The sequence below is a fragment of the Parvimonas sp. M20 genome, assembly GCF_035282425.1.
Lineage (GTDB): Bacteria > Bacillota > Clostridia > Tissierellales > Peptoniphilaceae > Parvimonas.
In genome coordinates this window covers 1-57,671 of the sequence record NZ_JAYKBQ010000001.1, presented here as the reverse complement: position 1 = coordinate 57,671, position 57,671 = coordinate 1, and the positions used below count along the sequence as shown (strand labels likewise).

Here is a 57,671-nt window from a genome sequence, read left to right as displayed (position 1 = left end):
ATCCAAATCATGCAGTGCAATCAGTTTATTCTGCACATTCGTGCCTGCTCCCATTTTCTGAGTTGAACCAAGTAATATCCTCACATCTCCCTTACGCACCTTTGCAAAGAGTTCGTCCTTTTGTTTATCGGAGTTCGCTTCGTGGATAAATGCTATTTCTTCTTTCGGTATGCCCATAGCTACAAGTTTATCCCTAATATCATCATAAATGTTAAATTCTCCATCTCCTTTTGGCGTGGACATATCCGAAAATAGAAGCTGTGTAGACTTATTTTCTTTGGTCTTATCCCAAATACTAAAGACATTTTTCACGCAAACATTCACCTTGCTGTCAGGATTATCAGGAAGTAGGGGATTGATCAGTCTTTGGTCAAGGGCAAGTTTCTTACCATCATTAGTAATATTTAACATATTATCCTCATCAGGCTCAACCGCTTTATTTCTAACCTTATCCGCTCTTTCAGATAATCCTTTTAGGATTTCTTTTTGTTCCTCGCTCGGCAAGGTTTTAATCACTTCATAGTGTGCTTCAGGTGTTGGAAGATTTAGCATATCCGCTGTTTGAATATCTGCTACTTCCTTAAACATTGACATTAGTTCAGGCAGATTGTAAAACTTTGAAAATCTTGTTTTCACTCTGTACCCTGTTCCTTCAGGAGCAAGTTCAAAGGCGGACTGAGTTTCTCCGAAAGTGGAAGCCCAAGCGTCAAAATGTTCCAAGTGATTTTTCTTTAAGTTTTCATACTGAAGATAACGCTGCATGGTGTAAAGCTCCGTCATAGAGTTACTTACAGGTGTTCCTGTGGCAAAGACTATTCCTTTCCCGTTTGTCATCTCGTCCATATAGCGACACTTCATAAACATATCAGAGGACTTAAAGGCTTCCGATTGCCCGATTCCTGCAACATTACGCATTTTTGTATGAAGATACAAATTCTTAAATCCATGTGCTTCATCGACAAAGAGCTTATCTACACCCAGTTCCTCGAAAGTAATGACATCGTCTTTCTTAAAATCATCGTTTAGTTTCTCAAGCCTTGCTTCCAGTTTTTTCTTGGTCTTTTCAAGTTGCTTAACCGTAAAATTTTGGTTTCTGTCGTGCTTGTATTCCTCAATATAATTCAAGATTTCATCAATCTGATCCTGAATATGTTTCTCCTGATATTCCTTACTCATTGGGATTTTTTCAAACTGCGTATGACCGATTACAACCGCATCATATTCTCCGGTAGCAATCTTACCGATAAACCTCTTTCTGTTTCTTGGCTCAAAGTCTTTTTTATCAGCCACCATAATGTTAGCTGACGGATAAAGCTGCATAAATTCTCTGCCTATCTGTCCTGTTAAGTGATTCGGCACAACAAATAAAGACTTAGAACACATTCCAAGCCTTTTACTTTCCATTGCGGAAGCGACCATCTCAAAGGTCTTTCCACTTCCTACCACATGAGCAAGTAAGGTATTCCCTCCGTAAAGGCTTCTTGCAATGGCGTTTCTTTGATGAGGTCTAAGCTCTATTTCCGTATTCATTCCCTCAAAAGAGAGGTTACTTCCGTCATATTCACGATTCCTGATAGAGTTAAAACGCTCATTATACAGTTTTACGAGTCTGTTTCTTCTTTCCTGATCGCTAAATATCCAGTTCTTAAATTCTTCTTTTAAAAGCTCCTGCTTTTGTCCCGCAAGGAGAGTTTCCTTTTTATTTAAGACAGAACTTTTTGAGCCGTCAGGATTTACAATCTGGTCAAATACCTTTGTTTCTTTAAGATTTAAGGCATCTTCAATCAGCTTATAGGCACTTACTCTACTTGTACCATAGGTCATTTCAGCAAGGTCATTTCCTCTGTCTTTGCTTTTTCCCTCTATATTCCATTCACTTGTAAGATTTGAGAATTTGACTTTAATATCCCATTTGGCATAACCCGGAGTTTTCAGTGTTTCAAAGATGAATTTCTCTATATCCTTAATCGGTATCCAAGTTGCACCAAGACGAACACTAATCTCACTTGCTTCAAGCTCTTTTGGTAATACTTTGGTAAGTTCAGCTTTTTGATATTCCAAACGGTTCATCTCATAGCTTATCAGCTCTTTTTCTTTGCCATCTTCCGCATAGCCAAGATGAGGTAACTCTCTTTCAGTCTGTCTTAGCTTTGAAAGATAGCTGTCAACAATGGCGATTTTATCCCTGATATTTCCTGATAAATATTCATCTTTTGTTACATAGCCATATTTATATGAATTGCTGCCGTTTGCACAGGCGAAAGGTAAATCTCCATCTTCCAAGTTAAAGGATAGAGGTTTGTAAAAGTTTTGTTCTTCTCTGATACTTAGATAAATCTCTCCTCTAAGCTCCTCAATCAAAGTAGGTCGCTCTTTTCCTGTCAGGCTTTCCATATAGTCAAAGTCCACATAACCCTTTTCGGACATAGATAACACAAGAGCTTCTAAAGAAGTATCTACATGGTCAATAGTCTTTGCCTTTGTAATGGTTCTCTTGCTGAAAATATCCCCCTTTGCCTTGAAGTTTTCTTCTTCATCAAGAATTTCAATGGAAGATACAAGAGGGAAATTGCTATCCTCTTTTAAGGCTCTGGTATTGCTTAAATTATTTATAAAGCCATGTTTCTTTGAAAAACTGTCATAGACTTCATTGAGCTTTTCTTGAGCTTTCTTTACCTCATCATCGGAATAGTCCTCTTTCTGCTTGTAGATAACATCTTTAAGGGCAGTATTCAGTTCAAGATAGTCCTTAATCTTCTCCTTATTCTTATCCGTTATCTCTTTCTTTACAAAAAGGGAATTTTCTCTGTAATACACTTCGTCATCAATAACGGTATATGAGAAGTTTTTGACATCGTCCGTTGCAGGAATTGAGGTAATTTCATCATCCAAAAGTTCTATTTCTTCATACTTTGCGTTTTGGGATATTTCTTCACTTGCCTTTATCAAAAGTTCTTTTAAGTCTGTATTTTCTTTCGGCAGACAAGCAAGGGTATTTCCAAATCTTCCTGATACTTCACGCATTGTGCCGAGTACCTGTTCAGGATGATCTACAAAGTATTTGTTATATGTCAGCCCATTTTCATCTTCTGCAAGATGTATCCAGTCCTCCTCCCTTTCTCTGATACTGTCCCTTTTCTTTAGGAAGATAATATCTGAGGTTACTTCCGTTCCGGCAACACCCTTAAAGGTATCGTTCGGAAGTCTGATGGCTCCTAAAAACTCCGCCCTTGCTGCAAGGTATCGTCTAACACTTTCGTCCTTTTTATCCATCGTACCTGAAGATGTGATAAAGGCGATAACACCGCCATTTCTTACCTTATCAATGGATTTTGCAAAGAAATAATCGTGGATCAGGAAGTTATTTTTGTTATACTCCCTGTCATTGACCTTGTACTCTCCAAAGGGTACATTACCAATCACCGCATCAAAGAAGTTATTGGAAAAGGAAGTTTCCTCAAATCCTTTAATCTGTATATCACTTTCAGGATATAGGAGTTTTCCAATGCGACCGCTTACGGAATCAAGCTCTACACCGTAAAACTTGGACTTTTTCATTTCATCAGGAAGATTACCGATAAAATTTCCGATGCCCATTGACGGTTCTAAGATATTACCACTCTTAAAGCCCATTCCTGACAGGGTAGAGTAGATACTGTCAATCACTGTTTTCGGTGTGTAAAAGCTCGTTAAGGTAGATTCTCTTGCAGCTTCGTATTCTGATGGTGATAGATTTTCTTTTAAGAATGCTCTTGCTTCTTTCCATTGACCACCTCTTTCTTCATCAAATACTTCAGATAATCCGCCCCAACCGACATATTTTACCAAGACTTCCTGAGCTGTATTGTCAAGCTCTCTTTGTCCGCTCTCCACTCGTTTAAGCATGGAGATTGCTTCAAGGTTGTTATTAAGTCTTTCGCTCGGACTTAGCTTTTCAGGGAGGATTTCTTCGGTAATCTTAAAGTTATGAGCTTCTATTTTAGGTTTTTCTGCCTTTTCATCAATGTCTTGAATTGTATCTTTAGCTTTCGTGTATGTCAGATTTTCAAATATTCTCTCAAGGTCGCTCTCCAAACGATAGGGAATGACATCGGATCCGGTTATCATACCGCCAAGATACTCGGTATTATCCATAACCGTTACGGTCTTTAGGTTGTTTCCCATATTGTCAAAGCGGGTAATGGTACAGTCCTTATCCTTGTATTTCACTTCATCGCCAACTAAAAAGCTCGGTCTTTCAAGGCTTATCTTTCTTAATAGCTCCTCATTATTCATAAACGGTACGATTGCAATTTGCCTATTTCCATCTCTTGCCGGATAAAGCCATACCTCCGGCTTTCCGTTTACTTTATTTTTTTCAATATCCCTTGCGATATATGCTTCATGGTCAAAATAGACGGTATCACCTTGTTTCACTGCAAATTGTTCTGTAAGACTTTCTTCTTTTTCATTCAGTTCTACTTCTTCTTTTTGCTGAATGTAGTCAAATAGGGTAGGTTGAACAGGACTTTTCTCAAGTGTTTCTTCCATTTCTTCAAAGTTTTCATAAGTTTTATACTCGGCTGTATCTATTCTTAAATGTTCTTTTAGCTGATACGCTGTATAGCCGTAGCTGTCTATCAGTTCATCAACCTTTTTGCTATCTTCATAGCTTTCTCCATAAAACAGCTTGTACTTTACACCGCCAAGAGCCACGCTATTTTTCGCTTCGGATAAATTGATATGAGCTACATCAGACTTATCTGCCACAATGAACTCTGTGCCGACCTTAATAGCAATTTTTTCATCAGGCAGGGCATTTATGTCATCTGCTTCTTTTTCTTTATCCTCTGCATTAACACCTGATAATTTGTTCCTATCGTTGATAATACCCTCTGCTTCTTCTAATGAAATTCCCATTTCATCACTAAGATAAAAGATTTCCTGTTCCTTATGATTCTCTTTTGAGGAAAGCTGCCCGTTAAATACTCGGTCTATTTCTTCCTCGCTCATCTGTTTTACAAGCTCTGTATCGTTAATCTCTCGAAAAGTCTTTGGAAAATCCTCTAAAATAAGTCTTTGTGCGTTTAATTCCTTCAGCTCCTCAAGATTAAAATATCCCCATTCAGGTTCAATCCCAAGTACAAGTCCAAAGGCATCACCGCTTTCTCTGTCGTACTCCGTCATATACCAAGTCCAATTACTTCTGAATGGAATGATATATGCAGCATGAACTTCCTTATCCGCTAACTCCACATCTTCCTGTGCATAAAGTTCAGGAACTCTTTCAATCATTTCATCGGTCATTAAGTTTTCAGGATCATCTTTAGAATAATATTGTGATTTTTGTGCTTCTTTTGCTTCTTCTCTCTCTGCCTTACTTTCTATTCTCTTTTCTTCATAAAGATTTTTAGAAAGCAGCTCATCAATATGCTTTGCCACGCTTGACCAAGTAAGAAAAACATCTTTACAATCATTCTTTTCCAGTTTTATTCCTTTGGCATCGTGCCATTCTCCACTGCCTGTCAAACCTGATACCGCATGGCTTCTTCCTCCTGTTCCGTATTCATCTTTTAAGAAGTCGGCTTTTTCCTGTAAAGTGTGGTTTTCTTTGAAAAACTTTGTAATTCGCTCTTTTCCTCTATCGATTCCGCTTCCCCTTGAAAGAGTAGCAAGGACTTCATCTTCTGTAATAAAGGCTTTTACTTTCGGAAGTTCGGTCAGATTGGTACTGTATTCTTTTCTTGACAGTTCAAGCTCCTGTAGCTTCTGATAAAGGCTGTCCACCTTATGATAGTGAAACCTTAGTACATATCTATCTTCTCTATATGCTTCTAAAAATCGTCCATACTCTTTGATAACATCCACAAGGTATTCAGGATTTTTCAGTGCCTCGGATAATCGTTTTATTTCATCCGGAAAGCCACCTCCCTTTTCGAGAAATTCAAAAAAACCTTGTTCTTTTCCTTCCTCACTCAAATCGTGAATAAGATACCATAGGGATTCTGAAATTCTGTCTCTTTCATAGTCTAAGGCTTCCTGTAGTTCCACATTTGTGGCAAATTCTCCGCTGTTAAGAAGTTTAGCAATTCTGTTTGCAGCATTACCCCAACTTAAAACTTGTGTGTCATCTTCTCTTGCTGATGTTCCGGAAGAAAAGTGAAGTCCCTTATCCAAATACCAAGCTGAGATTTCGCTTCCGTCAATGATATAGCCGTTTCCCCCTTGAAAAGTATTTTTAAGGTATTCTCCCAATTCTTCATTGCTTTTTCCTTTAGAAAACTCGGCAATAACAGGAAGTCTGCCACCATCGTGATTTCCTCCGTTAATAAGGACAGTGTCTATATCTTTCTGAGCAAGAGAGATGCTAAGCCTTATCTGTCCGTAAGAGTTTTCAGGCAAAGAAAAAGAAGCCTTGTCAGCTTCTCTTATCTCTACTTTAGTATTTTCTTTTAGATTTCCACGATTTCCTTGATGGTCATTTCCTTCAAGGCTGAAATCATCGCCCCATACTGAGGACTTTCCTCGCTCTCTATCTTCCAAGCCTTCATCAGCTTCGGTTTTTCTGTCCTCATAAATGCTATCGCCTGTTTTTGAATATCCATCAGGTGTTCTGTCAGCTTCTTCTCCTTGTATAGATCCACTAACATCTCGAAGCGGCTCTGCTCCTTGCTCTGTGAAAGATAATCCAGCCTCATCACTGCGTAGGTCGGATTCAGATATTCCTTGATGAATTCCATCTGTTCCTCCAAGCTGCTTAGTGTATTCTCCCTGATTTTGACTGCTATCTCCTCCGTACTCTCCATTTCTGAAAACTCGCTCGGTTTCACTAATTCTTTCCTTATCATCTCGTCGAAGTACATAGTTTTCTCCTTCCTCAATTTCTTCTTTAATCTTATTATATCCTGCTTCTCTGCTTCTTAAAACTCCTTTTTGAAGCTCTATCTCTTTGCTCTTTTGAATGGTTGTATCTATGATATTTCCGCTAATATCCGATACGGTTTCACCAAGGCTCATAATAGATATGCTGTCCAGTCTTTTGAAATTTTCTCTTAACAGCTCCTTATCCATCGGATAATCCACCTTAAACCTTGAAGCTACCGCATAGCTGATGGAATCCCTTACAAATTTGACAAAGGATATTCTGTCCTCATCAGCTATTCTAAGCTCGTTCATCAGGCTGTCTATCTTTTCATCGCCATAAATTCTACTTAGAGAAAAGATATTTTCAAGATTACTTTCACTTTCTTCATAGCCTTCACTTGCTATCATTTCCTTTAAGACATCGTTATGAGCTTCTTTATCAAATCGCCAGAGATTGACCTCATTGACATTTCTGTTTCTTGAAACGGTCTGGCTTACATCAAAGATGTAGTCCACTCTCTTTTTTATGCCGTAGTCTTCTAAGATCGGAATTCCTTTTTGTCCTCGCATAACGGTTCGATGAAAGCGTTCACGCCAATAGTCGAACTTGGCACAAGCTGTTGCTTCAGGATTTTTATCATAGATACTTAATTGACTTCTAAAGTCATATCTTTGATTGTTCCCGACAACCTTCAGGAGCTTTAAATATTCCGCTTCACTATGCAGAATGTCCTGTTTTACAAGCTCCAAAATGTTATGAAAATCATTGATTCGCATTTTTACCTCCTTTTTCTAATATTCATTTTTCCTATTCATTCTTCTGGTGTTCCTCTACCGTATGTTTTATCTGTTCCTCAATCTTTTCTAAAAATTCTTTTTTGGAAGATTTGCCCTGTGCTATTTCAGACAATTCCATTTCCCACTGTGCCGTCATTTCTGCTGATTTGAAGTTATCTGCAACAATCCCAATCAGGCTTTTTCCTTTCGGTGTTGCAATCAGATTCTTCTTATCTCGTTCAATAAATTCTTTGTAAATCAGATTTTCAATAATGCCTGCTCTTGTTGCCGGTGTTCCAAGTCCTTCTCTTTCCACTTCAACACCTTTTTCCAATGCATCATTACCTGCAAGCTCCATAGCTTTTAAGAGTGTGTCCTCTGTAAAGTGCTTCGGCGGCTCTGTGTACTTTTCCTTGATTTCTTTCTCCTTTATTTCAAGGACATTTCCTACATTTACATATGGCAAAACAGATTCTTCCTTCCTCTTGGACTTATATTCTCTCAAATATTTTGTAAAGCCTTCCTCTACAATTACCTTACCTGAGCTTGTAAACTCGAAGCCATCAAACTCTGCCACAATTTTCGTTGTGTTCTCGATTAGCGGATAACCTACACTTGCATGTAGCTTATTAAAAATAAGCCTATATACTTTTGCTTCACTCTCCGGAATACTCGATAAATCTTCACTCATTGAACTTACTGTCGGTATAATAGCATGATGATCCGTTACCTTGCTTGAATTAAAAATGACCTTAATACGCTGTGTATCAAAGTCATTTTGTCCCAATATATTATTTATTGTACTTGTAATCATATCTGTTGTAAGGTATCTGCTATCTGTTCTCGGATAAGTAATCAGCTTCTTCTCATAAAGGCTCTGAGCATAATCAAGAGTTTGTTTTGCTGAGTATCCAAAATACTTATTGCACTCTCTTTGAAGTGTTGTCAAATCAAATGGCAAGTCAGGTTTTGTAACTTTTTCTTTCTGTATCACATCCGCAATTTCTATTCTATTTTCGAGTAAATTTTTAAGCTGTTCTGCCACTTCCAAGCTGTCAATTCGTTCTGTCGAAAGAGTAAAGCCGTCAAGTTCAATTTCTACCGTATAGTATTTTTCTTTCTTAAAGTCTGCTATCTCGTCATCTCTTTTAACAATCATGGAAAGGGTAGGTGTCTGAACTCTCCCAACACTGTAATTCTGCTTATATAGGCAGGAATAAAGTCTGCTGATGTTCATTCCAACAAGCCAATCTGCAATGGCTCTTGCCTGTGCCGATTCAAAGAGATTATCATAAACATTTCCGTCTTTTAGATTATCAAAGCCCTCTTTAATTGCAGAATCTTCCATTGATGAAATCCAAAGCCTTTTCATCTTCTTTTTGCAGCTTGCTTGAAGATATACAAGTCTAAAGATTGCTTCTCCCTCCCGTCCTGCATCACAGGCATTGATAACTGTATCAATCTCCTTATCATTCATCAGTTTTTTTAGGACTGCAAACTGCTTCTTTGTTGCCTTTGCCACTTCATATTTGTACTCTTTTGGAATAATCGGCAAGTCGTCAATATTCCATTTTGCATACTTTTCATCATAAGAATCGGGATTTGCCATTTGAATTAGGTGTCCAACACACCAAGAAACTATATATCCGTTCCCCTCATAATATCCGTCTTTTTTATTCTTTGCTCCAATCACTTTGGCTATGGATAGGGCAACACTCGGTTTTTCTGCTATCACAAGTTCCATATCGTTTTTCCTCCTTGTTTTCAGTAAAATAGGGCGAAAGTTGTGATTCTTCCGCCCTGTGTTATGTTCTGAATATTATATGTTTTTCGTGAAGAATTATTCTTCTAATTCATCTTCTCTGTCATCTGTTTCATCTTCCGTTTCCTGATTTTCAACTTCTTCATTTTCCATTTCTTCATTGACTTCCGCTTTCGAGAAAAAATCATCATCTTCCTCTAAGGCTTCCAGTTCCTTATCTTCTTTCTTCTTTGCTATCTTGAAATAATATCCTGCTCCCAATGCACCCAAAGTTACAAGAGCAAGCAGGATATATGTTCCAGTGCTGCTTTTTTCTTCCTTTTTTTCAGGCTTTACTTCTTCCGTTTTCTCTTGTTTTACAGGTTCTTCCTTGACTACTTCTTTCGGTTTTTCCTTTGCTTCAACCATATTGAGCAGATCATCTTCGGAAACTTCGGTAAGGAGCATTACATTTTCTCCCTGTTCATCGTGATTGATAATGAGGTGAAAGGTCTTACCGTTCTTCGTCTTAAAGGTAATAAACTGTCTGGCATCAGCGGAATATTTATCGGTTTCCTTATTCTCCTTATCGCTGTTATGATGAATCGGATAATCTTGATTGGCATTATCCTTGTTTTCCGTAACGGAAGCCCTTGCTTTTGAGGGAGCGGAAGCCACTCCCTTATTTGTATTTGCCTTTTCACCGTTTGAAGCCGCATTATTTTGTTTTAAGTTCTCAGGTTCTTTCGCATTTAACTTATTGGGATAGCGGACTTCTTTTTCTTCTTCCTTTTTAATAACTGTAATTTCCGGTTTTTTCGGTTCTTCTTTTAGTGTTTCCTGTGCTGCTTCTTTTTCATCAACCTGTGCATAGGCTACCGATGGGTAAGCTGCCATAATGACCATAACCACAAGAAGCAAAACTGTCATTAGCCTTGTAAATACCTTATTTTTCATAACTGTTCTCATCTGTTTTCTCCTTTTTCGTTTCTGTTTGTTCCTTTTTAACCTTTGCCATTAAATCTGTAATTGTGATGTTGTTCTTCCTGCAAATGGCAACAATCTCCTCATTTTCAAGTTCTTCTTCACGAATCAATAAAGGCTCCAATTCTTCATCAATCAGAGCCTTCTTATCCCTTAACTTCTTTATCTTGTTTTTTACTGCTGTAAGTTCTTTTTTCACATTTTACCGTCCTTTCATCGTTTAACGAACTCTACCGAATCCATAGAAATGTTCTCTCCAGTAAGGTGTATTGATACTGACAAAGCGAATCGGATCTCCTGCGTGTATCATCATTCCGTTCCCTGCGTAAATGCCGACGTGAGATATTGGACTTCCACTGTTATAGGTGTTTTTAAAAAAGATTATATCTCCCGCCTTTGCTTCCGATGGTGATACGGGATTGCAGTAAGTTTTGTAAATTCCCCAAGCGGTCGTTCGTGGCATATTTTTTACTCCCGAATGGGTAAAGCTCCAACACACAAAGGACGAACAGTCGAAGTTATTCGGCCCGTTCGCCCCAAATACATATCTCTTTCCGATATGCTTTTCCGCTTCGTTAAACAATGCCTTCACCGTTACATCATCAAAGGCAATTCCCGGATTTGAAAAGTCGGGATTCTCTACAATCTCCGATAAATTTCCGTTTCCGCTTCCAAAGACAGTTTCCATATTTCCTTTAGATGCAAGCAGTGCTTCATAGTGAAGAACATTATCGAGATACTCTGCAAAGATTTCTCTTACAACACTGTCCATTTCTCTTTTCTTCAGCGTTACTATGAGCTTCTTATACTCATAGGCTTCTTCATGGCTTTCGGTATGCTCATTGCCATCTTCATCGGTATATGTTTCCGTAACTGTCCTGTATCTGATTTCAATTTTTTCCCGATAAGATAAATCATACATCTTTGTAAAAAGGTCATTGATGATGCTTTGAACTTCCTTTGAATCCTTAATTTCTCCACATCTTGAAGTGATGTAGGATAAAAGTTCATGGGTATTGTGTCCGATTTCTCCCTCTTTTTCTATGATGTATTCATCATAGCCGGGATAATTTCCCTCTACGGAATCTATCTCCTCCTGTAGTCCTTCCTCCAATCCCGAAAACTGCTGATTGATTTCACTTAGCACAGTTTGGTTGGAAAGATAGGTTGTGGTTAATACTCCGCTTGTAGAGTTCATCATTCCAGTCATAGATGTGCCTGCAAAGTTGGTAAAGAAAGTCAGTAAAATAATAAGACCTATGACAATCATCATAAGTCCCTTTGCTTTTCGTACGATCATTTCCTTTGAACTCTTTAAGGTGTTAATAACTCCTTCCTTAATCCTGTCCCTAAGCCTTGATTTATTCTGCTTTCTTATAGTATCTTTCATTTGCTTACGCTTTTGAAATCTCTTAAAGGTATCAGCTTTCTTGTACTCATCCGTTTTCTTTAATTCCTCTTTGGCTTCCCGAAACTCCAGCTTTGATTTACGCTTTCGTATCTTGTAATCTTTTTTGCTGAGATCATAGCTTTTCTTAGCCTTTTTCTTATTGGCATAATTTTTTATCCCATGAAGTAATTTTGAATTGCCGTCTGCAATCTTTTCTCCGGTTTCCACACCCTGATTTTCATCACTGCCATGGGAAAGATAATCCCTTACCGTTTCACTTCCTTTTGCAAGTCCTGATAGAGCAGACACCTTTGCTACCTTATTTTTCAGTGCCTTTTTTTGCTCTTTGGAAAGGCTGTTCTTCTTTTCTTTGTCATAGACAGTTTCTTTACCGGTATTTTTGCTTTCAGCCTTATCTTTAGCATTTTCTTCTTTTGAAGTATTATCCTTACTTCTTGTATAGAGCTTATCTGAATAGTTTTTCTTCTTATACTTTTCCTTTTGAGCCTTATGTTTTTTGGAAGATTTTCCTGTTATATCTTCCTTTATATGAAGATTATCTTCCACATCATAAGCTGATTCAAAATAGTCGCTGTCCCTAAAGTCATTGTCATACCTGTCGATGATACCGTCATTATCAAGGTCTTTGCCTAAAGGATCGTAGACTTGTCCATCCTTCACATCTGTATAATAGCTTGATTTTATACCAGCATTTCCTTTGTCGTCATATCTTTGGTTGGAATTTGCTTTAACAGATTTTCTATACCTTGCATTTTTCTTGGAACTTCCCTGTGTAAGCTCATTCTCAGAATTTCTTTTGCTTATCTTTTCGTGTATCTTATCCTGAAATCTGTCTTTGTCATGGATAATCTTCCCTCTGTAATCATCCCCATGCTTTAACTTGCTGCTTTCATCAATATCAGTATTATCTTTCCCTAAAAGTCTTGCTTCTTCTTTTATCTTCTGCCTCTCGGCAAAGTCTTTTTTCATCTTTTTACTCATAAGCCTACCTCACTTCTTCGGGTTTTGTCGTCATTTTCTTATATAAAATGGTGTCTTTCGGAAATTTGTCAATAAACGGAACTATTGTATTTCCAAAGAATAACAGTCCCTCGCCCTCATTGGAGTTGGTAACATATTTAAGCTGAGGTTTTGAGATTTTAAGCTTTCTTGCAAGTATTTCTCTATCGCCGGACGCTTGATTAAGCATTAGTACAAACTCCGTATTGTCAAAGATATTTTCTATTTCCTTACTCATCAGAAGGTCTTTGACATTTTGCGTAATGCCTGTCGGAATACCTCCCCATTTACGAAATCTTTTCCATATTTCAACGGAATATGACGCAGTCTGTTCGTCTTTTAAAAGCAGGTGGAACTCGTCTATATAGTATCTTGTTGCCTTATTTCCTCTGTTTAAAGATACCTTATTCCACACCTGATCTTGTATCACAAGCATGCCTATTTTCTTTAACTGACTTCCAAGCTCTTTGATGTCAAAACAAAGGAGTTTCTTATTCAAATCCACATTTGACTGATGGTTAAATACATTAAGAGAGCCTGTTACATAAATCTCCATCTCAGTTGCCAGTTTCTTACCGACTTTTTCTTCCTGATTTTTAAGCATATCGTATAAATCCTGAAGTATCGGCATATTTTCTTTTATAGGGTTGTCAAAATACTTCTCATAAATCTTAGGCAAACACCTGTCTATTACCGACTTTTCTTCCGCTGTAAGTCCGCTACCGCCAACTACAAGTTCAAGCATACTCATTATGAAGTTTGCCTTGTCTTTAAGCGGTGCGTCCCCATCTCCATAGTTCATATTTATATCAAGGGGATTGAGGTAGTCCTTTGACTTACTGCTTACTTTAATGACTTCTCCGTCAAACTGTCTTACAAGGTTTCCGTACTCTCCTTCGGGATCGCAGATAATGACATCATCATCCGTTACAATAATAGCATTTGCCATTTCTCTTTTTGCTGAGAATGACTTACCGCTACCCGGTGTACCAAGTATCAAACCGTTCGGATTTTTGAGCCTTTTCCTGTCTGCCATAATCAGGTTATGACTGAGGGCATTTAATCCGTAATACAAACTGTTGCTTGAGTTGATAAAAAGTTCTTCCGTTGTAAAGGGCATAAAGACTGCCGTAGATGAGGAAGTAAGTCCTCTGTTAATCTCAAGCTTATTTACTCCAAGAGGAAGTACACTTACAAGTCCCTGTTCCTGTGTGTGGTCAAGCCTTTTTATCTTACAGTTATGCTTATTGGCAATGGAGCTTATCTGTGCAATAGAGTTTTCAAGTTTTTGTATTGTCCTTGCAAAATTCATAAAGACAATGGTTACAACAAACATACGCTCATCTCTTGTCTGCAAGTCTTTTAACAGGCTTTTTACATCTTCCCCATAGGTGATTAAGTCTGACGGTAAGATGTCCATATCATAACCCGATCTTACCGCCTTTTTATTTTCCTCAATTCGCATCTTATCAATATCGGTATTTTTCCTTTTTACCATCTTAATGGCTTCGCTCTGTTCTATCGCCCTGATATGAAACGAGATATTGATGTTATCATCAATGTCTAAAAACTCTGAAAGCATACGGTCTGAAAGCTCACTTGCAAGGATTTGAAAATGGCTTGTTGCTCCGATGAATTTACCGAACTTAAAATATCTGCTTGGTGTAAAGTTAAACTCATCAGGTGTAATATATGTCTTTGTACTTTCTTTTCTTTGCAAGTCATTATATGAAAAGTAAAATGTCTTACTTGGATTTAATATATCGTGAAGAATCTTTAACCTTTCTTCGCCGGTAAGGCTTTCCGCCCTTACTCCCATATTTTTAAGATTGGATAAGATGTCTATCTCCAGTCTTTCAAGTTTTGAGATTGCCTGCTCCATATTGTCCGCCTCTACTGTAAATGTTACATACTTTGATTTTTTCAGTCCGTTATTTCCCTTTACTATCTGGCTTTTTAGCATTTCTCTAAACTCTAATCGTATATCGTCAAAGCCGTCCTTTTTATCCGGTATTTGTATTGCCGACTGCATTTCTTCATTTCTTCCAAGCTGATTAATATATGAAAGCTCGATACTTACACTCGGATCAAAGGAGTTTAGAAAGTTTGCAAACTGGTTAAAAATCAAGTCCCTATCTTCATCTAAGGCAAGCTGGTAGTTAATGTCCTCAAAGACGATACTTTTATTAAAGTACCTTTCATCTGTTTGGCATATACCGCTTTTTAACATTCTAAGATAGGGAATGGTATCTTCTACGGTATGGCGTTTCGGCTCTTTCTTTAAGATAAGACTTAAAAATCCGCTTCTCTCTTTTTTCATCTTTGTTTTATCTTGCTTTAAGTCCTGTTTCCCCCTTTTTAGTGCCTTTTTGTTTCTTTCTAACTTTATCTGCTGAATTTTTCTTTTGCTGTTCAAGGTAAACCTCCTTTCTCACACGCTTCATAGGCTGATAAAACTTGTGTAAATAGATATGCTTAAAATACTTTTCAAAGGGCAGTCCGTCTTTTTCAAAAAGAGTTGCGAAAAATATAGGAAGCGTTGATACAATAAGAAGTATGACCGCTATATCATTTGGTACAAATTTCCTTGTAAAGATATATACGGGGATTCCTATCAGTCCTGCAACGCTGAATCCTATGAGCTGTCTTTTGGTAAGATTAAAAGCAACTTTTGTTTTAACTTTATTTAAATCTTTTGGAATGGGTACATACGCCATAAGCTACCTCCCATCTTCCTTTATTCTCAAAAGTTCCTCTATATGTCCATATACGCTTGAAACTTCGTCCCTTACTTCTTCGATTTCTCTTTCCATCTCATTATTTTTCTCACTTTGAAACATCAAAATGGAATTGCTGTCCCTTTTGACAGTATCAATCTTTTTCTCCAGTCTGCTTAGTTTTCTTCCACTCAGTGCAGTAAAAGCTACTGCAAATCCTGCAAGTAAAACTTCCACAGCTAAAAAGAGTCTTTCTTTATTTTCTGTTTTCATCTTTTCCTCCTTAATGCGAGTTCATCACGCTTTTTGCAAGCGTTCCGCTCTTTAACATCATCAGTCCCAGTAATACTGCATATCCGAGTACCATAAATATGCTCGTGTGTATGTCCGTAAAGTTTATCGTTTTAACCAATACTGCATAAATTCCAAGACAAACCATTAGAATCAATCCCTGAAGCCCTAAAGCAAACAGTCCTTTGATGTAGTTTGTTCCTATCTGCCCCCATTCTTTGTTTCCCATCGTCGCAAAAGGAATGGCTGAAACAGATGAGTACACATAGATTTCAAACATTCTTCCATAAACTACAAGCATAATCACGATGGATATTGCCTGTATTGCAACTTTTACAAGTGAGATTTCAAACAGAATCATTAAAAGCTCACCCAGTCCTTTATCCTTTAGGGCATCCACCATCTGAACAATCTGATCTCCGGAAACGGTGGCAGAGGTGTTGATTACCCCCGCCGCCTTGTTTACCATACTTTGTGCAACATCAAAAACCGCCATTGAAAACTCAAAGGCATGAGATACTAACCATACAGCAATCCACATCTTGATGATGTATTTGAAAAACTCAAAGGTGTCCGTATCGTGCATATTGTTCTTTTGCATGACCATATTGATAAGCTCGATACAAAGGACTGCCGTTATTATTAGCCCTGCTATGGGAATAATAACGGAGTCATTAATATTTTTAATAAAGCTGAATACTTCTCCGTTCCACCCCATAGGTGTCTTTCCTACATCTGCTGCAACGCTGTTTACCTGATTGTTTATGTCAAGAAACATGGATTCTAAGTTTGCCTTGATACCTCCGAGCAGAAGTTCTCTGAAAAATTCTTCTATCTTATCGAAAATACCAAACATAGATTTCTCCTTACTTCAAAAGATTTGCAAGTAACGGAATAAGCTTTAAGCCGATAAGGACAATACCTCCCCCAGCCATAAGCTGCTTTATACCCTGTGATTTTGCTCCGGGATTATCTGAACCATATCCTTCCATCAGGTTGATAACTCCCCACGCTCCAAGTCCTGCCCCTACTGCTGTTACCAAGATTTTTAATACATTTACCGCCTGTGTAAAAAATTCCATTTTATTCTTCCTCCTTATTTTCTTTCTTCTCAATTTTGTTGTATGACTTTACTACAAAGTTTTTGTAAGTCTTACCGTCTTTTTCACGCTCTTTGAAATATCCAAAGATATGAATGAGATCGCCTTTTTCAAATCCTTTTGCCACTTCCGTTTTCTCTCCATAAGCTGCACAGTTGATATATTCCTTGCCTTTCCCGTATTTTTTTACAAGAGTAAAGTTTGCAACTTCTACTGTTTCCTCATCTTTTTCAAAACTTGAAAAAGTAGGCTCTACAACCAAGTTGGCATTGATGTTAATCATTTCCTGCTTCATTTGTCTTTATCTCCTTTTTCTTTTCAATAAAAAAACGACTGAAAGTTTTATTTTCCAATCGCTTCACAACCTCGATATTAAATTTTTCCTGCCTGTTAAGTGGGATTTCTTATCCTTATCATCTTTCCTCCTGCTTTTTACATGAAAAAAGCAGCAAATCTATTTTTAGACTTACTGCTTATCATCACTGTTATTTACTTGTTTTTCTTCTTTTATCTTTTCTATCTTCTTCGTGTCTACAAAGTGAGTAGCATACCATTTTTCAATATCTTCAGAACCACTTTTGCTAAACCGTAGTTTAATAACCGGCTTTTTCCCTTGCCCGTTCTTTTTCTTAACCGCCCATTTCTTATATACACAAAACGACGGCTTTAGATTTCCTTTCTTTGCATATACCCTCATTTCATGCAGTATTGTAGACAATTTTTTAAGATTGACCTTGCATACTTTTTCCAAATACAAAACTTTTCCATTTCTCCAAAGTTCATAGTCGGTCTTTGAAAGTATTTCCAAATCCATAAGCACATCTACTGCTGTTGCATATCCTTTTCTTTTTAATTGGTGATACATAGATGAATGAACTTTTCCTATCAGTTCTTTATCGTTCAATAAGGTTTCCTCCTTGTGTATTTCTCTTTGATTATTATACCAAATGCAAATAATATCTAACAGCTATAACTTCATAATAACCGTATTCTTATTTAGTTTAGCCTTGCCCCTTCTTTTCATATAGCTTTCTATATCAAACAGGTTCTTTTTATCATAATCCTCAAGTAGCTTATAGTTCTTGTGCTTTGTAATATCAAATTTATCCGATAGGAAAGGGCGAACACCACGAAGTTGAAAGATACATTTACTGCCGTCCATTACTGTTATTTCATCTTGGCTCATCAGTTCCTTACCGGTCTTTTGGTAATTCAGTCCAAAACTCTTTTGATTGCTCCTTGTTTCAGAAGTGTTATATAGGTCTATGGTTTCTTTACCAAGTGTTTCAGATAGCTCTTTAAGTGTTGTTTTCTCTTTGCCACCTAAGAATAGGGTACTATCACAGTTACCTACAATCGTGTCGGCGTTATCCTTGTAGATTGCCTTTAACTGAGATTGTGCCTGTAAAATGATACTTGCGGATATTTCTCTGGAACGAATGGTTGCAATGAGCTTTTCAAACTTTGGAATTAAGCCGATATTTGCAAACTCATCCAAAAGACACCTTACATGAACAGGTAATCTTCCGCCGTAAACATCATCCGCCTTATCACAGAGCAGATTAAATAATTGCGAGTACATAATGGACACTACAAAGTTAAAAGTATCATCGGTATCGGAGATAATAACAAAGAGGGCAGTCTTTCTATCACCAAGAGTATCCAGTTCCAATTCATCTTCTTGCATCAAGTCCCTAAGTTCCTGAATGTCAAATGGAGCAAGCCTTGCACCGCAAGAAATTAAAATAGATTTCGCTGTTTTTCCGGCTGCCAATTTGTACTTCTTATATTGCTTGACTGCAAAATGTGTAGGCTCTTTCTTCTCAAGTGCTTCAAAGAGTCTGTCAATGGGATTCATATAGGTTTCATCATCTTCCCTTACTTCCGAAGCGTCTATCATATCAAGGAGAGTTGCAAAGTTCTTTTCTTCTCTTGGTGCTTCATAGAAGATATATCCTATAAGGGCTGTATAGTAGAGTTTCTCGGTTTTTACCCAAAAATCCTCACCTGCCTTTTCTCCCTCACCTTTGGTATTTGCAATGATAGTCTGAACAAGTTTTAATATATCTTTCTCAGAACGAATATAGGCAAATGGATTGTATTTCATGCTCTTTTTGAAGTTGATGGTATTTAAAATTTTTATCTCATATCCGTTATCTTCAAGCATTTTGCCACACTCAAGGACTATCGTTCCTTTCGGATCGGTTACGCAATATGACGAGTGCATTTGCATAAGGTTCGGTTTGACATAAAACCTCGTCTTACCACTTCCACTACCTCCTATGACAAGTACATTTTTATTTCTTGCATACTTTGGATTAGCAGGTCTGCCATTCATTGTCAGTCGTTCTGTTTGTGTTAGCAAGATGTTGTTTTGAAACTTCTCGTCCATATATGGCTCGATGTCTTTTTTATTTCCCCATCTTGCAGAGCCGTACTCTTTTCCTTGTCTAAACTTCTTGGCGTTTTTACCTTTGGTATAGACAATAAATTTAATTAAGGCTGCTACTCCAACTCCTACCAGTATATCAATAAGATGTATGCTTGGGATAAAACTCATCGTATTAAGCTCAAGTATTCCTTGAAATATCCTGTCTATCACATCTCCTCCAACATAGCTTCTTACATGATTTGAAAAGATGTTTCCTAAATAGAAAAATGCAAGATATGGAATATTCTGCTTTAGAAACTTTACCTTATCCTGCACCTTAAATACGTCTTTAATGTCTTTTAATATTTTATCTATCACGAGTCTTTTCACCTCCAATCAAGAGTAAAAGAAAGTGTCTTCCTTTAGGTGTTACAAAGGTTTGAATGCCCACTGCATCATTATCGTTTCTACACCATTCCTTTACTTCAAAATATCCCTTATTGTTCTTAGCATAGGGTAGAAGTCTATTTTTCTTATCCCGATAAATAAGTTCCTTCTCTATGAGGAATTGAATAAATACCTTTTGTGGAATATGAAGCTCTTTTGCTGTATTTCTGAAATTAGTAAGCAGATGGTTATTCACCAGTTCATCAAAATACTTAGCTTTCGGCTCTAAATCCTCTATGATTTTTTCTTTTTCAGCAATCAGGTTGTTGGCAAGGAGTACCGCATTTGCCAATATTTCTTTATTGCTCATATTTTCTTGATTTTTGATATATCTGCCATTCTTACGAATACTCGGCAATACCTCTGTGGTTACCCATCTCTTAAATTCTTTTGCTTGTGGTAATTTAGAAGATAGGATCAGAGAATATAAGCCGGACTCATTGATGATTGATGTTTTTTGCATTCTTCCGATGGCGTCCTGAAACGGGACTTCATCTCTGTCCTCTGCATCTACATGATCTAATACCGCTTTTCTTCCTCTTGCATATCCCAACTTCTCTGCAACTTCTTTTCCGATAAAGAAAAACTCACCGTCTTTTTCCATTACAGTGAGTTTCCCAAATTCCATATTTTCAAATGTTATCAAGCTGCTCATAGGCTCTGCTCCTTTTGCTTATTCTTAACTTTGTCCTTAGAAACAGTATTTTTTGCCATCTCCTTAAACTTCTCAATATTTTTGTGAATGGACTCTTTCCTCTCAGCCTTTCTTTCTGATGTTGCAAGAGCATTTTTAAAGGCTTTCTCCATCATTTTCATATCTTTGGCTTGGAAAAATACAGAGTATTTGCCTGTTTCCTTATCTTTCATCACTGAAAACTTAACACCATATTTGTTAAGCTCTTTTTTCAGTTCCTTAAGCTCCGCTTCTTCTACCGGTATTTCTTCAAGCTGTCCTTTTTTCGCCATATCTTTGAGCTTGACTTCATTTCCGTTTACTTTAACGAGTTTTTCAAGTCCTCCCAGTTTCTCTGCTTCTTTTATCAGTTTTTTCAACAGATTTAAAAGAAGTTTTCCTGTTACTTTGGCAGCCTTAATCTCAAGGCTTAGTGTCTTTCTTGCAATTTCTTCGTTAATCACATTCAATATCCTCCTCTCATATCATAGCTTACAAGGGCAGAGTAATGTGCATCTATCCCACTTGGTGCATTATATGCTGCTGTTAGGACAAATGCTCTGATATTCCTAATCTTGTATTCATTTTCCTTAATAACATCTGACAAATACTCCAAATGCTCTGATTTAAGTTTTCTAAATCTTTCTTTTACTATATGTGCAGGAAGCTTCGTTTGATTGATTGTAACAAACTCTCTATCATCAAGTATCATAATATCTGCCAGTATCTTTAATATCTCATCAAAGTCTTTAACTATAAATTTATTGCCCAACTCAAGATGTTCATAATAGCCTGTCTGTGTTCTTAACTCATCTAAGCAGTTCTGATATATATTTTTGTTTTCTATTTCCGCCTCTCCGTCCATCCTTTTTCTTGGTTCTGAATACTCGGCATCTATGACGGAATGATGGGTGGAATTATATGATGAAATATCTATAGTAATCTTTGATGAATTATTTGTAGTAATCTCTGGTAATGGTTGGGGCATATTGCCATTTTGCAATGGTGGATTTTGCTCTGTTGCATTGGTGCAATCTGCACTTGTGCATTGGTGGATTTTGCACTTTTCCATTGGTGCATTTTGCCCTAATGCATTGGGCATAGCTTTTTCTAAGGCTTGTAATTCTTCTTTTTTCTTTTTGTTCTCAATTTCAGCATAAAGTTCCTCCAGCTTTTCGGTATTTATGGTGTACCATTTTGTCTTATCTCTTGGATCTTTATTGTAGTTTCCTACGAGTAGAAAACCTGCCTTTTCCAACTTCGCAAAGGTTCTTTTTACAGTATCGAAACTCATATAGTCAAAATCTTTTTCCTGCCATGCTCTTATTGAGTTATATGTCCAATATCTTCCGTCATAGAAGTTATTGCCGGATTTCTTATTTATTTCTATCCAATAGTTTATTTGCTGTAAGATAAGAGCTTCATTTAAACCTATCTCCCTTGCCAATGTCTTATTTGCAACGATAGGTTGTTCATCAAATAAATACATACTCATCTAAAAGCTCTCCTTTCCATGATATTTTTCCACTAAAAAAGACGATAGTTTTTATCTATCGCCCTTGGTAACCATTTTTATGAAATTTTTTATATCGATTTTATGGCTTCATTGATTCCTTGTATAAAAGCTATAATTACAGCTCCTATCATCGGTATTCCGTAAGGACTTAACAAAAATCCAATGATAAGTGCTTCTATTGCTGCTCTTGTGTTGTGTAGCATAAAGAACGAGCCTATGGCAACAAATACACACATCAGCATTAGCAAATACAATATCGCTGTTCCTATACTAAGCAAGAATGTTAGAAATGCGGTCAAAATGCTTAACAGCAGGCTGATTGGGAACAAGATTATTTTTATTATCCATCTCATTGATTCACCACCGCCTTTGCTAATGGAATAACTGACACAATGGCTTGAAATATTTTTCTACATATCATAAAAGCCTCCTTTTCGATATTTTGTTTGATTTTAAAAATAGGGATACAGTGCTGAAAGCTCCTATTTATCAAGCTTTTTCCTCTGTATCCCTATTATATCTCAAGCCCAGTATGTTTCTATTTAAACCTTTGTATATAAAAGGTTATTTACGCCGTTTTTATATTTACATTACAGTATATTTCTATTTAAACTTAGTATAGTAATGCAACCAATGATTAATTTCATTAAATTCATTTACATTACAGTATGTTTCTATTTAAACTGGGGAGAAAAGAAAGAAGATCATACACAACCATTATTTACATTACAGTATGTTTCTATTTAAACGATAGACTTGATAAAACATTTGATTCTGTTAAACATTTACATTACAGTATGTTTCTATTTAAACTAAGAAATCTGAGAGCATTTTCAGAAGATAAAGATTTACATTACAGTATGTTTCTATTTAAACATATTTATCTATTTCATTAGCTGTTAAAAATTTTAAATTTACATTACAGTATGTTTCTATTTAAACAAAAAGTAGGTATTTTATCATTATACATTATAAAATTTACATTACAGTATGTTTCTATTTAAACTTAATATTTCTTATATTAAGTATTTTTTGATTGTTATTTACATTACAGTATGTTTCTATTTAAACTTATTGCATTTGTTATAATTATGTTTGCTATAATATTTACATTACAGTATGTTTCTATTTAAACTCAACAAAGCAAAATCGACTGATAAAGATTGAAAATATTTACATTACAGTATGTTTCTATTTAAACCTAACAACGATAAAAAGTTACAACAAGATTTATCTAATATTTACATTACAGTATGTTTCTATTTAAACTATAATTTATGAGATTTATCCCACAGCACTGTATTGATTTACATTACAGTATGTTTCTATTTAAACCTATAACAGCTCTATAGCAAGTAACTCTTTTACAATATTTACATTACAGTATGTTTCTATTTAAACTGAAAATTTAGAAGAAATAAATTATATTCAAAATCTAATTTACATTACAGTATGTTTCTATTTAAACTAACGGCAATAAGTTTGAAGTTGAAGAAGAACAAAATTCATTTACATTACAGTATGTTTCTATTTAAACTCTTTTATAGACTTTATTTGAATTTGTAAATTGCTTATTTACATTACAGTATGTTTCTATTTAAACTTCAAGCACTCTATCGCTATCTTTGACCCCGTCAGTTGTATTTACATTACAGTATGTTTCTATTTAAACTTATGCAAAATTGAGAGGTAGAATAAGAGAAAAATAATTTACATTACAGTATGTTTCTATTTAAACAATCATTAATGTAAAGATGATTTACAAATAAAATTCAAATTTACATTACAGTATGTTTCTATTTAAACGAATATCAACTTAAGCAAAAAAGCAAAAAAACTCCCAATTATTTACATTACAGTATGTTTCTATTTAAACAACGGCATTGATATAGGACAAAACAGACTTTTTAAGATTTACATTACAGTATGTTTCTATTTAAACTAAACAAACTTGGGATGGTTTAATAAGTATCTTAAAAAATTTACATTACAGTATGTTTCTATTTAAACGAAAATTTGGAAGAAATAAATTATATTCAAAATCGAATTTACATTACAGTATGTTTCTATTTAAACAATAATTCCTCTAATTTCTTCTAAATTTTTTATAATTTACATTACAGTATGTTTCTATTTAAACGATATAGACCACTATATAAGTATTAGTAATAGGTCTGAATTTACATTACAGTATGTTTCTATTTAAACAGGTAGTTCTATACATATTGAAAATACTACTATTAATAAGTCAATTCTGTCTACCTACAAAATTTTTTTGAAATTTTCCACTAAATTTTTTAACTGAAACAGAATTACTTGAAAATTTAACATTTTTTTAATCTGTCGAACCTCCAGTAAATTTCACATACTGAAGGTTGACAAATCATCTTTTTTAATAATTTTACTATCTTTAGTTTAATATATTGAAATTCAAGTTATTCAATTATACTTAATTCAATCAATCCGTATGGTAGCATTGTTTTTTCATCAATATAAAATCCATTTTGCAAATTAAGATTTTGATTAAGCTCAGATAGACTACCTAAAATTCCCTTATAACCACCTAAAAACACTATATTTTTATTATTTTGTATTTGTTGTAGTAGTTTTTGAATATTATCTTTAATCTTTTTCAATTTTTCTAAATAATTTTCATTATCTTTACTTTTTTCTACCTGATTTTCTAATTTTCTATTCTTTATCCAAGACTCAATATTTGTTATCCTTCTTTCTATTTCTTCCATATAATTATTTAATTTATTTTTAGTACTTTCAAAACTATCTTCTAATTTGTTTTTGAATTCTGCAGATACATCACATCTAAATAAGACTTCAGTTTCAAATTTTTTCCACTTCCAATCATCTCTATAGCTAAACTAGGAAAAAAGGTTTCAAATTTTGGAGCTTTATAAACAGTCTTTTGATTTTTCCCTTTATTTTTCTTCTTGTCATTTTGATATAAGTATTGAAATTTATATAAATTTTTTAATTCTATATCTTCCTTACTTATCTTAATATCTTGAAATAAAATTTTAGTTCTAAAGCTATTATCATCTTCGTTTTTTGTACCAGATAACAATGCTCCTTTTAAAGAAGATGCTGGAATATAATACTCTTGTGCATATAAAAATTCATTCTCAGGTAATAAATTTCTCTCTTCATAACTATAAAAAGGGTAAATAATATTTATATTATTAATATTTACTATGTTTGAATTTTTTATATTTTCATTAATATTTTTATAGTCAACACCCTTGTACAATGCTTTTTCCATTCTAGGAGATAAAATCAAGGATGAAATAGTTGTAATTTTAAGTTTCACTATTTACACCTCCAATTTAATAAGATAAGAGTTACCAAAAATAATTGCATTTTTCTTATATAAAGGATTATATTTACTATTATCTATACTTTTCCCAACTTTATATAATTCTGTTTTATCTTCTTTTACTTTGATAACACTCCCTGCAGTTACAAAACTAATTACTTTAGATATTTCATTTTCTATTTCAAAAGGCTTTCTGTCAGATGTATATATATCTAAAACTGAATTATTCTCATCAATATTATCAAAATTTGGTAATAAAACTCCAATATTAAGATAATTTGCATTTGTAGATGATATCTCCTCATCTTCTTCGCTTATAATTTCAATATTATGAATACTGTACTCATTATAACCCGAGCTTCCTTTCCCTCCTAAAAAACATGGAATTTCAGATTTATCACCTATTGTCTTCTGTTCAGAAATACTATTTTTCATATATTTCAAAATATTTGAAATACAAGTTCCTTCCATTACCTTAACAAAGAAACTAAATTCTTTTACAAAATTATCTTCTTTATCTACAAAAGAAAGAATAGGTAAAGAATATGCAACATTTGGTAATCCTGGAAGTTCTTTAATTTGATTTTCTAAACGAAATTTTTGAATGAAAGTTTGATTTTTCTTTATATAATTAAAATTTTTCATCTTTTTTACATTAATTATTTCTTTACTTTCTGAAAGTATCAAAAAATCATTCAATTGACATCTCTCAATAAAATCCATATTTTTAATAGATTCATAGATATTTTTAGCAGATAAATTATTTATATTTTCAGATAAACTATTATATTTATTTTTTATTTTATCTAATTCTAATTTTAAATTATTTATTTCATCATTTAATTTTTTCTTCTCTTCTTTATTTAATTCGATACTCTCATTTTTTTTTATATTATTTTTGCTTATTAATTCTTTAACTATCGATTTGCTTTCAATATTTAATTCATTTTGTTCTTTTTCATATTCTTTAATTTTTTCCTGATTTTCAGCTAACTTAAATTCTAAGTTTTGAAGAATAAACGCTTTAGGTGTAGGATAATACCCAGTAGGCATTAAATTTGAAATCATACATTTTTCTTTCTTTTCCTTAACCCCTTTTACAAATATGCTAATCTCATCTTCAGTGCAACATTTCTTAGAACTGTTAATTAAAAAACCAAAAAGTCTTTGAGAATCAGGTATAGTTGTCATTTCTCCTATTTTTTTCAATTTAACTTCATATGTTATCATTTCATTCACCCTTTTTTATTCTAATCAATTATTTCTACTTTTATTTGTCCATATCCTCTTGACTTTGAGTTGCCAATTCTATACAATCCACAATTAAATTCTTTCAATACTTTTTCAAGCTCACCTTTTATTAATCCTTCTTTTGAAGAATCTTCTGTTTCCATAGAAAATGGATTATAGAATCTAATAATTCCTTCAAACTCAACACCGGGTTTTATAACTTTATAGGTTCTTGGATTACTAAATATATTTCCGTCTTTTTCTTCCAAACTATTTTTTGTATCTATTAAAAAATAATCTTCTTTTCTATTCTTACGTTTTGATACCCTAAAATCAGAGCAAAATAATCTAGGCATACCATTAACTCCTTCAATTCCAAAAATATATTCTGATTTGAAATTTTCGTTTTTATACTTTAAATTTGATATTATTTTATTAATTTTTTCAGTCTTATTTATATCTTCATTCTCATATTTCTCTAAAGTTTCTTTAATAACAGATTTCATATATCCAGTAGTATTTACCATTTTATCTTGATATTTTTCTCTAATTAAATTACGTAAAGCTCCTTTAAAAGCTGAACCATGAATAATTGGGTTCCCTTTTTCATCTATAGTTGTTGACTGGTCAACTCCTCCTACGGAAAAACTTTCCGTTTGGTTTCCAATTAAGCAACAAGAAACTGTAGTTATTTTTATTTTAATTTCAAACATAATTTAACCCTCCTGTATTTTTTCTATAAAATATTATACTCTATTTTTTGTTTATATATTATTTTCTATATAAAATGTTTTAAATCCGTTTATTGTTGTGGTTTTTCTTAGAATTTTTTTCTATCGTTTTTAAGATAATTCTTTGTTCATTGTATTTAAAAAGTAGAATAAGCTTATCCAACCATCGTATATCTTTTTTATCTTCAAATTTTTTTCTAAATTTTTCCTCGTCAAAATTCATAGTATGAACGCTATTTTCTTGTTCTGCTTCTTTTTGATTAAAACTGTTATTATAGTTTATAAACATTGTTAGGACTTGTTCTTTTTTCCCCAGTTCCATTAATCTTTTTGCTCTATAAAATATTGCTGGCTCAAAATGCACTGATACATATAGTTGTTTTAATCCTTTTTCTGTATTTTTCGGGATTCTATTTATAAACAGTTTTTCTATATCATTTTCATTTAGCTTGCTTAATAAAAAGTTTATCGGTTTATGAAACATAACTGAACGTATTCTTCTCTTTTGATCAGTTTTAGAAGTTTCTTCAGATGAAATGATATATTGATTTGTATAAGTTTCTAAACAATAATTATCTTTTAAAAATAACAATACTAATTTTAACTTTGGAATTAGAATATTAGCAATTTTTCCACATTCAAAATATCTTTCAAAAGCTCCTTTTTTATCTTCAAGCAAATGGGATAACCAATAATATTTGAAATATAATTCCTTATTTTCTCCTATGTTATTGATTTCTCCAACTCTAAGATTTGGCATTAAGAAATACAAAGCATACAACATTTTCTTTTCTTCATCTTCTTCTATTTCCAAATTTATTAGAAAATTATGCAATGCTGTCCTTGAAAATATTTTTTCATCCATCATCTTTTTAAGTTCTCCAAGTTCACTACGAAAGCGGAAAAATGAATCATTTTCTTTGAATCCTAGACCTTCTTTATAAATGAAAAACAGATTGTTTGCCATACATATTCCGACAATAGAGTCAAATGATTTTTTAGTTTTCATACTTTTCTTTGCTTTAGATAACTCATTTTCCACTATTTGCCTATAATATCTTATCGGCTGATGGTTATTAACAAAAGCAACTCCAATCGCTATTGATAATTCTATGTTATTCGAATTGCTTTGCTTTATTTTTAACTCTTCATTAATTTCTTTAATCAAAGTACTTAATATTATTATAGAATCAAATAAAGCATCAATCCTTACTGCATAAAAGATATCATCTCCTGCAACATAAAATGGAACCATTTTTTTAATTAATTTATCACTATTATCATTATATTCTTCAATCATTTTTCTAATATTATTTAAGGAAATTTTTTCTGATAACAGCTTACTTAATTGTAAATACTCATCATAATTATCAATTGTCTCCATTATTTTTCCGAGATTATTAATATCTGCTTTTACAATTGCAATCTTCCCATTACTACTGTCTGTTTCATGATTTTCGTCCATTACAACTAAATCATCCATATTAGTTAAAAATATATTTTCTTTATCATTTTTAGTTTCAATTAACTCTTTCTGATTTTTTATTTCTAATTCTGTAAACCTAAATAATACTTCTCTATTATCTTTTATAACTTGTGATTTAGTATTATTACTTTTAAGTAACTTTTCCGCTTCTCTTAAAATATTTAGTCTATCCATTTTATCAACAGAAAAAACTATATAATTCAAAAAAATATTTCCCTGATAATTTTCATAAACCTTTTGATATAAGTCTTTTAACTTAATTTTAATATCTTCCTTTGATAATTCACAACAAAAAACTACTTTTCCTGAAATCCAAAGAATCTTATTACCATCTCCGTATTCTGTATCTTTAAGATTAAATTTAGTTTCAATTTCCTTCAAAATATTGGTTGCAACGTTATTAGATGCAGAAATAATATTTTTAAGAGTTTTTTCATCTGCTTGAGTTTTATCAATCGCCTGAAAAATATATCTCTGAACTTTTTCAACAGTTATTGCTATAATAGTATGCATAAACTATTTCTCCTTTATATCTTTATTAAACATATCAACATAAGCCTTATGTGGAAAAAACATAGGATTATTTATCATCATTAACATTTGATTGAATTGAAAAATAAATGAAAGCAATGTATATTTTTCTTTTCCTTTGTATATAGTATAATCTATTATTTTTCTATTTTTTAGTGTTTCAAATTTATTATTCTTATCTCCTTTTTCATCTTCCAATCCTTTCTTATCAGCCTGATTATAATTTTTTAATACTTCTAACAAATTTTCATCACTAAAATTTATTTTTAAATTACCATTATATTCAGAATTATTTTGATTTTGTTCTTCACTTGATTTACTTTTTTGATATGCCTCAATAATAATGTCGAAACTATCCCTACCACAAGTATCATCGTTAGATGTCTCCTCTGTAGGTATATGACATAATATCTTAATAGGATTTGTTGCTGTCTGAATAGATGCATCTTTGTTTTCTCTCCCAATATTAATATATGTAGCTAATCTAACTATTGAATCATTTGAAGTTTGTAAATTATTAATAGAGTCTGTCCAATTTAATAAGTCGTCCTTATCTAATGATCTACTTTTACATTGAACAACCGCTGCAACTGCTTCAATTGGTATAAATTTTATCAACCCATAATTAAATATATAAGGTGTATATTGTTCGTCATATATTGCTATATCTACTTCTTTTGAAATATTTTCATTTGAGTCTATTATAAATACTGAGCGTTCAATATTAAATTTTTTAGGTACTATCCTCCTAAAAAAATCTGCCCAAATTTCTTCACGATATGTCCCAGCTGTTAATTGTTGATTAGTAACGTTATAATTCAACTGAGTTACCAATTCTTTTTCCATTTTTAAATAATTTTCTTTAATATCTTTAATGAAATCACACATACAATAACCTCCTCTAATACAAAATTTTAAAATATATATCGACTAAAAGCTATAATAGACATTTTAAATAAAATTATCTGTAGCTCCGTTGTCTATGCCTAGGATTTCTTTTTCGAGCCATTTTTCGTCTCTACTGTTAAATATTATTAGTGAATCTCTATCTTTTCTTATTATTTTGGCTAATGATTTTTTTAAGGTAAATAGTTGGGATTTGGTTAATTCTCCTTCGAATACCGAATTTTGTACATGAGAGAGATATTTTTTACAAGTTTTGAATGTATCTCTCCACACTTTTGCACCTTTTTCATCAAGCACTATATCATAAACTAATATTATATACATTTCTACCACCAAAGTTTAAAGCTTTCATATTCTTTTTCATTCATTAGATGTTTTACAAGTTTATATGCCTCTAATCTAATTAAATATTTGTAACTTACACTTTTTCCTAAAGTTTTATGCTTTATAGTTTTATTTAATCTATCTTCATATTCTTTTAAAACTATCTGAGAACCTTGTTTTGTAAATTGAAGATAATTTAATCCTTCTATAAAGTGCTTTTCTGTAATTTGTTTTTTATTTAAGAGTGAAAAAATCATTCTATCCCCTATAAGAGGTTTAAATATTTCTGCTATATCAAGTGCAAGTGAAAATCTTCTATCTCCTGGAGAATGTAAATAACTTACAGTAGGGTTTAATTGAGTTATGTATATTTGTGAAAGTACAGTTGTATAAATTAATGTATTTACAAATGAAATTAAAGTATTTATTAAATTGTCCGGCGGACGCTTTACTCTTTTTTCAAAGTTTATTTCTTTATCAATAATTGTATTCCACGAATCATAGTAAACTTTATGAATATTTCCTTCTATCCCCATAAGTTCAGAAATATTGGTTTGTAAATCAATATGTCTTTTTAGATTTGAAATAATTCCAATAAATTCTTTTACATTTTTTCCTCTTTCGTTATAGTACCTTAAGTTTCTTAAAATTCCCTCTGTTGCTCCTCTAACAAATTCTTTTGCTAAAATAAGTCTTTTATCTTCATCAGAAAAGTATTCTACCTGTTTTACGAGCAATTTACCTGAAATATTTTGTTCTTTCGGATAAAAACTTCCTGTATAAAAATTATAATAGTTAAAAAAATGTACAGATATTCCGTATTTTGAAAGTATATTTATCAAACTCGTATTGAACCCCATTTCAGTCATAACATAAATATCGGAAACAGTTTCTATTGGGATATCTTTTTTATTTCCGTTGTTTGTACAAATCTGTAAAGTATTATCTTTTCTTTTTAAATCTGATTCAGAATATATAAAATAGCTTTTTTTCATAACTCCTCCCTATATTAGACATATATCGCAATATGCACAATTTTTACATAATTTTATCTTTTTAAATTCAGGGGGCTTTTCATTTTCAACCAAAGTTCTTATTTCTTCCAGAATTTTTGGAATCTTTTCAAAATCTTCCAATTCCAATTTAATTTTCTTACTCTTTCTTAGAAGAGGATAGTCCAAAACTCCCGTAATGTCTTTAACTCCTTCATTATGTAAAATCCAAAGATAATATTTTATCTGTTCAATAGAGGCTTCCTCCATTACTTTACTCTTCTTTACTTCATGAATTACATTTTCATCTTTTATATAATCTATATTTATAATATTTTTTACATTAATATGCTTTTCTTCTCCACTATAAAACTCTTCATCAATGGATTTTCCTATCGAAACATCTTCATTTGTATGCTCCATTGTAATCCCATTATAAAAGTACCAAAGTTTCCTTTTGCAAACAAAATTGTAATAAATCATTATTCCCGTAATTTCTCTATCCATAAAATCACCTATATAAAACTGTCGTATTCATATTCATAGTCTTTTTTATCGACATCAATTATTTTTTCAAATCCTGTACTGTCTAACAACTTTCCTTCTTCAGAAGTCAATCTGATAAATCCTTTTTCATCATATTTACAATATACTTTGTATAAGTTTATATTTTTTGATATTTCAATTTTCTCTTTTAAATATTTAGTATCATATAAACCGACAGATACAGTATATTTCATGAGTTCATCTAACTTTTTGGTAAATTTTAACTTTAATTCTATTATTTCATCTTCGGATTTGCTACAAAGTAACTTGCTCTTTATATCTTTAAGTTCATTTAATATTGAATTTATCTCATTTTCATTTAAAAGTCCTCTTTCAATATCTACCGGAAAAACATTAAATGATATAATATCTCTAAATGTCTGTTTAGTTTCAGTTTCTATTCCCAAATCTCTTAATGATAGATTAATATAATTATATCTGTCCTTATATTCTTCCAAAAATGCAGACTCCTTTATTTTTTCGAAAGTAAAAAATTCTTTTATTAAATTCTGTTTGTCCTTTTCAGTTAAAATTCCATCACCTTTTTGTTTAATTGCCTCTTTACTTAAATCATAAATTTCTTTATAAATAAATCCTTTTTTTGAATCTTTGTTTTCTTTTATTAAATTTTTATTTATTTCTGTAAAAACATAGCAGTTGTAATCATTAACTTCTTTTTTCCCTTTCCTGTTAACTCTACCAAGCCTTTGAAATAAACCATTTAAATCTGAAAGTTCGGTAAATAAGAAATCAAAATCTATATCTAAACTGGCCTCTACTATTTGCGTTGAAATCCAAATTTCATTTCCTATATTTTCAGTTTTTCCAACTTCTATTATCTTATTTTCTTTTTCATTTCTTTCTTTTTTTATAAATTTACTGTGTAAAATATTTACATTTTCTAATCCCTTTTGTTTTAATTCTGCAAAAACTTCTTGAGATTTTTTTATTGTATTACAAACAACTAAATATTTTTTGTTTTTTGAATTGTTTTTTACATAATGATTATAGATATATTCCGAATTAAGTTCTTCTTCTAATATTTTTACATTATGTCTTTTCATATCATTTGTAAATTCTTTAGTAATAAATTTATATTTTTGCTCCTGTTCGTTCAAATAATCTAAATTTTCCGTAAGCAACAAGTCTTTTATGAAAGGTGGAAAAGTTGCTGTAAATATGGAAACTTTCCCACCTATTTCAATTATATCCTGTATCCCACGAATAAGAGTTGCAAGAAGCTCAGGACTATATGCCTGTATTTCATCTATAACAACTTTTGAATAACTCATCATAGCATTTTTAAATTCAAATCCTTTACTTCTAAAAACAAAATCAAAAATCTGATCAGGTGTTGTTATATTTAAAGGAATAGAAAACTTTTTACTATTTTCGTAATAGGATAAAATTTTATCATTATCTTCACCATCAAAATTCTCAAGATACATACTCAAAGTATCGCTATGCAATAATGCGACCTTTTCTTCGATTTCTTCACCATTACAAATATTATTTATAATCCTGTTATAAATAGAATTTATAGCTGTTTTTAAAGGCAACACAAAAAAGCCTTTGGTATCACCAATCCAATGTAATCCCGCTTCGGTCTTTCCCATTCCGGTCTGTGCAATTACTATTAAATTTTCTTTTTTATTTTCCTTACAAAAATTTTGTAATTCATTCCAATTAGCTTTGTCATCTTCTTTTTTCCAAGTATTTAATAAATTATCCAATCCATTTTCCAAAAAATTAGGATAAAATTCAGCAGGAATATGAGCACTTGCAGAATAATCACATTTATTAAGTAATCCTAAAATTTTTATAAAGTCCATTTGATTTTCTTCATATAAATCTTCAATAATTTCTAAGTTGTTATCTAATTTTTCTTTTTGATTTTTATCTAAATCTGGATAAATATTTAAAAGTCTCTCCAATATCAACTTTCTGTTGTCTTCACAAGTTATATATTCAAAATTATCAATATAATGATGATGATTTAAAATTGCATAAGATGCCAAACTATTCTCATTAAGAAAACTATTAGAAAAATCATTTAATTCAATATACATCATATAATATGACAATATATTATGAGGAACCTCTTTAAACTTATCAAATTTAGTATTATTTTTAAGCCTTTCAGTAAATAAAAAATCTGCCTTACCTACGTCATGGTATATAATTGCTCTTTCTAAAATTTTACTATCTTCAGTATCTACATAATTCAAACTTATAAGTAATTCTAAACATTTTAATAAGTTTTCTGTATGCTTTTCAATAGTTTCATCCGGTTTTGCAAGTGACTCTGCTATAAATCTATTTTTGAAAATTTCCATTTAATCCCCTAAACTAAACTAACAATATAACCATCTTCATCCAAATAAATATTTTTATCTGTGGATTTATTATATTCTTTTAATTCATCAAAATTTATTTTATATTCAGATAAATAACCAACTCTATACTTTTTAAATATTCTTTTACCTTTTTCTATTTTATAATTTTTATTAATAAAATAATTAGTTCCTTTAGTTTTTATCTTATTAACTTTTTTTCTGATGTTTTTAAAAGTTACAATTCCTTTCTCTATTGCTTCAGTATAAATATATCCACTATTATATATAAATTCAATATCATTCGGATTGTCTTCATAGATATTAACAAATTTAACTTCTTCTATATCAACAAAATCTTCACTTCTTCCTAGTGATGTTAAATTGGTTATATTTCTTATAATTTCATCTAATATGCTTTTGTCTGCTCGAATATGAATTACTAAATTAATATCATATAAAACTTCATAATACTTAATAGAATTAACAAGAACTTTATAGAAAGAATCAAAATTATAAGAATCAATATCTTTATTTGACTTATCTTTTCCTAAATTCAAATTAAAATTATCACTATAATCAAATGATATATCTACTCGTTTTATAGATTCGTTTTTTTCTAAGTTAAGTTCAGAAATTCTTCCGTTTATAGCTTCTTCAAATTTATCAAAATCTTTAGTTTTTTTCCCACTTAATTTGTATAACCTAATATATTCTTTAACCTCATCAATATCAATTATATCTATTCTTAGTTTTTTATCAGATTTATTTTTGGATTTGTTTTTTGAGCTTTCTATTCTAGTTATCACTGTATATCCATCATTAAGTATATGTGGGTTTTTAATTTTAACTAAATCATTCCTATCATGTTCAATCTTATTTAAAAAGGATTGATCTCGATAAATTTCTTTCCCTAAGGATTGAAATTTACCTTGAATACTTATATCCATATCTTTGTATTCTTTATAGTTACAAGCATTATGAATTGCACAGATTATGGTTGAATAAGGAGGAAGAGGATAAGTCATTTTATTATCTACAGTCTCCTCTTTTTTATAATTAGCTTTATTTTGATGTAACTTTATCCTTAAAAGTTTATCCTTCATAATAATTTTTTACATCCCCTTTTAACTTTTCAAAAAATTCAGTTATACTTATAGGATTTAACTTTTCCTTTATTTCCTGTTCATTTGCAAAATTTCCACCTTCAATAAATGCCATTTTATAATTTCCTTTATTTAACCTTTCAATCAATTCATCAGTTATGTTTAGTGTACTTTTTCTAACATTTACGACATTATCAAAATAGTGAGTTTTACAGTTTCCAATTCCTCCAAATATCATTAAAGGCTCAGAATTATCAAGATTTCCTTTAACAACTAATGATAAATTTTCTATTGTTTCCAATATTAAATTTACTCTTTCAATTTTTTCAGAAACTTCTGCCTCTGCATTAAAATTTTCATCAACACCAACTTTATCTAAATCGAATGTTATACTGTATTTTTTTAGTGATTTATCAAACTCATATTGATATGGTATAAGTCCTACCTTTTTTGCGTCTTTTTGTAAATTTAATCCTTTATCTTTAGCCCTTATTGATGCTAAATATAAATTGTTGTGAAATCTTGTTTCATTAACAAATTCATCACACGCAACCGCATCTGTTAAATAGAATGAACTTTTTCTTATAACTGTTAAATTATTGGTATTCATATATCCGCCTTCAAGTGCCCTACAATTTGATGCATTCATCTCTTTAGTAACGTCTTTTTGTGCTATTTCATGTACTACAACCTTCAAATCATCATACATTCCACTTTGAGTCATAATTGCATTTTTCATACTTTCTCTACTTCTTGTAGCATAAATTTTACCATTTTTAAAAACTTTTTGTACAGATGATGCATTCCCTAAAGTTTCTCCATAATTTGAAGTAATATTACATACAATAGTAAGTGTTATTCCTAAGTTTTTCTTTTCTTTATTTTCCATTTTTTAATCCTCCTACTTATTTTCGTTATTTCCATTTTTATTATTATCTTCTTTAACACGCAATGCATTTACAAATGTATATGCCACATTTTTATTTTTTTCAAAATCTTTAAATAAATAATATGCAAATTCAAATGTTACAGAGCTATAAGATGAAAGTTGAAGTAATGTTACTGAAAACTTTTCATAATCTTTAAAAGTCAAACAGGAAATTAATTTATTCCTATATGCATCGACTTTTCTAGGTGTATCTATTAATTTATTAACAACTTTTTCTGCACTTTCTTGTGCATTTTTCAAATTAGAATTCATTTGTTTCTCTTCCTTTTCAAATTGCTCTTTTTCTTTTTTGTTATTCACCATAATATCAACTCCTTCATATATTTTTTGGTTTATTCTAATTAATTGACTAATTAAAAAACTATGGTTATCTATTTTGTTTTCTTTGTTATCTTTATTTTTTGGATTACTGCCATCTCTAAGGAGCTTATCAATTAGATAATCCAAATACTTAGTATATAGGATACAATCAATAACTTCATCTAAAACCGGTTCATATTCCTCCGTCCTTAATTTACAAGAACTGTTTATTGCTTTAAAAATATTATCATCTTTCATATCTGAAATTTTCCCAAAAATTTTAATAGCTGAATTTCGTAAAAACATAGTTTCAAAATTTTCTTTTTTGTCATTTTTAATCTGCATATTTTTAGATATTATTTCAACTTCATAATCTAAAAATCTTGAAACATTTTTTATGTCAAAAAATAAATTCAATTTGAAGTTTTTAAAAGTCCCTACGGAATTTTTCTTATCTAAATCCAAATTTTCATCTGTTAAATAATCATTTGATTTTAATAACATATCAGTTGAAAAATTATTATTAATAAAAAACGAACTATCTCCTTTTGAGAACGCAAAAGGAATATAATCAAATTCGCAATAATCTTCAAACACATAGGTATTATAGTCCCAATTGAATGATAAAGATTTTGTTTTTCTCCCTTGATCAACATAGTATCCCAATAACCTACATATTTTTTGTTTCTTTTTTCCTATACAACTTGGATTACAAAATTTTGAATACATTGATTTTGCCCCTTCAAATGTCTTTTTTATTAATTCAAGCTTATTATCAGATATTTTCAATAAAATATTATCCTTGTTTTTTATAGAAATTTCATCATTTTTAAATGTATTCTTCATTATTGTATTCCAAAAACTTTTTAAATTTTTAACTTTTTCTTCATCAAAATCTTCAGAATTCAAAAGATTTTCTAATCTTTTATGATGCATTTTATCCTTAAAATATTCTTCTACAAATTCGTAATATTTCTCTTCATTTTTTGATATATCTATATCATCAAAATTATATAAAAGCACATCTTTTCTTCCATTATATTCTGTTGAATAATTGAGCTTATGATATTTTAGATACCTTATAATTCCAACTGCAGCAGCTGAAAATCTCCAATCGGAAAATTCTAATTTCCTATCATATCCGCTAAAATTCCCTTTTTCTTCTATCATTAAATCATCTCCCAAGATTCTATAAGCTGTAATAGTCCAAAACCGGATGCATTTTTACTTCCGACAGACGAAATCAGCATTTCGTTTAATAAGTTATTATCTGCTTTAATTTCAATTACTCCTAAACTAACGTCTATATATAATCCATAAAAAAGTACAACTGCCTTTTTCATTTCAGAAGTATCAATCTCCATATCATCTATAGAGTTTGAATAACTTGGAAAATGGATTTTTAAATTTTCTTTAAATTTATCAAAAAAATCCTCATCTTCAACAGTTATATGTCTGTCTGTATTATCTTCTCTATTATGTTCACGAATTACAAGAGGAGAACAAAATTTAAATCTTGCACAATTTCCTACAAGCTTTTTTTCATTGACAATTTTAGCATCTGTTAAAACTATAAAATTATTTTCAGAAATTTTAAATTCCTTGTCTTTATATTCTAAAAACGAATTGAAAAAGATAATTCCAACATCTTTTTTTGGAGATTTAAAAGTAATCTCAAAATTATTTTCTCCAACTTCAATTCTGTTAGAAAAAAATTTGGGTTTAAAAAATTTAACTGCCCATGAATATTTTTTTTCATCACTTTTGATATAATCATCCCCAAAAAAATTTTCAAAAAATTCACCATTAGAATAATTTGATACCGCTGTTTTAAAAAATTTAATGCAGAAACGATGATAATCTTTAGGGATGAAATTATTATCTGTTTTAAATTTTAAAACAATTTTCATAACAAACACCTCTCTTTATATTAATTTATTATTTATTATCTTATTTTAATTTCAAATTTTAATATTTTAATCAAATTTCTTAGGTTCATAAATTTTATAATATTTTCCTTTATACTTTATTATATTTTCCTGCTTTTCATATTCATTTGTAGAAGAATCTTTTACTTCTGCTTCGTATAAGTCGGATTTTATTAATAGCTTTCCTTTTTGGTCGTATAATTCAATTTTTTTATCTTTCATTTTAGATACATTTTTAATTTCACTCTTAAAAATTTCTTCAAGAATAGATTTTTCTTTTAGTTCTTTAAAATCACTTACTCCGTTTTCAATCACAATTGTGTATGAAATGCTATAAATATTTTTTGTAGTTTCATAATCATCAAGACTTTTTATTTCAAAAAGTATTATTATTACTATAGAAACTAAACTTATTATATGTTTTATTTTTTCAGATTTCTTTGATATTATGATGAAAAAGATGTCTTCTAGCAAAGCCAAACCCCATACAAATAATGCTATAACTCCCAAATCTACAATAAAAAAGAGTATAATTACTAAAGCAGCAATAATAAAATGAAATAATCCATAATATTTCAAAATCTTTTCAGGATTTTTCATTTTAGGATTTCTCATTAAAATATTATATGCTTCAGAAACATACTCTTTATTTCTAATCTTATAGAACATAAGTCCTATATATACATATCTAGCCAAAATTAAAACCATTAAACCATAAAAAAATAAGTATCTCATTGTTATCCTCCTAGTAATCTTATTAATTTATAACTTAAGATGATTATAACAAATTAAACTAATATATTCAACAATTTAATGAAAATATTTTCATTAAAAAATAACGAAGTTTTTCTTCGCTATTCTTTACAAATTTTTATTATTTAGAATAATTCTTTTTTTATTTTTTCATAAACTGCATCAACTGTAAATCCAAATTTTTCAAATAATAGATTTGCTGGTGCTGATGCTCCAAATGTATCAAGACCTATTGAAATTCCATCTAATCCTACATATTTGCCCCAACCAAATGTTGATAGAGCTTCAATGCTGACTCTCTTTCTGATGTTATTTGGTAATACAGTTTCTTTATATTCTTTACTTTGTTTTTCAAATTCTTCCATACACGGCATTGATACAAGTCTTGTGCAAATATTTTCTTCTAAAAGTTTTTCACAAACTTTATAAGCCAATCCAACTTCTGAACCTGATGCAATAATAATCATTTCAAAGTCTTTTCCAAAGTCTTTTAGAACATATCCACCTTTTAGAGCTTCAGATGAAGTTTCTTCTAAATTAGTCAATTTTTGTCTTGTAAGTGCTAGACAGCTCGGAGTTTTTCTATTCTTTAATGCAGATATCCAAGCATAAGCTGTTTCTTTTGCATCACAAGGTCTATACATTGAAACATTTGGTGTAGATCTGAACATTGCCAAATGTTCTATTGGTTCGTGAGTAGGTCCGTCTTCCCCAACTCCAATGCTATCATGAGTTAAAACATAGATAACTCCTTGATTCATAAGTGCAGAAAGTCTTACAGCAGGTTTTAAATAATCACTGAAAACAAAGAATGTTGCACAATATGGTAAAAGTCCTCCATGTAATGAAATACCATTACAGATAGCAGCCATAGCATGTTCTCTTACTCCAAAATGAATATTCTTTCCACTTCTATTTTCAGGTGAATAGTAGTCAAATTCTTTCATTGTTGATTTATTTGAAGGTCCTAAATCTGCTGAACCTCCAAAAAGATTTGGTAATAATCTAGAAAATCTGTTTAATACAATTCCACTTGATTCTCTTGATGCCATATCTTTATCAAATTCAGTAATTGATGAATCGTTTAAGATTTCTTCGTCAATTTCTTCTTTCATAAACTTTTGGAATAAATCATATTTTTCAGGATATTTAACTTTGTATTCTTCAAGTAATCTTTTCCATTCATCAACAAAAGTATTTTTTCTTTCAACAACTTCTTTCATATATTTTTTAACTTCTTCTGGAACGTAAAAACTTTCTTCATATTCCCAACCAATATTTTTCTTAAATGTTGGAATATTATCTTCTCCTAAAGGTTCTCCATGTGCTGAAGCACTTCCTTGTTTAGTTGAACCATATCCAATTTTTGTCTTTATTTCTATTAATGAAGGTTTATCAGTTAATTTTGCTCTTTCTATTGCTTCTTTAATTTCATTGATATTATTACCATCTGCAACAAAATAAGTATCCCAACCTAGAGCTTCATATCTAGCTCTTACATTTTCGCCAAAAGCAGTTGAAGTATCTCCTTCAATCGTTATATTATTGCTATCGTATAAAACTATAAGTTTTCCTAATTTTAATGTACCTGCAAGTGAAGATGCTTCATTGCTGATACCTTCCATAAGACAGCCGTCTCCAACGATTGAATAAGTATAGTGATCTACTATTTTACAATCGTCAGTATTGAAAATTGAAGCTAAATGACTTTCAGCTAATGCCATACCAACAGCCATTGAAACACCTTGTCCAAGTGGTCCTGTTGTTGCATCTATTCCAGCAGTATGACCATATTCAGGATGTCCCGGAGTCAAGCTGTCAATTTGTCTAAAATTCTTTATATCTTCAATACTAACACCATAATCAAATAAATGAAGTAATGAATATAAAAGCATAGAACCATGTCCTGCTGATAAAATAAATCTATCTCTGTCAAACCAATTTGGATTTTTAGGAGAAATCTTCATACAATCATTAAATAAAGTAAATGCCATTGGTGATGCTCCAAGCGGAAGTCCGGGATGTCCTGACTTTGCTTTTTGAATAGCATCAGCACTTAATGTTCTCATAGTATTAATACATAAATTCTTAATTTCCATATCATTTCCTCACTTAAATATATTATTTTTAAAAACAAACTTAACAAATTAATTATATCAATAAATACATTTTTTTTCAATAGAAAAGGTAGTGCATCACACACTACCTTTTAGAATTTTTTATTCTATTTGTTTTCGTCTTCGTCAACTACTTCATAGTCAGCATCAACTACATCATCTTTCTTTGGTTCTGCTCCTTGTCCTTGTGGGTTAGCATTTTGATATAATTTTTCTGAAATTTTATAGAATTCTTGAGTTAAAGCGTCATTCTTTGCTTTAATGTCTTCTACATTGTCAGTTGTTATTGCTGATTTTAAATCTTCTAATTTTGCATTAACTGCAGATTTTTCATCTTCTGAGATTTTTCCTTCTAAATCTTTCAAAGTTTTTTCAGTTTGATAGATTAAAGATTCAGCATTATTTTTAGTTTCTACAACTTCTTTTTTCTTCTTATCTTCTTGAGCAAATTGTTCTGCTTCTCTTACTTTCTTATTAATTTCATCTTCAGATAATTTTGTTGATGCAGTAATTGTAATCTTTTGTTCATTTCCTGATCCTAAATCTTTAGCATGAACATTTACAATTCCGTTAGCATCTATATCAAAAGTAACTTCAATTTGTGGAACTCCTCTTGGAGCGGCAGGAATACCTGTTAATTGGAATCTTCCTAATGTTGTATTATCATGAGCAAATTCTCTTTCACCCTGTAAAACGTGAATATCTACTGCTGTTTGTCCATCTGCAGCTGTTGAGAATATTTGACTCTTCTTTGCAGGAATAGTTGTATTTCTTTCGATTAATCTTGTCATTACACCACCCATTGTTTCGATACCTAATGACAATGGAGTTACGTCTAATAATAGTAAATCTTTAACTTCTCCTGTTAAAACACCACCTTGAATTGCAGCACCAATGGCAACACATTCATCAGGGTTAATGTCTTTTTGTGGATCTTTTCCAATTAATTTTTTAACAGCATCTTGTACTGCTGGAATTCTTGTTGAACCACCAACTAAAAGAACTTTATCAATTTCAGATGCAGTAAGTCCTGCATCACTTAATGCTTCTCTAACTGGAACTAATGTTTTATCAATCAAGTCTGAAGCTAATTCTTCGAATTTTGCTCTCTTAATATCCATATTTAAATGAACTGGAGCTCCATCAACAGCTGTAATGAATGGTAAGTTTACATTTGTAGTCATTGTTGTTGAAAGTTCTTTCTTAGCTTTTTCAGCAGCATCTTTTAATCTTTGCATTGCTGTTACATCTTTGCTTAAATCAATACCATTTTCTTTTTTGAATTCAGAAATCATATAGTTCATTAAAACTTCGTCGAAATCATCTCCACCAAGTCTATTATTACCTCTTGTAGATAATACTTCGAAAACTCCATCTCCAATTTCCAAAATAGAAACGTCAAATGTACCACCACCAAGGTCAAATACCATTATTTTATGTTGTTCAGTATCTTTATCCATTCCATAAGCTAGTGCTGCTGCTGTTGGTTCGTTAATAATTCTTTTAACATCTAAACCAGCAATCTTTCCAGCATCTTTTGTAGCTTGTCTTTGGCTATCTGTAAAGTAAGCAGGCACTGTAATTACAGCTTCTGAAACAGTTTCTCCTAAATAACTTTCAACATCTGATTTAATTTTTTGTAAAATCATTGCAGAAATTTCTTCTGGGCTATATTCTTTATCATCTATTTTTACTTTGTAGTCTGTACCCATTTCTCTCTTAATAGAAGTTATAGTTCTTCCTGCATTTGTTATTGCTTGTCTTTTTGCAGTTTCTCCTACTAATCTTTCTCCATTTTTTGCAAATGCAACAACTGAAGGAGTAGTTCTATTTCCTTCTACGTTTGCAATAATTGTTGGTTCTCCACCTTCCATAACAGCAACTGCTGAGTTTGTTGTACCTAAATCAATACCTATAATTTTTGACATAATCTTTTCCCTCCTAATTATTCACTAACTTTAACCATACTTGGTCTAATTACTTTATCTTTAATTTTATATCCTTTTTCAAAGGTTTCTAATACGATGCCACTGTCTACTCCATCTTTACTTTCAGTCATAACTGCATTATGCAGATTAGGATCAAAAACAGCACCATCACTTTCTATTTCCTCAACCATTTCAGTTTTTAAAATTGACTCAAACTGTTCTTTAATCATAACAAAACCTTTAACAGTCTCATCTTCTACATTTACATGAGTAAAAGCTCTGTTAAAATTATCTAAAACTGGTAACAATTTTAAAATTAAACCTTCATTTGCAAGGATAATAGAATTTGATTTTTCTCTTTCTGTTCTGTTTTTATAATTAACAAAATCAGCTTGAAGTCTTAAAAGTTGATTTTTTAATTCTTCAATTTCTGAATTTAATTTTTCTTCAACTTCATCAGAAGAGTTTTGTTCTAAATCTTTTTCTTCTACTTCTTCAGTAGTCTCTTCTTTAATTTCATCATCTATTTCTTTTTTGCTTTTTTTCAACTATTTCGCCTCCCGTCATTTTAAAATATCTCTAATTCTATCATTTAAACTTAACATAGCTGATATTATCTTTTCATAATCCATCCTAGTAGGTCCAATAACCGCTATTTTTCCTTTGCTACCGTCTCCAAGATTATAAGATGTTGCAACTATTGTATTTTCATTTAAAAAGTCTTTATTATTTTCACTTCCTATACTTACATATATTTCATCTCCACTGTAACTTAAGAATAAATCCTCAAGTTCATTTTTATCCTCTAGGAAATGAATTAGTTCTTTGGCTTTATTCAAATCTCGATATTCAGGAAAATTAAATATATTAGAAATTCCTTCAAGCTCAATATTAGATTTTTCAGTCTTTGAAATCTCTTTACCTATTAAATCAGAAATCTCAGTTATAAAAGGAATTTTTGAAACAAAAGTAAGTTTTAAATACTCTAGTCTTTCGTTCAAATCTGATACTTTAATATTAATCAAATATTTTTTTAAATAGAATATAAGCTCTTGTAAAATTTCTATGCTAAACTCTGTTTCTGAATCAAATACAGTATTAATTACCTTTCCTGTATCAAAAACTAAAACTAAAACATAACAATTTCCGCTTATATTGATAACGTCAATACTCTTAACGGAACAATCCATATAATCTGTAATCATTGTAGCTGTGATACATTCCGTTACCTCTGAAATTATCTTTGCAGATTCTTTAAAAATTTTATTTTTTTCATTGATATGTTTTGATAAAATGTCAATTCCATACATATTTTTTGAAATCTCATCAAAATGTGAAGACAATAAATAGTTAACATAATGTCTATATGCCTTATCTGACGGAATTCTACCTGAAGAAGAATAAGCTTTGTTTAAAAAACCTAATTCTTCCAAATCGCTCATCTCATTCCTTACTGTCGCCGAACTAACTCCCATATCATATTGTTTTGAAATTGTACGAGAACCAATCGGCTCTGATGTGCTGATATAACTATCTATTATGGCATATAAAATCTTCAATTTTCTATCATCAAGCATTTTATCACCTCTTTTTAGCACTCAATCTCTTAGACTGCTAACAATATTATATTACTATTATTCCCCTATGTCAAGTTTTAAAACAATTTTATTAAAAAAATTTTTTAATAGCTATTTTTCTAAATAATTTAAAGATATTTTACTAACTTATATAATGAAGTAATCTATTTATCATATAAATTATAATGCAAAAATATTGTAAATGGTTGACAAATTTTTAGATTATTGTTATTATTATCTTGTAGAAATTGTTATTAAGTTTAAAATATTTATTTTAAATTTAATTATGATTCATGTTGTATCATTTATAGATACAATAAATTTTTACTTTGTTATTCAAAATTTAAGGAGGACTTTTAAATGAAAGTAGCAGTTGTATATTGGTCAGGTACAGGTAATACTGAAAAAATGGCTGATTGTATCGCCGAAGGAATTGAGAATGCAGGTTCTGAAGTTGAAGTAATCTTCTGTGACGATTTTGGAGCAGATATGTTAAATGATTATGACTTAGTTGCATTTGGTTGCCCAGCAATGGGAGATGAAGTTCTTGAAGAATCAAGCTTTGAACCAATGTTCGAAGAAGTTGAAGAAGAATTAAATGGTAGAAAAATCGCTTTATTCGGATCTTATGAATGGAATGAAGGACAAAAATGGATGAAAGACTGGAAAGTTAGATGTGAAGGCGTTGGAGCTAAAATTGTAGCTGAACCACTTTGCGTATATGATTGTCCTACACCAGAAGATGAAGATGATTGTGTAGCATTCGGAGAAAAGATAGCTAAAGCATAATTAAATACAAAACAAAAAGTAGCCTAATGGCTACTTTTTTTATGTTCTTAATATTAAAAATTATAATTTATAGAGTTGTTACATCTGCTTTCAATTTATAAATAACATCTTTTCTCTCTACTATTATATTTACTTTTTTTGAAAGTTCTTCATCATTTTTTATTCTTTGCAATAATTTGTTTGACGGATTAATTGTATAAGCATTACCGAATCTTCTAAGCATTGATAAGTCTCCCGTTGTATCTCCATAGGCATAAGATTTTTCGATGTCTATATCATATTTTTCAATGATTTCATTACAGACTTCATCTTTTCCTTCGCTATGCCACATTGGTACAATTTCTCCGGTAAATTTTCCATCTTCATCATATAAATATTTTGTTGCTCTAAATTCTGTAACATCGTATTTTTCAGCCATTTCTTTAACTAAAAAATCAGGGCTTCCTGAAATAAAAAATATTAAATGTCCATTTGCCTTATGAAATTCCAATTGATTTCTTGAGAATACATAAACTCTTTTGAATACTTTTTTTATAGACTGCTCCGCTATGAATTTATTATATTTAATATCAAATCCTTTTAAGTCGCTTCTATACTTTTCTGAAAGTGCTTCAATATAAGCATCATAAGCCCCATATCTATTAACATATTCCATATATAACTGTTTTACATTATCCACCCAAACACTTTCATCTAAAATCTCATATTTTATAAGTCTTTTGAAATGTTCAATCATAAGAGATTCTCTAGCAATAGTTCCGTCAATATCAAAAAACGCAGCAATATTACCCATATAAACACCTACTTTCTCTTAAAATTCATAAGTATTAAAGCAAAAAATAGTGAAACAACACCACTTGTACCTATAATCATTGCATAGTATAGTGAATTTATACCTCTTGCAGTCAAAATATTTGTCCATCCATCTGCTAAGAATACAGTTCCAACTATAATTAAAATAAATGCAGGAATAAATTTAATAAATCTATTTTTCAATCTACTAAGCAAATATGTTAAAAGCATTCCAGTAAATATTGCAAGTAAAACTATAAGCACTGATGTTCTTTTTTTCACCAAAATTTCTAATAATTCTTTCATATTAACTCCTATTTTTTAATTCTTCCTTAAGCTCAGGTAAAGATTTAAGGCAAATATCCCCCTCACTTATTTCTAATAAATTCAAAACTTCACACAAATCATCATAATTGGAAACTTCAATCTCCATATATGGATTAGGATAAACTTCTTTATCCCATATATCAATATCAATATGTGCATTTCTTAATGTATATGATGTTCTAAATTTTTTCTCTATATCAAGTTTATCATATCCTAAAAAATTTAATATTTTTAACATCTCTTCACTACTTTTCAAAGAAACATTATATTCGTTAAATTCTCTTAAAAACTTATTTTCTCTATGTTCTTTATATGTTAATTCAGAATTAATTTCTTTTCCGTTTTTATCTAAAAATTTTCTAATTCTCAAAAAACTTCCCTTGGGAATGCAATCAAATTTTGAAGATGTAAGTCTTATATTTTCTTGATTTTCACTTTTCAAAAATTTTGCCCCTAAATTTTCCAATTTGGATTTAACTTCTTCAACATCTATATTTAAAATTTTAACTTCTAATTCTTTCTCCATTTTATCTCCTAATAAGTCTTGGGATAAATTTTAAGTAATCTGCAGAAATACAATGAAATTCTATTCCATCAACCACTTCATCCACAACATTATTCAAAGAATATGCATGTAAATGTCCATATAAAACAATTTTTATATTGTGTTCTTTAACGAATAATCCAAAGTCATTTAAAGTCCTATCTTTTTCTACCGGTGGATAATGAAAAAGACAAATTATTTCCTTTTCCTTATTTTTAACAGAATCATAACTTAATTTTAATCGCATGAGCTCTCTATTATATATTTTTCTATCTGTATCTTCAGAAAATTCAGAAGATTTTGGAGAGACCCATCCCCTTGTTCCAATAAATACATATTTTTCCGTTTCAAAACTATTATTCTGTAAAAAGAACATATTTTTTAAATTTAATTCTCTTATTTTATTAAGACTACTCCACCATAAATCATGATTGCCCTTTAAAAAAATTTTCTTTCCGGGAAGACTTTCAATTCTCTTTAAATCATTATAAGCCTCTTCAATTTTTAAAGCCCAAGAAATATCTCCAGGTACAACGACATAATCATCATCTTTTACAATTTCTTTCCAAGCCTTAAACATTCGTTCTTCATAATTTTCCCAAGCGGAGCCAAAAACCTCCATTGACTTATCTCCAGTATAATCTAAATGCAAATCAGATAAACCGTATATCATTCTATCTCCTAAACAAATTTTTTAACCTTTTCAATACTTTGACTTGCAACCACATACCCTTCCTTATATAAATCTACAACCTCTTGCATATTAGTTGTAAATGATTTGAATTTCAAAGGATTAACCGGTGCAAAAACTAATGCTTTTTCCTCTTTTTCTAAATTATCTACTAAATCCATAGTTTCATTATATTTATCTTTTTCATTTTCCATTGATTCAATAAATTTAGGATAATCTTTATAAGCAAATCTTACTCTATCACTAACATCTGAACTCTCTCTTCTATAGCCTCTATTTCTAGTTAACAAAATTACAAACTTTTCATAACCTTTTTCAATTGCTCTCTCAAGTGGATTACTATTATACATCCCTCCATCAAAATAAGGAATTCCATCAATCATTACAAATTTTGCCATATCCGGAAGAGAAGATGATGCCATTATTTTATCAACCATATCTGAAGTGTTTTTTGCATCTCTAGCTGAAAAAAATTTATAACTGCCATCAATCAAAGAAGTTACCCCCGCTTCAAAATCTCCATCTAAATTTTTATCAAATTCAGAGAAATTAAAAATACTATTAACTGTTGATTTCAAATCAATAGGCTCAGAAGAATTCTTTAATAATTTCATATTTTTCAAAAACTCTTGAAACAATTTATTAACATCAAATTCTATTCCACTAAAAAATTCAAAGCCTGTAATAGCTCCAGCAGATACTCCTACAATATATGGAAATTTAATTCCATTTTCTTTAAAGCAATCTAAAACTCCTTTTAAAAAAGCTCCTCTCATTGCTCCGCCTTCAATAACTAATGCAACTTTATTATTCATAAAACACCTCACATCTTATTAATTATATTTATTATTTTACCATAAAATCAAAAAATATACAAAAAAGTAAGTCTACTAAATTTAATTAATTTTACAATTAATCAAAACATTTATATATATTTAAAATTTCTTTTACATAATTTAAAACGGGTAGCTCTCTATTTAAAATCAGCTTCCCCAGTTTTGTATTTGAACATTTTTTATACTCCTCTATAGCATCTTCAAATGTCAATTTAAGTGTTGATAATTTAAAACTCTCAATTTCTTCAGTTGTCAGATTTCTATCTCCAAACGATTCTATTTTACAAAAATAGTAATTATTAATATTATGTCTATGGATAAGGTTATAATAGTCACTTACAACTCCTATTTTACAAATAATCTCAACTTCTACTCCTAATTCTTCCCTTAATTCTCTTCTGATAGCAGATTCTAAATTTTCATTTAATTCAACTCCACCACCTGCAGTTTCAATAAGAGTAGCTTTGCCAAAGTCATCATCTCTATGAACTCTAACAAAGTAAAAATAATTTGAGTCATCAACAACAATTGCTCTGACAATTTGTCTATTGTGATCAATATATTCCTTATTCCATTCATCATCTTGAAGTTCTAAATCCAATTCCGGTATATCTATATTTGTTTTATACTTCATTTTCAAACCTCCTTGATTAAATAAAATTTTTAATCATATCAATTATATTATATAAATTATAACAAAAAAAGATATGCAATTAAATACATATCTTTCTTTCATTACTATTTAACAACTATATTACAAATTTTTCCTGGAACAAAAATTTCTTTTACGATACTTTTTCCTTCTATAAATTTTTTAACATTTTCGTTATCATAAAGTTCTTCTTTAAAATCTTCAAATTTTGCATCTTTTGGAATCATTAATGTTGTTCTTACTTTTCCATTTATTTGAATTGGCATTTCAACTTCATCATCAATTGTTTTTGCTTCATCATATTTTGGCCAAGTTTGTTCAAAGATATATCCACCAAAATTCATTTCTTGCCATATTTCTTCAGTAATATGTGGGGAAACCGGATTTAATAAAATCAAGAATATTCTTAAATCTTCTCTTGAAATTTCTTTTGCTGAATAAAATTCATTAATTAAAGTCATAAGAGCAGCTATTGCAGTATTAAATTTAAGACTTTCAAAATCTTCTGATACTTTTTTAATTGTCTTATGAATTGATTTTTCTAATGATTTCGTCATTTCTTCAGATGAATTTGTAATTTCTTGTAATTTCCAAACTCTGTCTAAGAATTTTCTACAACCGTTAATTCCACCATCAGACCAAGACGCACTTCTTTCAAAATCTCCCAAGAACATTTCATAACATCTTAATGCATCTGCTCCGTATTTATCAATCATTTCATCAGGATTTACAACATTTCCTCTTGATTTAGACATTTTTTCCCCATTTTCTCCAAGAATCATTCCGTGAGAAGTTCTTTTGAAATATGGTTCTTTTGTATCAACAACACCTATATCATAAAGGAATTTATGCCAAAATCTTGAGTACAATAAGTGCAATGTAGTATGTTCCATACCACCATTATACCAGTCAACTTGATTGAAATATTTTAAGGCATCCTTTCCAACAAGATTTTCTTTATTATTAGGATCCATATATCTTAAATAATACCATGAAGAACCAGCCCATTGTGGCATTGTATCAGTTTCTCTCTTTGCCTTTCCTCCACATTTAGGACAAGTACAATTTACAAATTCATCAATTTTTGAAAGTGGGGATTCTCCTGTTTCTGTAGGTTCAAAAGATTCAAGTTCAGGAAGTTTTAAAGGTAGTTCTTCTTCCGGAATTGCAACCCAACCACATTTTTCACAATTTACCAAAGGAATCGGTTCTCCCCAATATCTTTGTCTTGAAAATACCCAATCACGAAGTTTAAAGTTTGTCTTTTTATTTCCAATACCAAGTTTTGATAAATATTCAAAAATCTTTTCTTTTGCTTCTTTAACTGAAAGTCCATTTAGAAAATCTGAATTAACCATAATTCCATTATTAGTATCCGTATATGCTTTTTCTTGAACATTTTCTCCACCACTAACAACTTCAACTATTTCTAATCCAAATTTCTTAGCAAAGTCAAAATCTCTAGTATCATGTGCAGGAACTGCCATAATTGCTCCACTACCATAAGTCATTAAAACATAATCAGAAATAAACACAGGAATTTCTTTTTTAGTACAAGGATTAATTGCTGTTATTCCATCAATTTTAACCCCGGTTTTATCTTTATTCATTTCAGTTCTTTCAAATTCAGATTTCTTTTGAACTTCTAAAATATATTTTTCAATTTCTTCTTTATTCTTTATTCTGTCTTCGTATTTTTTAAGTAATGGATGCTCACAGGATATAACCATATAAGTTGCACCAAAAATTGTATCAGGTCTTGTAGTATATACCAAAATAGTATCATCAATATCTTTGATTTGGAATTTAACTTCCATTCCATAACTTCTACCAATCCAATTAATTTGTTGGGTTTTAACTCTGTCAATAAAGTCAACTTCATCAAGGTCATCGATAAGTCTATCTGCATATTCTGTTATCTTTAACATCCATTGGTTTTTTACTTTATGAATAACTTCACTACCACATCTTTCACAACAACCGCCGACTACTTCTTCATTTGATAAACCTACTTTACAAGAAGTACAGAAGTTTATTGGCATTTCCATTTTGTATGCAAGTCCTTTTTCAAACATCTTCATAAAAATCCATTGAGTCCATTTGTAATACTCAGGATCTGTTGTATTTATTTCTCTATCCCAATCAAAAGAAAATCCAATACTCTTTAATTGTTTTTTAAAGTTTGCAATATTATTTTTTGTTACAATTTCCGGATGAATTTTGTTTTTCATCGCATAGTTTTCAGTTGGTAAACCAAAAGCATCCCAACCCATTGTAAATAATACATTTTGTCCTTCAAGTCTTCTTTTTCTACTTACAACATCCATTGCAGTATATGGTCTTGGATGTCCTACATGAAGTCCTTGACCAGAAGGATATGGAAATTCTATTAAAGGATAGAATTTTTCTTTATCATTAATTTCACATTTAAAAGGTTTCTTTTCATCCCAAATATCTTGCCATTTTTTTTCGATATTTTTTGGATCATAATTTTTCATAACATTCCTCCATTCGTAATAAAGTAATAAAAAAACTTCCGCCTCGTAAAGAGACGAAAGTATAAATTCCGTGGTACCACTCTAATTAGTATTAAACTCACTCTAAGATTATAACGTAATCAACGGCATTTGCATTTTATGAACAAGTTCAATACTTCAAAATATTATTTTTCACCAAACAATAACTCTCTAAAAATTTGAATATATTTACTACTTTCAATCTAAAATTTTATAAATATAATAAGGATATGATATCACATTTTTTATTTTTTTTCAATATATTATAACTTAAAATCAAAGTTTTCTCTAATAAATTTCTTAAAGAAAATATAATTTAGTATTCCCTTTAAAAAAGTACAAAAAGATATTACAACCCATATATATGTTATATCTAATTTTAAAAATAAAACTAAATAAGCTAAAGGTATCCTTAAAGCATTTGAAAAAGTACTGATTATAGTTGGTGTTTTTGTATTCTTAAGCCCGTTAAACATTCATTAAATTTTTATCTCAATTAATTATAAAATTTTATTAACTAATTTATTAAATTTTTCATTTTTATCGTTATCAATATTAACATTGTCATTTTTATCTAGTATTTCATATACCTCATCTCTGTAATTTTCAAGAATAATAGCATATAAAAATAAAATATCATAACTATATTTTTCAAAAATTTCTCTTACTTTATTATAGTAAATATAAATATATTCATTAAAAATAAATAAAACAAATTCATCAAATCTAACATATAATTCCGATATATTTTCAGATAGATTAAAATAATTTGTAAATATTTTTTTGTTATTTTCTATAAACTTTACTATTTCGTTTGGGAAATATAATATATCGTAATTTTTATATATATCAAAATTTAATCTATCATAATATTTATGTGTTATTAGTGTATTAGGAAAAAAATTTATTTTACTCAATTCATACATAAATATCGATTTTTTATTTTTAATTTCTATAGTTTTTATCTTAAACATAAGTTTGAATGTTTCTATAAGATCCTCTCTTGTTTCAGTTGGATATTTATATATAAATGAAAAAATTGCATTTATATTGCTTTTAGATAATAATTCAATAGTAGATAAAATATTGTCTATCTTTATATTTTTATTCATTTTTTTCTGAGTTACTTTCGAGCCACTTTCTAATCCTATAAAAAGACAATCACAGCCACTATTTTTTAATAAGTTTATATTTTCAAAATTTAAAAATTCAATTCTTGTACTACAAGACCATTTAAAAATATATTTATTATTAATTAATTCATAGCAAAAATTCTTTAATTTAAAATTATCACATATAAATAATTCATGGTTAAAAATAAATCTATTTGTTCCATAAACCAAGTTGTATTTATTCATAATATCAATTATTTCTATAAAATTCATTTGATGATATCTAGAATAAAAATTTTTAAATGTACAGTAATGACAATTAAATAGACAACCCTCTCCTACTTTTATATTAACTACTTCTCTTAATAAATTTATATTATCAAAAACCTTATATTCAAACTTTATTTTTTCTAAAGTATCAACTTTATTTAATTTTAAAAATTTACTACGATTTAATTTACAAAAACTTTGTATACATGATTTTGAAGTACATACAAAATCTATATAATCCACAATTTTTATTTCACTAAAATCTAGAGTTTTCATATACTGACCAGAAAATATAATAAAAATATTTTTATTTATATTTTTTACTTTTTCAGCAATTAATAATGCAAATAACAAGTTTCTATAATTTATATGTATATTTAAAAATTTTAAATTTTTTAAATTTAATATATACACAACAAATTTATCTATCGTTTTAAATAAATTAGATATTTTATAATCAAATTTACCATACAATTTCGAAAACCTTAAAATATCAACATCTATTTTAAAATTTTTAGATTCATTTAATAATGTAATATATTGTTCATATAAATCCGAATCAATTTGGTATATTCTATTTTCATAATGATAATCATCTATATCTATAAATAGATATTTTTTATTTTTCATTATATATCATTCCTCCAAATTAAAAACTTCATCATATAATTCATAACATTCTTTATTATAATTATGTGCAATATGTATTAAAGTAATATTTTTTAAAGATAATAATAATTTTTCAACATTGATAGAATTATTCTTATCCAAATTTGCCAATATTTCATCAGCAATTATAATATTTTTATTTGATAAGATTGCTTTTGCTATATATAAACGTACTGCCTCTCCACCTGATAAAGAATTTACTTCTTGTCCAATAATATTATATAATCCATTACCTATTAAAATTTCTTGTAAATTTAATTTTTCTAAAGTATTAATAATATCAGAATCATTAAAATTATTTTTTATATCTATATTATTCTTTATACTATCTTTAAAAACAAATATATCTTGTGGAATATAAAAAATATTTTTATTTAAAATTTCTTCATCTAATTCTTTTAAAGATATTCCATCTATATTTATTTCTCCTAAAAAATCAGTATAATACTTCATAAGAATTTTTACAAATGTACTTTTTCCTGATCCACTTTTACCTACTATTAAATATTTTTTCCCTTTTTTAAAATTTATATTTAAATTACGATTAAAAACACTTATTTCTTTATCATACTTGAAATTTAAATTATTAATTTCAAATTTATCAAAATTTATATCAAAATCTGTACATTCAGCTAATTCAGATTCATATAAATCTTTTATATAATTATTAATATCTTTAACTGAATTTATGCCAATAACAGCATTAATTAATTTAATTATAGGTTCATTAACAAACATTGTCAATTGTACTAAAGCCAAAAAAGTTCCTATAGAAATATATTCGTTTAAATAAAATATTAAACTTACTAAAATGCCAGCTATTCTTGATAATACAACCCCACTATTAGCAATAAACGCACTCAAATTACCAAGTATTGAAACTTTTCTCCATGCATAGTTAGTTTCATCAAAAACAATATTAATTTTATTAGAATATTCTTTTTCTTCTCTATTATTTTTAATAAATAAAATTGCATCTAAATATTCTTTAATTCTTCCTAATTGTTCATTATCTTTATCTAAATATTTTCCATATGCTATATCCATTTTCTTAGGAAAAAATATATTATTAACTATGAGTGGAATTAAAAAAACTATCATAATAAGAGTTATTCTAAAATCTATTAAAGAAATAAATATTGCAATAAATATTAATTGTAAACTAATTTCAACAACATCAAAGACACTTTTAAGGTATCTAAATTTCCAAATTTCCAATTTTTTTAAAATATCATTATAATAAACCGATCTTTCATTCTTTAAAATTTCTATAGATTTTTTATTTAAAATTTTACAAAAAGCTTTTTTTCTAATATCAGTAATAATATTATTACATAATATATCCATAAATAAATAATTAATTCCAGCCATAATAAGGGAAATCAATATTATAATTATTATCTTAGATATACTCCAAAAAGAGTATAGTTTTAAAGGATTAGAAAATTTTTCCCCGAGTAAAATATAAGAATAAGCTATTAAAGGCTCAGATATAGCACCAAATAAAACTAATATTCCAAGCTTTAATTTATCCATAAAATTTATATTATTATATAATAATTTCAGCATAATTTCCTCCTAATTATTATTTTTTATTATTGAGGACTGTGTTTTTTATTATAAATATCTATACACTATGTTATAGTACTACTTAATTTTATCTATTTTTTCCATTTCTTCGTTTTTAAATATTCTTTTTCTTTCATCTATTCGTCCAAAAATAGGTGGATGAGTAGACCAATTATTACATGAACAATTACCTAAATATGATTCTTTTTCATCAATTTTTAAATCTGAATAATCTATTTTTTGCATAAAAGTACCTCCACATTACACACAGTCCTCATAATAAAATATTTTTAGATTTTTTTATATGTTTCTTTCAATAACCAATACAACATTTTTTGTGTATGAATGCAAAATCCTTCATCTATACCAAAATTACTATGATGAGAAATACAACCACCTCCACAAATAAATATTGAATCACAGTCAATACATTTTTTGTTATATATAGGTAACTTATTTATCCATTCATCTTTTATAGAATTAAAAGTTGTTATTTCTTCTATATTCACATCTTTTATATTTGCAATAATTTTATTTTTATTTAAAAAATCACAATTACAATATACAATATCCCCACTTGAATTAATAGTTATTTGTTTTCCGGCACCTGCAGAACAATCACTATATTTAAAAATTCTATTATTAAAAGATAAAATTTTCCTATTAATTCTATCTTCATAGATTTTATCCCCTATTGTATTATAACTATCTATAATAAAATTAGTAGAATCTGAATAATATTTTTTCAAAAAATCAGTTTCTACATTCCTAAAATGTAATAAATTATAATTTACACCTTTTACGCCTAAAGTTTTAATCCAATTTAATACTTTTTCTTTGTTATTTATAACATTCATAGTTAAAGTCAATGATATTGATAAATTAATATTTTTACATAACAATCTGTCTAAATTTTCAACAATTTTAGAAAAATTAATACTTTTTTGAGTATATATTCTATCTATATCATTAATAAAATTCGGTCCGTCTAAAGATAAACCTACCGATATATTATTTCTTTTGATATAATCAATCATTTTATTATTAAAATTTGTTCCATTAGTTATAATAGACCAATCTATATTATAGTTCTTTAAATTATTTACAATATATTCTATAATATTCCAATTTAAAGTTGGTTCTCCTCCATAAAATTGAATCATAATTTTATCATTATTAATATATCTCATATATTTTGAAATTTTATATATTATTTTTTCAGCTATATTAATATCCATAATTGTTTTTATTTTATTATTTGAATTATTATATATAAAACAATATTTACAATTCATATTACAAAACTCTGATGGTATTATGTATATAGTTCTTATAGAACTATCTTCTGTAAAAGACTTAATAATTTCTTCATAAATATAATTATCCATTTCTTCTGAAGAATATATATAATAATCTATCATTAAAGATAATATTTCCATATCGATGTCATAATTTAATATTTTTTTAAGTTCAAATTCTCTTACATACAAAATTTTAAAATATAATCTATTAAAAATCGCATACAAATCATCATCCAATTTAACCGAACTAAAATATTTAGATAGTCTAAGCATATAATCACCCTTGTAAATTTAAAACATATTACTTTAATCAATTTTATTTTTATTTATTATATCATAAAAAAACAAAAAATGCACGTTGCATTTTAAATTAATATAAAAAATATGTTATGATACAATTGATGTGAGACCAAGGGTACAAAAAAAGAGAATATCCTGTATAATTATTAAAACAAAAAAATTAACTAGAAAGGAACTCTCTTTTATGAATAATATTATATCACAAAATCAAGAAAATATAAAACTCGACCAACGTTATATCCCTCATTTACTTCAAACAAGATACCATGCCGTTAAAACTTACAGAAACGATAATTCTGTTAGCTTTGTTTGTAGAAAATATAAAATATCTAAAGCTTCCCTTATGCGTTGGAATAAAAAATTTGATG

General features: G+C 29.8%; 47 protein-coding genes, 2 pseudogenes and 1 CRISPR repeat array (1 of these 50 running past the window's edge). Of the genes and pseudogenes, 2 read left to right on the top strand and 47 right to left on the bottom strand.

Annotation, left to right across the window (positions count from 1 at the left end):
- The 36 genes and pseudogenes from VJI93_RS00245 to hrcA all read right to left on the bottom strand — a co-directional run.
- Positions 1–7,620 (bottom strand): annotated as a pseudogene (locus tag VJI93_RS00245) (helicase-related protein) (its annotated part extends 1,344 nt beyond the left edge of the window); the annotation flags it as partial.
- Positions 7,621–7,651: 31 nt separating this feature from the next.
- Entirely contained in the window at positions 7,652–9,364 is a 1,713-nt protein-coding gene (locus VJI93_RS00240) for a DNA topoisomerase 3 (RefSeq protein WP_323998464.1), read from the bottom strand.
- Positions 9,365–9,460: 96 nt separating this feature from the next.
- The gene (locus VJI93_RS00235) at positions 9,461–10,330 is read right to left on the bottom strand and encodes a CD1107 family mobile element protein (protein WP_442953990.1); all 870 of its coding nucleotides are present in this window, start codon (positions 10,328–10,330) and stop codon (positions 9,461–9,463) included.
- Positions 10,308–10,544, bottom strand: a complete 237-nt coding sequence (locus tag VJI93_RS00230) for a conjugal transfer protein (RefSeq protein WP_125375550.1) — start codon at positions 10,542–10,544, stop codon at positions 10,308–10,310. The genes VJI93_RS00235 and VJI93_RS00230 overlap by 23 nt, the downstream gene beginning before the upstream one ends.
- A gap of 21 nt (positions 10,545–10,565) precedes the next feature.
- Entirely contained in the window at positions 10,566–12,737 is a 2,172-nt protein-coding gene (locus VJI93_RS00225; protein ID WP_323998463.1) for a C40 family peptidase, read from the bottom strand.
- A gap of 4 nt (positions 12,738–12,741) precedes the next feature.
- A complete protein-coding gene (locus tag VJI93_RS00220) occupies positions 12,742–15,171 on the bottom strand; it encodes a VirB4-like conjugal transfer ATPase, CD1110 family (protein WP_323998462.1) in 2,430 nt (809 codons plus the stop codon).
- Complete coding sequence (locus VJI93_RS00215) at positions 15,083–15,472, bottom strand: PrgI family protein (protein ID WP_004634413.1); 390 nt, start codon at positions 15,470–15,472, stop codon at positions 15,083–15,085. The genes VJI93_RS00220 and VJI93_RS00215 overlap by 89 nt, the downstream gene beginning before the upstream one ends.
- 3 nt (positions 15,473–15,475) lie before the next feature.
- A complete protein-coding gene (locus tag VJI93_RS00210; protein ID WP_021674562.1) occupies positions 15,476–15,745 on the bottom strand; it encodes a hypothetical protein in 270 nt (89 codons plus the stop codon).
- 10 nt (positions 15,746–15,755) lie between these two features.
- Positions 15,756–16,619: a VirB6/TrbL-like conjugal transfer protein, CD1112 family gene (locus VJI93_RS00205; protein WP_004634419.1), complete on the bottom strand. Its 864-nt coding sequence runs from the start codon at positions 16,617–16,619 to the stop codon at positions 15,756–15,758.
- 10 nt (positions 16,620–16,629) lie between these two features.
- A complete protein-coding gene (locus tag VJI93_RS00200; protein ID WP_004634421.1) occupies positions 16,630–16,845 on the bottom strand; it encodes a Maff2 family mobile element protein in 216 nt (71 codons plus the stop codon).
- Position 16,846: 1 nt separating this feature from the next.
- The gene (locus VJI93_RS00195) at positions 16,847–17,158 is read right to left on the bottom strand and encodes a single-stranded DNA-binding protein (protein WP_323998461.1); all 312 of its coding nucleotides are present in this window, start codon (positions 17,156–17,158) and stop codon (positions 16,847–16,849) included.
- Between the two features lie 171 nt (positions 17,159–17,329).
- Entirely contained in the window at positions 17,330–17,767 is a 438-nt protein-coding gene (locus tag VJI93_RS00190; RefSeq protein ID WP_006268878.1) for a hypothetical protein, read from the bottom strand.
- Between the two features lie 63 nt (positions 17,768–17,830).
- Positions 17,831–19,612, bottom strand: coding sequence for a VirD4-like conjugal transfer protein, CD1115 family (locus tag VJI93_RS00185; protein ID WP_323998460.1), 1,782 nt, complete (start codon positions 19,610–19,612; stop codon positions 17,831–17,833).
- The gene (locus tag VJI93_RS00180; protein ID WP_323998459.1) at positions 19,602–20,336 is read right to left on the bottom strand and encodes a phage antirepressor KilAC domain-containing protein; all 735 of its coding nucleotides are present in this window, start codon (positions 20,334–20,336) and stop codon (positions 19,602–19,604) included. The genes VJI93_RS00185 and VJI93_RS00180 overlap by 11 nt, the downstream gene beginning before the upstream one ends.
- Complete coding sequence (locus VJI93_RS00175) at positions 20,333–20,818, bottom strand: PcfB family protein (RefSeq protein WP_269755493.1); 486 nt, start codon at positions 20,816–20,818, stop codon at positions 20,333–20,335. The genes VJI93_RS00180 and VJI93_RS00175 overlap by 4 nt, the downstream gene beginning before the upstream one ends.
- A 2-nt stretch (positions 20,819–20,820) precedes the next feature.
- Positions 20,821–21,849, bottom strand: coding sequence for a DUF6017 domain-containing protein (locus VJI93_RS00170; protein ID WP_323998458.1), 1,029 nt, complete (start codon positions 21,847–21,849; stop codon positions 20,821–20,823).
- An 89-nt stretch (positions 21,850–21,938) separates the two neighbouring features.
- Positions 21,939–22,223, bottom strand: a complete 285-nt coding sequence (locus VJI93_RS00165; RefSeq protein ID WP_009526176.1) for a CD1845 family protein — start codon at positions 22,221–22,223, stop codon at positions 21,939–21,941.
- A 165-nt stretch (positions 22,224–22,388) separates the two neighbouring features.
- A CRISPR array of direct repeats spans positions 22,389–24,078; the repeat unit is 30 nt; unit sequence ATTTACATTACAGTATGTTTCTATTTAAAC.
- A gap of 227 nt (positions 24,079–24,305) precedes the next feature.
- Positions 24,306–24,614: a hypothetical protein gene (locus VJI93_RS00160; RefSeq protein ID WP_323998457.1), complete on the bottom strand. Its 309-nt coding sequence runs from the start codon at positions 24,612–24,614 to the stop codon at positions 24,306–24,308.
- Between the two features lie 41 nt (positions 24,615–24,655).
- Positions 24,656–25,192 carry a hypothetical protein gene (locus tag VJI93_RS00155; RefSeq protein WP_323998456.1) on the bottom strand — a complete coding sequence of 179 codons (537 nt, stop codon included), beginning with the start codon at positions 25,190–25,192 and terminating at the stop codon, positions 24,656–24,658.
- 3 nt (positions 25,193–25,195) lie between these two features.
- Positions 25,196–26,428 carry a coiled-coil domain-containing protein gene (locus VJI93_RS00150; protein WP_323998455.1) on the bottom strand — a complete coding sequence of 411 codons (1,233 nt, stop codon included), beginning with the start codon at positions 26,426–26,428 and terminating at the stop codon, positions 25,196–25,198.
- Between the two features lie 20 nt (positions 26,429–26,448).
- Positions 26,449–27,141: an RAMP superfamily CRISPR-associated protein gene (locus tag VJI93_RS00145; protein ID WP_323998454.1), complete on the bottom strand. Its 693-nt coding sequence runs from the start codon at positions 27,139–27,141 to the stop codon at positions 26,449–26,451.
- A 79-nt stretch (positions 27,142–27,220) separates the two neighbouring features.
- Positions 27,221–29,158 carry a Cas10/Cmr2 second palm domain-containing protein gene (locus tag VJI93_RS00140; protein WP_323998453.1) on the bottom strand — a complete coding sequence of 646 codons (1,938 nt, stop codon included), beginning with the start codon at positions 29,156–29,158 and terminating at the stop codon, positions 27,221–27,223.
- A 3-nt stretch (positions 29,159–29,161) separates the two neighbouring features.
- Positions 29,162–30,064, bottom strand: coding sequence for a DUF6602 domain-containing protein (locus tag VJI93_RS00135; protein WP_323998452.1), 903 nt, complete (start codon positions 30,062–30,064; stop codon positions 29,162–29,164).
- Between the two features lie 63 nt (positions 30,065–30,127).
- Positions 30,128–30,406: a CRISPR-associated endonuclease Cas2 gene (gene cas2, locus VJI93_RS00130; protein WP_009448575.1), complete on the bottom strand. Its 279-nt coding sequence runs from the start codon at positions 30,404–30,406 to the stop codon at positions 30,128–30,130.
- Between the two features lie 2 nt (positions 30,407–30,408).
- On the bottom strand, positions 30,409–31,401 hold the full coding sequence (gene cas1b, locus VJI93_RS00125) for a type I-B CRISPR-associated endonuclease Cas1b (protein ID WP_323998449.1): 993 nt from the start codon (positions 31,399–31,401) through the stop codon (positions 30,409–30,411).
- A gap of 9 nt (positions 31,402–31,410) precedes the next feature.
- On the bottom strand, positions 31,411–31,905 hold the full coding sequence (gene cas4, locus VJI93_RS00120; protein ID WP_323998447.1) for a CRISPR-associated protein Cas4: 495 nt from the start codon (positions 31,903–31,905) through the stop codon (positions 31,411–31,413).
- Positions 31,906–31,913: 8 nt separating this feature from the next.
- Entirely contained in the window at positions 31,914–34,280 is a 2,367-nt protein-coding gene (gene cas3, locus VJI93_RS00115) for a CRISPR-associated helicase Cas3' (RefSeq protein ID WP_323998446.1), read from the bottom strand.
- An 8-nt stretch (positions 34,281–34,288) separates the two neighbouring features.
- The gene (gene cas5, locus VJI93_RS00110) at positions 34,289–35,383 is read right to left on the bottom strand and encodes a CRISPR-associated protein Cas5 (protein WP_323998445.1); all 1,095 of its coding nucleotides are present in this window, start codon (positions 35,381–35,383) and stop codon (positions 34,289–34,291) included.
- The gene (cas7i, locus tag VJI93_RS00105; RefSeq protein WP_323998444.1) at positions 35,373–36,272 is read right to left on the bottom strand and encodes a type I-B CRISPR-associated protein Cas7/Cst2/DevR; all 900 of its coding nucleotides are present in this window, start codon (positions 36,270–36,272) and stop codon (positions 35,373–35,375) included. The genes cas5 and cas7i overlap by 11 nt, the downstream gene beginning before the upstream one ends.
- Before the next feature lie 12 nt (positions 36,273–36,284).
- A complete protein-coding gene (gene cas8a1 / locus VJI93_RS00100) occupies positions 36,285–37,802 on the bottom strand; it encodes a type I CRISPR-associated protein Cas8a1/Csx8 (protein ID WP_323998443.1) in 1,518 nt (505 codons plus the stop codon).
- Complete coding sequence (gene cas6, locus VJI93_RS00095; RefSeq protein ID WP_323998442.1) at positions 37,802–38,542, bottom strand: CRISPR-associated endoribonuclease Cas6; 741 nt, start codon at positions 38,540–38,542, stop codon at positions 37,802–37,804. The genes cas8a1 and cas6 overlap by 1 nt, the downstream gene beginning before the upstream one ends.
- A gap of 66 nt (positions 38,543–38,608) precedes the next feature.
- Entirely contained in the window at positions 38,609–39,295 is a 687-nt protein-coding gene (locus VJI93_RS00090; RefSeq protein ID WP_323998441.1) for a hypothetical protein, read from the bottom strand.
- 143 nt (positions 39,296–39,438) lie between these two features.
- Entirely contained in the window at positions 39,439–41,412 is a 1,974-nt protein-coding gene (tkt, locus tag VJI93_RS00085) for a transketolase (RefSeq protein ID WP_323998440.1), read from the bottom strand.
- A 125-nt stretch (positions 41,413–41,537) separates the two neighbouring features.
- The gene (dnaK, locus tag VJI93_RS00080) at positions 41,538–43,358 is read right to left on the bottom strand and encodes a molecular chaperone DnaK (RefSeq protein WP_323998438.1); all 1,821 of its coding nucleotides are present in this window, start codon (positions 43,356–43,358) and stop codon (positions 41,538–41,540) included.
- A 17-nt stretch (positions 43,359–43,375) separates the two neighbouring features.
- The gene (gene grpE, locus VJI93_RS00075) at positions 43,376–43,906 is read right to left on the bottom strand and encodes a nucleotide exchange factor GrpE (RefSeq protein ID WP_323998437.1); all 531 of its coding nucleotides are present in this window, start codon (positions 43,904–43,906) and stop codon (positions 43,376–43,378) included.
- A 15-nt stretch (positions 43,907–43,921) separates the two neighbouring features.
- Positions 43,922–44,935 carry a heat-inducible transcriptional repressor HrcA gene (hrcA, locus tag VJI93_RS00070; RefSeq protein WP_324009198.1) on the bottom strand — a complete coding sequence of 338 codons (1,014 nt, stop codon included), beginning with the start codon at positions 44,933–44,935 and terminating at the stop codon, positions 43,922–43,924.
- A gap of 360 nt (positions 44,936–45,295) precedes the next feature.
- Between hrcA and VJI93_RS00065 the strand changes: the two genes are divergently transcribed.
- Positions 45,296–45,724 carry a flavodoxin gene (locus VJI93_RS00065; protein ID WP_004833660.1) on the top strand — a complete coding sequence of 143 codons (429 nt, stop codon included), beginning with the start codon at positions 45,296–45,298 and terminating at the stop codon, positions 45,722–45,724.
- A 67-nt stretch (positions 45,725–45,791) separates the two neighbouring features.
- Here the strand turns inward: VJI93_RS00065 and VJI93_RS00060 are convergent, their stop codons facing one another.
- From VJI93_RS00060 to VJI93_RS00010, 11 genes are all read right to left on the bottom strand, one after another.
- Positions 45,792–46,517: an HAD family hydrolase gene (locus VJI93_RS00060; protein WP_323998433.1), complete on the bottom strand. Its 726-nt coding sequence runs from the start codon at positions 46,515–46,517 to the stop codon at positions 45,792–45,794.
- Positions 46,518–46,525: 8 nt separating this feature from the next.
- Positions 46,526–46,822, bottom strand: coding sequence for a hypothetical protein (locus VJI93_RS00055; RefSeq protein WP_323998431.1), 297 nt, complete (start codon positions 46,820–46,822; stop codon positions 46,526–46,528).
- Between the two features lies 1 nt (position 46,823).
- Positions 46,824–47,369, bottom strand: coding sequence for a class IV adenylate cyclase (locus VJI93_RS00050; protein WP_323998429.1), 546 nt, complete (start codon positions 47,367–47,369; stop codon positions 46,824–46,826).
- Between the two features lies 1 nt (position 47,370).
- Positions 47,371–48,060: a metallophosphoesterase gene (locus tag VJI93_RS00045; protein WP_323998428.1), complete on the bottom strand. Its 690-nt coding sequence runs from the start codon at positions 48,058–48,060 to the stop codon at positions 47,371–47,373.
- An 8-nt stretch (positions 48,061–48,068) separates the two neighbouring features.
- On the bottom strand, positions 48,069–48,893 hold the full coding sequence (locus VJI93_RS00040) for a patatin family protein (protein ID WP_323998425.1): 825 nt from the start codon (positions 48,891–48,893) through the stop codon (positions 48,069–48,071).
- A gap of 97 nt (positions 48,894–48,990) precedes the next feature.
- On the bottom strand, positions 48,991–49,548 hold the full coding sequence (locus VJI93_RS00035) for an NUDIX hydrolase (RefSeq protein WP_323998424.1): 558 nt from the start codon (positions 49,546–49,548) through the stop codon (positions 48,991–48,993).
- A gap of 104 nt (positions 49,549–49,652) precedes the next feature.
- Entirely contained in the window at positions 49,653–52,064 is a 2,412-nt protein-coding gene (leuS, locus tag VJI93_RS00030) for a leucine--tRNA ligase (protein WP_323998423.1), read from the bottom strand.
- Between the two features lie 518 nt (positions 52,065–52,582).
- Positions 52,583–54,094, bottom strand: a complete 1,512-nt coding sequence (locus VJI93_RS00025) for a B12-binding domain-containing radical SAM protein (protein ID WP_029948854.1) — start codon at positions 54,092–54,094, stop codon at positions 52,583–52,585.
- Between the two features lie 6 nt (positions 54,095–54,100).
- Positions 54,101–55,702, bottom strand: a complete 1,602-nt coding sequence (locus VJI93_RS00020; protein ID WP_323998422.1) for an ABC transporter ATP-binding protein — start codon at positions 55,700–55,702, stop codon at positions 54,101–54,103.
- A gap of 78 nt (positions 55,703–55,780) precedes the next feature.
- Entirely contained in the window at positions 55,781–55,948 is a 168-nt protein-coding gene (locus tag VJI93_RS00015) for a hypothetical protein (RefSeq protein ID WP_323998421.1), read from the bottom strand.
- 44 nt (positions 55,949–55,992) lie between these two features.
- Entirely contained in the window at positions 55,993–57,276 is a 1,284-nt protein-coding gene (locus tag VJI93_RS00010; RefSeq protein ID WP_323998420.1) for a radical SAM/SPASM domain-containing protein, read from the bottom strand.
- Positions 57,277–57,487: 211 nt separating this feature from the next.
- On the opposite strand from VJI93_RS00010, the pseudogene VJI93_RS00005 reads away from it, so the two are divergent.
- Positions 57,488–57,671: pseudogene (locus VJI93_RS00005) on the top strand (hypothetical protein); the annotation flags it as partial.

Coding starts and splice junctions, on each gene's coding strand:
- cas6 (WP_323998442.1), bottom strand. CDS start 38,542: ATGAAAATTGTTTTAAAATTTAAAACAGATAATAATTTCATCCCTAAA.
- VJI93_RS00010 (WP_323998420.1), bottom strand. CDS start 57,276: ATGCTTAGACTATCTAAATATTTTAGTTCGGTTAAATTGGATGATGAT.
- cas8a1 (WP_323998443.1), bottom strand. CDS start 37,802: ATGATAGAAGAAAAAGGGAATTTTAGCGGATATGATAGGAAATTAGAA.
- VJI93_RS00195 (WP_323998461.1), bottom strand. CDS start 17,158: ATGAAGCAGGAAATGATTAACATCAATGCCAACTTGGTTGTAGAGCCT.
- cas5 (WP_323998445.1), bottom strand. CDS start 35,383: ATGAAGGATAAACTTTTAAGGATAAAGTTACATCAAAATAAAGCTAAT.
- VJI93_RS00015 (WP_323998421.1), bottom strand. CDS start 55,948: ATGCAAAAAATAGATTATTCAGATTTAAAAATTGATGAAAAAGAATCA.
- tkt (WP_323998440.1), bottom strand. CDS start 41,412: ATGGAAATTAAGAATTTATGTATTAATACTATGAGAACATTAAGTGCT.
- VJI93_RS00200 (WP_004634421.1), bottom strand. CDS start 16,845: ATGGAATTTTTTACACAGGCGGTAAATGTATTAAAAATCTTGGTAACA.
- VJI93_RS00055 (WP_323998431.1), bottom strand. CDS start 46,822: ATGAAAGAATTATTAGAAATTTTGGTGAAAAAAAGAACATCAGTGCTT.
- VJI93_RS00150 (WP_323998455.1), bottom strand. CDS start 26,428: ATGATAACATATGAAGTTAAATTGAAAAAAATAGGAGAAATGACAACT.
- cas1b (WP_323998449.1), bottom strand. CDS start 31,401: ATGAAAAAAAGCTATTTTATATATTCTGAATCAGATTTAAAAAGAAAA.
- cas2 (WP_009448575.1), bottom strand. CDS start 30,406: ATGTATATAATATTAGTTTATGATATAGTGCTTGATGAAAAAGGTGCA.
- dnaK (WP_323998438.1), bottom strand. CDS start 43,358: ATGTCAAAAATTATAGGTATTGATTTAGGTACAACAAACTCAGCAGTT.
- VJI93_RS00025 (WP_029948854.1), bottom strand. CDS start 54,094: ATGAAAAATAAAAAATATCTATTTATAGATATAGATGATTATCATTAT.
- VJI93_RS00235 (WP_442953990.1), bottom strand. CDS start 10,330: ATGAGAACAGTTATGAAAAATAAGGTATTTACAAGGCTAATGACAGTT.
- cas3 (WP_323998446.1), bottom strand. CDS start 34,280: ATGGAAATTTTCAAAAATAGATTTATAGCAGAGTCACTTGCAAAACCG.
- VJI93_RS00050 (WP_323998429.1), bottom strand. CDS start 47,369: ATGGAGAAAGAATTAGAAGTTAAAATTTTAAATATAGATGTTGAAGAA.
- VJI93_RS00020 (WP_323998422.1), bottom strand. CDS start 55,702: ATGCTGAAATTATTATATAATAATATAAATTTTATGGATAAATTAAAG.
- VJI93_RS00135 (WP_323998452.1), bottom strand. CDS start 30,064: ATGTGTGATTTCATTAAAGATATTAAAGAAAATTATTTAAAAATGGAA.
- VJI93_RS00160 (WP_323998457.1), bottom strand. CDS start 24,614: ATGGAAGAAATAGAAAGAAGGATAACAAATATTGAGTCTTGGATAAAG.
- VJI93_RS00035 (WP_323998424.1), bottom strand. CDS start 49,548: ATGAAGTATAAAACAAATATAGATATACCGGAATTGGATTTAGAACTT.
- VJI93_RS00090 (WP_323998441.1), bottom strand. CDS start 39,295: ATGAGATACTTATTTTTTTATGGTTTAATGGTTTTAATTTTGGCTAGA.
- hrcA (WP_324009198.1), bottom strand. CDS start 44,935: ATGCTTGATGATAGAAAATTGAAGATTTTATATGCCATAATAGATAGT.
- VJI93_RS00215 (WP_004634413.1), bottom strand. CDS start 15,472: ATGGCGTATGTACCCATTCCAAAAGATTTAAATAAAGTTAAAACAAAA.
- VJI93_RS00140 (WP_323998453.1), bottom strand. CDS start 29,158: ATGCATACTATTATAGCAATAACTGTTGAAAAAGTTCAGAGATATATT.
- cas7i (WP_323998444.1), bottom strand. CDS start 36,272: ATGGAAAATAAAGAAAAGAAAAACTTAGGAATAACACTTACTATTGTA.
- VJI93_RS00170 (WP_323998458.1), bottom strand. CDS start 21,849: ATGAGTATGTATTTATTTGATGAACAACCTATCGTTGCAAATAAGACA.
- cas4 (WP_323998447.1), bottom strand. CDS start 31,905: ATGGATAGAGAAATTACGGGAATAATGATTTATTACAATTTTGTTTGC.
- VJI93_RS00205 (WP_004634419.1), bottom strand. CDS start 16,619: ATGTTTGGTATTTTCGATAAGATAGAAGAATTTTTCAGAGAACTTCTG.
- VJI93_RS00165 (WP_009526176.1), bottom strand. CDS start 22,223: ATGAGATGGATAATAAAAATAATCTTGTTCCCAATCAGCCTGCTGTTA.
- VJI93_RS00225 (WP_323998463.1), bottom strand. CDS start 12,737: ATGAGTAAAAAGATGAAAAAAGACTTTGCCGAGAGGCAGAAGATAAAA.
- VJI93_RS00040 (WP_323998425.1), bottom strand. CDS start 48,893: ATGAATAATAAAGTTGCATTAGTTATTGAAGGCGGAGCAATGAGAGGA.
- VJI93_RS00145 (WP_323998454.1), bottom strand. CDS start 27,141: ATGTTTGAAATTAAAATAAAAATAACTACAGTTTCTTGTTGCTTAATT.
- VJI93_RS00240 (WP_323998464.1), bottom strand. CDS start 9,364: ATGGAACTTGTGATAGCAGAAAAACCGAGTGTTGCCCTATCCATAGCC.
- VJI93_RS00180 (WP_323998459.1), bottom strand. CDS start 20,336: ATGAGCAGCTTGATAACATTTGAAAATATGGAATTTGGGAAACTCACT.
- leuS (WP_323998423.1), bottom strand. CDS start 52,064: ATGAAAAATTATGATCCAAAAAATATCGAAAAAAAATGGCAAGATATT.
- VJI93_RS00065 (WP_004833660.1), top strand. CDS start 45,296: ATGAAAGTAGCAGTTGTATATTGGTCAGGTACAGGTAATACTGAAAAA.
- VJI93_RS00060 (WP_323998433.1), bottom strand. CDS start 46,517: ATGGGTAATATTGCTGCGTTTTTTGATATTGACGGAACTATTGCTAGA.
- VJI93_RS00045 (WP_323998428.1), bottom strand. CDS start 48,060: ATGATATACGGTTTATCTGATTTGCATTTAGATTATACTGGAGATAAG.
- VJI93_RS00210 (WP_021674562.1), bottom strand. CDS start 15,745: ATGAAAACAGAAAATAAAGAAAGACTCTTTTTAGCTGTGGAAGTTTTA.